We start from the raw sequence: 57,671 nt of genomic DNA on the forward strand, positions 1-57,671 counted from the left end.
ACGTGCTTTCTGCGCATAATATGTATACTTATTACGCGCCTGACTTTCTCCAGCAAATGCAGCCATTAAATTTTGTTCTGTCTTTGATCCTTTTAATTCCATTGTTTTGTCTCCTTCTGAACATCCTGTTCTTTTAAACAATGCGGGCAGACTCCCTCGACAACGATCGTATGAGAATATACGACGGCACCTGTTTGCTGTGCAATTGCTTCATTGAAACGAGCATCATAAGGCAATTGTATATCATAAAGCTTATGACATTTTACACAGTGCAGATGATGATGAGGAACGATCGTTTTATCATAACAGTATCCTTCTTGCGGATGGGCAATACGCCGAATCTGATGCAATTCCTCCAGTATTCCCAAATTGCGATAAATCGTTGCTAATGAAATCTGTTCACCTTGTTCATTCATATTCTTGTAGATTTCTTCAGCTGTCAAATGACCATCTACTGACATTAGATAATCAAGAATCATATCTCTTTGTTTTGATGCTTTTCTTCTCATAACAGCCTCCAATCTTAAGAACTATTCTTAGTTTAATTCTTATTTATGAATTTGTCAAGCATAAAACTGTATTTTAAAAAAATCGGCCATGCAGCCGATTATTTTTTTATTTTTGATTTGTAGAAGCTCCTATTCTCCAATGCAAAGATCCTAGGTGTAAACGCTCCTTCTTCTGTAGCTTTTATCGCTTTTTCCATCGTATTCATACGTGCATCCAGGTTATCGATCAAGCTGAGCACTTCTGCTTCCGGAATCATCGGAAGCACTGGAGAACCAAATTCATATGCCCCATGATGAGAAAGGATCATATGTCGCAATAAGGTCACTTCCTCGCTGTCTTCTAGATGCAGATCCGCTGCTATTTTAGCAACCTCAGCCTGAAACATGGAGATATGTCCTAACAATCGTCCCTGCGTCGTATAGCTAGGCACGATAGGACCGCTCAGTTCCTGCAGTTTGCCCAGATCATGCAGAAATACACCGCTAATTAAAAGATCCCGATTTAGTAAAGCGTATTGATCACAGATCTTTTCAGCTAATTGCATCATGCCTAATACATGGGTTGCTAATCCTCCCACAAAATCATGATGATTTTTTGTGGCTGCAGGATATTCATAAAATGCATTTTGATAACGCTCATAGATGGTCCAAATCAATGACTGCAATGTCGTATTAGTCATTTTCTGCAGTCGCTCTTCAATTTCTGTTCGTAGCTCTTGTACTGCTAATGGACCTTCCTGTGCAAAATCGCGGGCATCCACATTTTCATCAACAATTGTCAACTGTTTAATGCGAAACTGCAATTGATGATTATGACTCAACACATCTCCGCTTGCATCTACGATCATACCAGCCTGATAGAGGTCCAATGCATCTGCCGGCACATTCCAATATTTTGCATCCATCGTTCCGCTTTTGTCTTGCAGCACAAAAGAAAGATAGGGAGCACCTTTTGCCGTCACGCCGCGATTGCGGCTGCTTAATAGGACACGCAACGTTGCTCGATCTCCATCTACTAATTCACGTAACAATTTATTCATCGTCATTCCACTCCTGTTCTTGCAACTTCTTTCGGATAGCATCCAGACCAAATCCTTTACGTACACCATATTCCATGATTTTCTGTTGCAAACGGCCCCCGCTATATTTAGAAGCATATAATCGCATTGCTTTTGCAATCATTTTTTCTAAAGCGCCATTCTCTTCTTCTTCATCCAGATCAATCTGATCTACAGCCTTTCTTGCAATTTCACCACTGTAGCCTTGTGCAATCAGTTTTGATACGATCATTTGACGTTTCATCTTTCGCGAACGATCCTTGATCGTCAATTTAAGGCGCTGTGCCATAGCGACAGCTCGCTCTTCTTCTTGCTCGTCTTTAAAATCAGCAACTGCAGATAAGGCTGTTTCTCGATCGATTCCCTTTTTTTGAAGTGTTCGCAGAATTTTTTCACGCCCATATCCTAGAGACGCATAATACTGTGCTTTCTCTTCAGCATATCGTTCATCATTTAAAAACCCACGTTCTTTTAGATCTTCGATGATCGCATCCGCCGTTTGTGTATCCAGCTCTTTATTATGGACCAAATACTTGCGCATTTCCTGACAGGTATAATCTTTGCCCGCCACTTTTCGAATTGCGCTCCGTGTTGCCTTGATCTTCTTCTGCTGTTCCTGCAAAGAGAGGACATAACCTGCATCCAGATAACGATGCAAAGTGATCTGATAATTGAAATAGTCCTCCATCGTCATGTAAAGGCGCAGGGGTTCCCTTTGGGAATCATTTTCCAAAGTAACTTTTACGACATCGTCCAAGATACGGATCTTGGTCACTTCATAATCTTCTCGATATTCATCGATCACATTTTGGTAAACGACCTCTACATTATGGGCAAAAGCATGGATATCATACTGTTTGCTGCGGCGGATAGCTTCTTCCCTCATTGCTGTTTTCTGTGCTTCAGCAAGGGAAAAATAAAAATCTGCTTTCTTTGCAAATTCTTCTGGAGAAGTAAAGTAATAACCGGAAACCCCTTCTTCAATCAGTTTTTCCAAAACTTCATCCGGTCTGGCTAATAAAGGAAGACCGCTGGCTAATGCCTCGATAAACGTCATTCCCTGTGTTTCCGATGTAGATGCGCTGGCAAATAACTGACTGATCTGATAATAAGCAGGAACTTCGGTTGCTGCAACAGGGCCAGTAAATATGATGCGATCGGCTACTCCTTCCGCTTCTGCTTGTTTCTTCAGATCTTCTAATGAAGGGCCTCCACCGACAATCATGACCTTTGCATGCGGTGTTTGCAAATATTTTGCTCCGCTAATGATCAAATCAATACTTTTCTCTGCCGCAATGCGGCCCAAATAAATGATCAAAGGTGTTTGTGCATCGATGCCATAGCGCTTACGAATCTCTTCCCTTTTGCTTTCCTCCACATTCGCATAGTCAAAACTGTCCAGATCTAATCCGGTCGGAATGACGTAAATCGGCTTCTGCACGCCGTAAGTTAATAATTTTTCTTTTGTTTTCTCGCTGGGCGCGATGATTCCCGATACCGAATTACACAACATGCGTGATAAAGAATAGATAGCTTTCTTACTGATTTTTTCTACGCTGTTCAGATCGAACACATTCACATAATGAGTATAGTCTTCATACAATGTATGATAGGTATACACTACCGGGATATGCAGCGTATGTGCCAGGATCCTGCCAAAAATACCTACCGTAAATTCTTGCTGCACATGAATGACATCCAGGTGCAGGGCTTCTATCTCACGCTTTACTTCAAAATGATACGGCGTACTTAAAGTATATCCATATAATTTTTTCAGCTCCACACCCGGCAAGCGCAAAACATTCCCCTCCCAATGTGCATGTAGTGAGTTTTTCTGGCCTGTTATGATATATACTTCATGACCTGCTGCCTGCAAACCATGTTCTAAAGTCACGACTGAGGAAACGACGCCATTGATATCAGGTGTATATGTATCCGTAAAAATACCGATCCTCATAGGATATCCTCCTTTGGTAAAATATCTTCTTTTGCTTGTTTTTTATCATAATACCGTTTGCTGATAATGAATACAACAGCACCAAAAATCATGACCAGATGATAAGTAGAAAAGCGCCACAAGATCATGATGGCTCCGGTACTGGATGAAAACAGTGTCCCAAACAATAAAGCAAATACCATCTCTGTGCCGCCGCTGGCACCAGGAATGGGAATAAAACTATTTGCCATCATGACAAAGCTCGACAAAGCAATTACATCGATCAATTGTGCGATTTCCAAATGAATTCCCATCATCAATGCAATGAAAAATGGCAATGAGAACTGCAATGTCATTCGTATCACGTTGATTCCCGCTGTCTCCAGTATCAATTTTTTATCTTTAGTCAATTTTTTGATTTCGGTTGTAAAACTGGTTAACTGCAAGTTCCAGCTGGCCAATGTTTCCTTTCGGTTTTTTACGATATGCAGATGTGCCAGTAAATTTACGACAAAACCGCTTAACCGTACATATACTTTTGGAAACAATGCCATTGTATATAATGCACAGATAACGATCGCATTGATCAGATAACCTAATAAGATCAGATTAAACCATGCATTTTGCGCGCTATATTGCGTAAAACGTAACAAAAACAAAATGGTGACATAAATCATCATCGTCGTCTGGTAAACGATAAAATCAGCCCATAAGATCGATGCTCCGTCGCTTACCTTGATGCCCTGTTTTTTCATGATATATGCCTGTGCGAATTGTCCTCCGGTTGCACTGGGTGTGATACCCGAAAAAAATGTACCTACAAAAGCGACGACAGCACCATGGATAAAGCGATATCCTTTCCGATATCGTTTGCCAAATACTTGGTAGATCCAGCCAATTACCAGAGTATAGATGATGCCCCATACCATGATGATCAGCAAGTAATACCATTTGATATTTGCAATCAAATGCAAAACTTCCTCATAATTATCTTTTACGGCAAACCATACCGCACCGACGGTGATCACAAGGATCAAAAGCAAATTTAATGCATATTTTTTTCCTTGCTTCATAGCATCACCTGCTCCCTCTTTGTTTACTTTTTCTTTGGTTGATGTTCCTTATATACCTTTGTATAAAAATCCCGCCAAATTTGCAGTACATGTTCTTTACTATAAAACTGCGCAATTTTCTTTGACTCCTGCTGCCATTTTTTATACTCTTGCGGATCCGCTTTTAACGTTCGTAAAGCACGAACAAACTGGGCATTGTCTTTTCCTTTCACATAATGATGGAATAAGATGTCTTCATATAATTCTAAATCTCGCAAAACCAATGGCCGCCCTACATTGACTGCTTCTAGAATAGACATAGGAAACAGTTCATTGTAAGAAGGCATGAATAAAACATCCGCAATGTTAAAAATATCATTCATCTGTGAACGTGGAATGATATCCAAAAATTTTACATTTGCGGGTGGATTTTCCATGACTTGTGTTAATTCACGATATCCATCCGTAATAACTCCAAATGAAAAACCTCCAGCCCACAAAAACGTAATATCCGGCATTTGTTTTGCTACTTCAACAAAATCTAAAACACCTTTGCGTGTCTGCACCTGTCCCACTCCAAGTACGACAAAAGCATCTTCTGCAATTCCATACTGTCTTCGCAGAGCCGCCTGATCTTCCTTATTTTTTTCAAAAAACTGTTCATTGCTGACATAATTGGGAATGTACACCATCTTATTTTTATCAATATGGTAACGTTCCAATTCTTTCATAAAAATTGGATTTACAACGATCAAATAATCCGCGCTGCGGTAAAACGATGTTACATATTTCTTAAACACGCCAAAAAAAGCCTTTGGTATCTTGATGCTGCCATCTAAAGTATCCGGCAGAAAATGACAATATGCCACATTAGCTGCTTTCGATGTTTTCATTTTTACAAAAAAATTAGGATTGATCGTATGAAAATGATTGATATCGGCTTTACAGTGTGCATTGATACGCACATCAAATAAATCCGAAGCGCCTTCTTTCACTAACTGTACTTGTTCTTCATAAGCGCTACCAACACCTTGCCCGGCTACTTTATCAGCAGTGGACAACATATTGATGATAATTCGATTATCCAATTTAAATTCCTCCCTATGCTGATCCATACTAGATCGAACATCTTGACTCTTATTCATTATAACAATTCCTTTCTATTATAGCAATTCATCCCTATGAAATCACCCTTTGTGACAAAAAGGAAAGGATACATAAAAAAAACAGTGGTCTATGACTCACTGTTACGAAATGTAATTTCACCTGTTTCAGGATTCATGCTTTCTACGATAGCCAATGATTCCACTCGATAACCTTTTGAGCGTAAACGGTCGCCGCCTTCCTGAAATCCTTTTTCAACTGCAATTCCGATTCCTTCTACTGTTCCTTTTGCTTGATTTACTAAATCAATCAATCCTTCCAATGCACAACCATTTGCCAAAAAATCATCAATGATCATGACATGATCTTCTGCATTGAGATATTGTTTGGACACAACCACATTGTTATCACAATTATGTGTATAAGAATGAATGACTGTACTATATACATCATCTGAAATATTACTAGATTTCGATTTTTTTGCAAATACCACCGGTACATTTAAATGCAGTCCGGCAATGATTGCAATTCCGATACCGCTTGCTTCAATCGTCAAGATCTTATTGATCGGTGTTCCTTCATATAGACGCTTGAACTCTTTTCCCATTTCATAAAAGAACGGAACATCCATTTGATGATTCAAAAAACTGTCGACCTTTAAAACATTGCCTTCTTTTACTACACCATCCTTACGGATACGATCTTCCAATAACTTCATACACTCTTCTCCTTTATGTAACAGATATTATAGCAGATTAAAATATATTTTCTATCAAAAATTCAAACATTTTAATTTATTTCAGAATCAGTGAAAGATAGCATTCATCCAAATATCTGTATTACTTCTTATCATCTCATAACACAACCCCGCTTCTGTTCATTATCTCTCTTTATCAAGCACATTTAATAGCTGTCATCCAAAATTATCTTATACTATTGCAGGATATGAACAAAAAATATCTTCTAATGCAAAGAGTAAATAGTTTCTTCTTGCACAATTAATGTTTTTTATGTAGCTTTTCAAATTCCCCTTTTATACTAAGTATTTCTTTTTTATTAATAAGATAGTACCTTACAAACAGAAACGTACAGTAAGATAATAAGCAATCCATAAATTTAAGAATTTCTCTTTTAATAACACTTTCAAATTTATCAAAAAAAGATGTCTTTTTAATAACACAGAAAACATCTGTACATACATATCACGCGATAATATTAATTAACAAAGTATCTTAATTACAATGATGATATAATTATTTTTCTAAAAATGTCAGCAATGCTTGACATCCTTGCATGATCTGCTCATAAGTGATATCAAAATCTCCAGTATACCAAGGATCATCGATCTCTTTGGGGAACTCTGTAAAATCGAGTATACGACGTATCTTTTGTTTTGGATCCCCTCCAGCAATACGCAGCATATTGCGTATGTTGACACTTTCCATCCCAATCAACAAGTCATAGTTTTCATAATCTTGTTTTGTCATCTGTCTCGCACGATGATCATCAAACGGTATCCCCATCTCTCTTAGTTTTTTCTTTGTACCATAATGTATACTATTACCAATTTCTTCCCGGCTGGTTGCGGCAGAATCCACCGTTATTTTATCCGAAAGACCTGCTTCATTTATTAAATATTGCATCACATATTGAGCCATTGGGCTCCTGCAGATATTGCCGTGGCAAACGAAAAGTATCTTTATCATATCCAAAATCTCCTTTAAAAAACTCACTTTATTTAATGTAATCCATACTCTGGAATACCTCAATAGAGGTATTTATACTGATGATTCTATAACTATACATAACTCTGCTTATTTTATCAACCGTTTATGGCGCACCCGAAGGATTTATGATAGACAGTTTGAATGATACAACGTATTTTCTCGTATGGAACTCTAACAGGGTCTCTCTTTCATCCTCAAATAAAAATATGCCTCTCACTCAAAACATCCATGCTCATCATAAAACAAAAGGATTGCTTTATTTGTAATCCGTCTATTTTGCAGCGCATCTCCTGTATCTCTATTTATTCTTGCAAGATGTTTGGTCTGCACGTACCTGTATACGATCATTCGATAAAAATAGGATACTTTATCTGTCGTGTCAAAAGAGACAATTATGAAAATAAAAGGCTAAATGACATCTCATTCTGTACTGGCATATACTTCAAAAAATTTTTAAAATTACTTTAACAAAATCGCTCTTACGATCATCTTGATGATTGACACCTGAATGAACTGATATTTCTATCCTTCACGATAGGATTCAAGTTATATATACAAATCCTTCTTGCAAAATGCCGCTGTACCGATGGAATAAAATACAAAAGCAGCCATCAGTAAAAATATAATTTTCAACAAGACATTGCTTTCAAACGCAATCAGTTCATTTGGATCAAAAAGGGTAAAAATAGATAGATATTTCATATATCCTATACCGCTACCTGCACTTGCAAGCATTTGAAACACATACATGATGGTTGGTATGCCCGCACCAAACAGCACGCTAAATTTCGTTTCTGAAAAAATACAAGAAGCACCAAAGCAAATTCCTCCAATTGAGAAATGCAAAAAAAGCAGGCCCAAATTTAGGATCATCAATTCAGAAAATTGCAGCTGTCCTGGAAATAATATTTGTGCAACGACAATTTCCACTACTGTAGTGTAAGCAATTAAGATTATGATTCCGCTAACGAGAACCGACAATTGTGTCATTGCAATTGTACGCCGCTTGATCGGTGCACCAACCAAATATACCATCGAACCTGTATCGATATATTTTGCCACTAATCCATGTCCTCGCAAAATGCTGAATAACATAGGAAATATGAGCAAAATAAAACCATAGAGATAAGAAACCATAAATCCTAACAGATCTGCAGCTCCAGATGTCATCCCAACTGCTGCCATTATTTCCGGCATTGCTTCTATAAAGCTGTCTAGCATCTCCATTGTTGCAGGATTATAAAGACTTATGATGCAGGAGACATACATTGTTATGATTGCACCAAAAATAAGAAGAAGTTTGATGCTGACTTTCATTTCTCTTTTATATAATGCCCAATTAATCATCCTTATCCCCTCCATAGTAACTCATAAAGATGTCTTCTAAGTTCAGTTTAGCCGATACAGTAACACACAGGCCATCCTGAATACCATCAAAATCTTTTGCAAAATCTTTTGCTAACTGTTCTGTTTGGAGGTTCACGCTATAGGAACGAAGATGTTGTTTCCGCAATGATTCTACTGTGTCCACTGTGACCATCCGTCCATGGCGAATCATCCCTATCCGATCACAAGTGCGTTCTACTTCCTCAAAGATATGGCTGGATAAAATAATCGTTTTTCCGCGTTTCTTCTCTTCTTTTATGAGATCCACAAATTTATTTTGCATCAAAGGATCTAATCCGCTAGTAGGTTCATCAAGAATAAGAACTTGGGGATCATGCATAAATGCAGCAACGATTGCTAATTTTTGTTTTGTACCTTTGCTCATTTTCTTGATTTTCATATTCGGATTCAGTTCAAATCGTTTTAACAGCTCCTGCTGGCGGCTTTTCTTAGCAATGCTGCGATACTGCTCGATAAATCTCAAAAAGTCTGTCCCGCTCATATCTTCAAAAAATGATGTTTCCCCGGGGACATAGCCAATCTTTTTTTGTACTTGATCTCTTTTATCCCAACAATCCAGATTTTCAATTTCACACGCACCGGTTTGCGGTTTAAGAAATCCCATAAGATGACGAATAACAGTCGTTTTCCCAGCTCCATTAGGTCCAAGAAACCCAAATGCTTCTCCTTGTTCGATCGAAAAGGAAACATCAAAGACCCCCTTATCATTGCCATAATCTCGAGTCAATTTTTTAACCACAATCATGCTCATGCGTGATCCTCCTTTTATCATTCCTATCCAAAACAGCTCTTCTTCTCATATTCCCTATTGAAACGATCAGTATCCCAAATCTTCTTTCACTAATATGATTTCATATTCACCAGACATCGGTTTTTCCCATAACACTGCCAAACCTCTGCAGATACGCTGCGGACTTTTACAATCATAACAGCGGTCCGCCTTGATCGCACAAGGGGTATCCACGCCTAAACGTTTTGCATTTTTCGGAGCAGCAATATTTCTAGCACGATACAATGCATGTTCATAGTCTGCTTCGATCTTATTCATTCCAATGACCAGATACACTTTTTTGTGCCCATAAAATATAGATGCAACCCGATTGCAGGTTCCATCGATGTTTACAATTTCCCCGTTTTGTGAAACAGCATTGACAGAAGAAAGATAAATGTCAGCCGTAGAAGCTTTTTTTCTCAGTTCATCTATTGACATTCCTTTTCCTGCACGATGATGCCAATAGACTTTATTATGTTTGATCAAACGATCATAGATCCCTATTTGATCCAATGTCACAGAGCCAGCAAAGCCTACGCTTTGTTGATCGATCACAGAATCCAAATAATCTGCTGCCTCGCTCCCTGTATCAAAACAATGTACCTCATAACCTAATGCATGCAAGTTGTGTTCTAACCTTATCATGTCTATCATATACGAATTCCCGCCCTTTCTTCTTTTAGTATAACATGCATGATTAAAAAACCGCTGAATCTTTCAGCGGTCACATCTACTATTTGTCATGATCAATCTTCTTCTGGCAATATCAAACGGGAGATAGATAAGGCAATATCCATATATCCTTTTCTTTTTCCTTGAGGAATCTGGCGATACGCATCAATCAATTTTGATTCATCTTTATTCAGATAAATAGCAGCTTGATCTTCTTTTAAACAGAACACTTGATCTAAACTGATTTCTAAGATGACTGCCATCCGTGCCATCACATCATACGATGGTGCAATCTTGCCGCTTGCATAATCGGAAATTGTTCGCTGAGATACACCAATTGCACTTCCTAATTGTTCTTGTGTAATCCCTTTTCTGCGCATCTGTGTTGCTATTGCATTTGCTAAACGCTTGCCGTAATCTTTCTTATCCATAATACCTCTCATTTACGAGTATTATAAGACAGCTTTCCTCTAGAAATTATTTATTAGTGGTGCATCCACTAAATCAGTAAAATAGTGGTTATTCTGTCCTGTTATTTTTTTGATATATGCTATAATAGACAAAAATATAAAGGAGGCGACGAAATATGATCGATGGTCATGTTCATTTAGAAAATGGAGATCTCAGTGTAGAATATGCGATGCAGTTCGTACATGCAGCAGTGGAAAAAGGTATTGATACCCTGCAAATATTAGATCACACTCACCGTTTTATCGAATTTTCACCTATGTATGATGGAGTACGTCATAGTTCTGCTTTACAAGCAGAGTGGCTGATGAAAAAAATAAAAGATCCCATTTCAAAATATCATCAACTCATCGAAGAGATGAAACAAATGGATCTTCCGATTCAAGTGCGTTTTGGTTTAGAAGTATGCTATACACCTCAATCAGAAGATTTTTTAAGAGAAATCCTGTCCCAATATCCTTATGACTTTTTAGTCGGCAGTGTACACTCCATTGATGGAATTCTTTATGATATGCCTTTTTCAAAAGAATTGCTTTGGGACGTGCAAGATCCAGATCAAATTTACAAACGATATTACACGTTAGTGGAACAGGCTATGCAAAGTTCTCTCTTTACACAGATTGGTCATCCGGATACCATCAAGCTGTTCGATATCTATCCATCTTATGATCTCATGCCTACATATACACATTTAGCAAAACTCGCGGCACAAAAAGGGATCCAGATGGAAAATAATACCGGTTGTTATTATCGTTACCACACAAAAGATATAGGGTTAAGTGATGATTTCATACGGGCTTTGATCAAGGAAAAAGCAAACATCATTACCGCATCCGATGCGCATTATCCCGATCATGTTGGCAATTATATAAAAGAAGCTACTCAACATATACAGGAAATAAAAAATCAATATTCATTTATTTCATAATGCTGAAATTGCAGACGGCGCTCTACAGGAATTTTTCCTTGCAGATAAATGCCATCTGCTTTTTCTTTACGATCATAGACAGCAACATAATGATAAAAGGATGAAAGCAGCTGCTGTTGATCATATGGGAATTTCCATTGCAAAGATAAACTATCTTGCCACTGTTTTTGATCTAAAGCTTCTAATAACAATTCCATCCCTTCATTCTGTAATGCACTAAGAAATAACTTATCCTCTTTTTGTTCGATCACAAGATCCTTGCAGCGATCTATTTTATTATAAATTTCCAAAGAAGGAACATCTCCACAGTGAATACGGCGCAGCGTTTCGATCGTCACTTTTCTTTTTTCTGCAAACTGCGGATCACTGGCATCGATGACGTGCAACAGTAAATCTGCATCCATTGCTTCTTTTAAGGTCGCATCAAATGCATCTAATAAAGCATCCGGCATCTGTTCTAAAAAACCGACCGTATCGCTTAATAAAAAAGGAGTATGTCCTTTCACATGGATCAAACGCACATTCGTATCTAAAGTAGCGAACAGCATATCCTTTTCCAATACCTTTTTTTCTGTTTTTTGATTGCTCATTTCTAATAAACGATTGAGGATCGTAGATTTTCCCGCATTCGTATAGCCAATCAGAGCTATTTTTTTCAATATGCTTTGTTGTCGTGAGCGCCGCTGTGTTTGTTTTTTGGATTGGATCTGTTTCAATTCCTGACGCAAAGAGCGAATCTGTTTCTGCAACAGTCGTTTATCCAGCGCAAGTTGCTGTTCCCCTTTTCCTTTATTTCTGCCGCCTGCTTGCCGGCTCCAATGATCAGAGGAATGAATCAAACGTGGAAGTGCATATTGACATAGTGCCATCTGCACTTGAATCCTCGCTTCCTTCGTTCTTGCCCGGCGCTCAAATATCTGCAAGATCAGTTCGGTTCGGTCAATGACCGTGCAAGAAAGCGCCTTTTCTAAATGGTGCAATTGAGAGGGAGTGCATTCATGCAATAAAACAACTGCTTGTACATTCATCTCTTCTATTCGTTCTTTGATTTCCAGCAAACGTCCGCTTCCAAAATAAGTAGCAGGATGCCTTGTTGTCATTTTTTGCGATATCCGATCCACCACTTCCATATCACAAGCGTTTGACAACCCTTCTAATTCTTCCATCTGTCGTTGAAAATCCATATTATTCTGTTCCCAGACACCTGCAATCAATACACGTTGTTTCATTCCGCATACCTCTCATTTCTTATTTTATTATATCGAATCTGATGATAATGTCTATACACAACTATTTTTATACATAGAATGAAATGAGGTGAAACCCATGGCAATTAAAATATTTATAGACGCAGGCCATAATCCCGGATCGATCAATGCAGGTGCAGTTGTAAACGGCATTGAAGAACAATCCATTAATTATACAGTAACTGCAATGTTAGCAGAACTATTAGAAAGTGATTGTCGATTCGCTGTTCGTATATCCAGAATGTTTCCGCAACAAGTAATTGGAACTGATACAGCTTCTTCTCTTTCTCAACGAGTGGAAATGGCAAATGCATGGAAAGCAGACTACTTCTTTTCCATTCATTGCAACTACAATAATGATCCAAATATAAATGGCAGTGAAATTTACGTTTATGCACAAAATTCAATTGCGTGGCAAATGGCAAACACGATATTGCCCATCTTATGTTTGAATGCAGGTACCAAAGATCATCGCGTACGAACGAATCCTGCTCTTTATGTATTACGGAAGACCACAATGCCAGCTTTGTTGTTTGAACTTGGCTATATGACAAATACAGAGGATCTAGACAAATTAGTTTCTGATCCCTTTGCATTTGCTTATGGTATATATAATGGTCTCTTATATTATTTTTTACATGTCAATACGATCAATTACTCATGTTTTTGACCATGTAAAGAATTTCTCAAAATCTTCTCATAAAACAAAAAAAGCCTTTATCCAAGGCTTAATTTATTTATTGGTGACGCGTACGGGATTCGAACCCGTGAATGCATGCGTGAAAGGCATGTGAGTTAACCGTTTCTCCAACGCGCCGTGTATATTAAACTCGGTTACTTCCCGAGTGCTGTTATATATTAACATAAGCATATATCTTTGGCAAGCATTTTTTTAAACTTTTTTAATTTTTTTCACTTTTTTTAAGGCAGGCAGAAAATCAAAGGTTTTCTGCCTGTCTTATTGTTTAATAGCATAAGCGATCGCATACGCTCTTTCATGTGCAATCGATACTTCTATTCCCTGCAGAGAACATACGGGTGCTCCCTGGCTGTCTTGTAACACTTCTACATCTAATAAAGTAAGCTCTTTGACACCATGCATTGCTTTGATGATCGCTTCTTTTGCCGCAAAACGCCCAGCCAACCATTCGGCGCGGCGTTTTCCTTTCAGCTGCAAGAAGATTGCCTGTTCATTCTCAGTCAAAAAATTAGGAAAACCTTTTGACCTTTCTAACGCTCGCTGGACACGGGCAATCTCTACGATATCACATCCGATTTTCATGTGATCTCTCCTAGTCAGCCAGGTCAGCTGCACTTTCCAATGCCAGAAGAATCATCGCATCAAAAGACTGCTCTCTTTGTTTTGCAGTAGTTTCTTCTCCATTGACCAGGGAATCCGATATTGTCAGTATGCATGCTGCTTGTTTTCCTAATACTTTTGCATTATGGAACAATGCAAAGCTTTCCATCTCTACACATACACATCCATGCTCGCGATAAAAATCGGCATAGGTCGGCATGTTCGCTTCTGCATAAAAGATATCGCTGGAATGGATCCGTGCCAATCGTATTTCTTTATTTAATTTTTTTGCCGCTGTTTGAATCGTCTCATTCAATTCCTTGCTCGGCTCCATGATGTCCGTCTTGATCCCTGCCTGTGCCAATGGGAAAGTGGATTCGCTCCATGCACTGTCGGCCAATACCAAATCGAACAGATGCAGATCATCTACATAAGCTCCTGCGCTACCGATCCGTATGATCTTCTCTACATCATAAAATTTAAACAGCTCATAAGAATAGATACCGATGCTGGCCATTCCCATACCGCTGCCCATCACCGACACTCTCTTGCCTTTGTATGTGCCTGTATAACCAAACATGTTTCGTACACTGTTGAATTGTACTGGATTCTCCAAATATGTTTCTGCGATATGTTTGGCGCGCAATGGATCGCCCGGCATCAATACGATCTTTGCGATCTCTCCTTTTTCTGCTTGATTATGTGCTGTGCTCATAGCATTCATCCTTTCTATGCATAATCATATTCTTCGATATGATCAACAACTCCAAAATCATTAAATAAACTAACGATACGCTGACATTCCTTTTTATCTTTGGCCTTCTTCATCAAATACCAATGTCCATTTTCTTCTTCTATTTCTATATGAAGCACGATTTCTCCTTCGATCCACTTTACACGCAAAGATCGAACAGCACTGCATTTTCCTAATTGTGTCAACTTCATAAAGGAGAGCTGCTGGTTCCATACTTCATCCAAACAAGTCATCACTGTATTTTTTGAAGGATCCAGCCATTGATGATTGGCAGTGTTCAACTGCATCTTGGCATTTTTTACTTTCAGATCTTTTGTTTGGAATAAACCCATGATTCCTTTGCTCAATAAATTCATTTTAATCTCTCCTCCCTACAGAATCATTTTACCACATTCTTTCTTTCCTTTTTCTGTTTTTTGTACTTCTTAGGATACGTAAGTTTTCTTTGCTTTGTGCTATACTATAGCTTAGATGAAAGTGAGGGACATTTATGAATAGAAATGAAGCAGATAAAAAATATACTTGGGATCTTTCCAGTTTATTCAAAGACCAGTCCTCTTTTGATGCACAATTAGAAAGATCCAAACAGCAATTACAAGAACTTTGTCAAAGGAAAGGCCACATTGCCGACTCAGTTGATACTTATGCAGCTTTTTTAAATGACCAGGAAACATTTGAACGAGGTTTAGAAAACCTTTATGTATATGCAAAGATGTCCACAGATGTGGAACCAAAAGATATGCAGAACCAGCAAAATTTTGCGCAGGCAGCCAATTTACTGCAGCAGGCGCAGTTAGATCTGACCTTTGTCTCATTAGAACTGATCCATCATGAAAAAGAAATCAAAGAATATTTAAAAGAGGATTGCTGTAAAGATTTTCGCTATCCAATGGAAGAATTATTCCGCACGATCCCGCATCGATTGGATGACCAGATGGAAAGTTTTCTAAGCGAAGTAAATGAAATAGCTTCTATACCAAACGAGACATATCAAAGCATCCGCCTTACTTTTGATGATGTAGAAGTAAATGGAAAGAAAGAATTTCTAAACGGAGCTACGTATCATGATTTCTTGCGCAATCCCGATGTACAAGTACGCAAGCAGGCTTTTGAACATTATTTTAAAGAATATGGAAATTTAGAAAACGCCTTTGCTAATTTGTTGATCGGAAATGCAAAAGGGCAGGTCCTCAACGCAAAGACACGTCATTTTGACAGTGCCTTGCAGGCATCGCTGTTTCAAGACGGTGTAGATGAAACGCTGTATAATAAGATCTTAATGATGGCAAATGAAAAATATATTGATTACCTGCATGCTTTCTTTGCCATGAAAAAAAGAGTATTAGGCATAGAAGAATTCCACGAATATGATATTGCTTTAGATTTAGAACCTGCTTGTGATGTACATTATTCCATCGAAGAATGCCGTTCGATATTAAAACAGGCACTTTCTGTATTAGGAGATGATTATGTCAGTTTGCTCGATCAGGCATTTACACAACGCTGGATCGATTTCTATCCTTCAAAAGACAAACGAACAGGTGCATATTCATGGGGAACGTATGATTCCAATCCATATATCCTGACTAATTTTACTGGCAGTTATGATTCATTAAGCACGTTGGCACACGAATTGGGCCATTCAATGCATTCTTACTACTCCAACCACCATAACCGTCCGATGTTAGCCGGCTATCAGATATTTGTTGCCGAAGTGGCCTCTACGGTCAATGAGATCTTATTGAATACATATTTGTTAAAAACAAATAACGATCCTAGTTACCGTCGTTATATCCTGAGCAACCTGATGGAAGAATTCGTAGGTACCTGCTATCGTCAGCCGATGTTTGCTCAGTTTGAAAAAGATCTGCATGCCTGGATCGAGGAACGAAAACCAATTTCATCGAAAACGATCACAGATCGCTGTCTGGAGCTCAATAAAGCTTATTTTGGAGATGCCGTCATCGTAGATGATTTGCAGAAGTATGGATTCTATTATGTACCGCATTTTTACTACAACTTTTATGTATACAAATATACACTGGGCATGTCGGTTGCAATCTCTTTTGTAAAAGATATTTTAGATGGCCATCCGGAAGCATACCGGCAATTTTTAACCAAAGGAGGAAGCGAATCTCCTGTTGATGAATTAAAAAATGCTGGCATCGATCCATTAAAAGATGAAGTCTATGATAATGCCTTCACATTCTTTAAAGAAATCATGGATGAATTTGAGAGTTTAACAGAACAAAAACAGAAGCAGCAATAAAACTGCTTCTGTTTTTACTCTGGTCTTTTCTTGCCGCAATTGCTGCAGAAATTCCCTGTATTTTGGGTGCCGCAAGTACAGGTCCACGGACCATTTGGATTTGGTTTGCCGCAGTTGCTGCAAAAATTGCCTGTATTCTGCGTGCCGCAGCTGCATGTCCAGGCGGCATTTTTTGCAGGATGTCCTGGCACAGCTGCGTTTTGAAAGAGTGGATTGTTATCTTGCGGCGGAAGATGTTGAAACAATGCGGATGCATTCATGCCGCCCGCTTGCTGTGCAAATCCCATACCGATGAATCCATTCATTGCACCGGCTTCATTGCTCGCTGCATTTTCCATAGCTGTTGCTTGTGCATCTGCCAAACGGCCTGCAGCTACACGCTGATCGCCCATCATGATCGCATCATCGATCTTTTCAATACGTTTTCGGCTTTCATCATCTGGCGTCACTTTTTGAATAGCAACGACTTCAATGACCATACCACGTCTTTCGCTCCAGGATGCATCCAATGCATCATTCATGTAGGTTGCAATTTCTACTTGCTTTTTTGGCAAATCACTAAACTGATATCCTTCATCGCTGCATTTTGCAAGTGCCGTATCCAGAGCATTGACAAACTCTGCATCACATTGTTCCATCAGCTGCGTCTTCGTATAAGAATCTCGTACATTTCCGCTCAGATTGGAATAAAAACGAATCGGATCTTGAATGCGGAATGTATATTGCCCAAAATAGCGAATATAAATATTGCGGTATGTCGGATCATGATATGGCATCGGTGTAGCACTGCCAAATTTGTTATCAATGATCTCTTTCAGATTCACATAATAAACACGTTGATCTTTTCCCGGTGTACCACCCATTGTAAAACGTTTTCCAAAGATCTTAAAAGAGTCTTTCAAGCCCTGCCATCCATTATCAAACAAGCTCGGCTCGCTAGAAGAATCCCAGGTAAAACGGCCAGGTTCCGCTGAAAATTCTATGATCTTGCCATCTTCAACGATCAATAATGCCTGTCCTTCATTGACAGCAAAGCCGCTGCCGTTCGTAATGATATTTTCACTTGCTTTTGTATTGCTGCCGCTGGTGACAACCTTTGTTCCTTTTTGGATCAAAACATCATTGCTTAATGAATCACAATAATAATACTCTAACCATTGATCAGCTAGTGTTGTTCTGGCTGAATCAAATGCTGCACGAATCAAACCCATCAGATAACCTCCTTACCATGCCATATATTTATTTAAGACCCATCCATAATCACCATTGGTAATGATGGAGTGGCAGTATTCACATTCGCCGCTGCTCGTCACCTGCGTCGGAGCGCCGCAATTAGGACAGTTCGTCACATTCAATTGCGTATCAACAGCAGTCTGCACGCCTGCCCTGCGGATAAACTCTAAATAATAGAAACGATGCTGATACTGCGTCTTGCTTCCTTCCAGCACTTTTCCACTTTCATCATCTGTCACATAATCTAGCAAACTTGCTTCTAATTTTACGCTCAATACTTCTTGTGCCCCATCTACACGAAATTGTGCAAGCGTAATATTACGGACATTTTGCATATCCAAATGATTGGTTTTCCGCTGTTCGATGTATTCATTCAATTGACGATTATGGACATTGAACAGCGTATTGCTTTCAAACGGACGCACTTTTTTCCAATCACGGTCTTCCCACGCTTCTTGCAATGTCAAATATACTTCCGATGCAAATGTTTTAAAACTTTCTGCAGAGAAATTTGGATCCCTCGCTTGAATTTCTTCAATTGTCGTTTCCTCATTGCACACGCGATAAGTACCGCTGCTTTGGTATGGCATAGGACGTACATTTCCACCACTTCCCTGTCTGGAACGCATATAGGAGTATAGTGCAAGGACCGCCAAAGCAATGATAAGAGTCGATATACTGCCTCCGCCGCCCAGGAAAATGATACCGCCTAAACCTGAACCTCCGCCGCTGTAACTTGATCCTCCGCTGTATCCGCCCCCGGAAGAACCTCCGGAAAAGGAATTTCCCACATCTGCCTGTACAAGGATCGGTAAAAATAATATGATCGCAACTAGCGCGAAAATGAAAAGCAACTGCCTTTTTTTCATTGCGTTATCCTCCCTCTATATGGTTATTGTACGATGAAAGTAGCAAATAGAACAAGAATGTTTTAATTTTTCTTCAATTCGTAAAGTATGATCATGCTAATTTTCACAAAATAAAAAACTACTCAGACTTCATTTTAAGTAGTTTTCATCGTAATATGCTCTTTCTTATATTTGATGATCATATAGTGTACTATATTTTTCTTCTCCAAGAATGTCATGGATATTCACTTCGTCAATCACTTCAAAATAATCTCTCCTTATGCTATACGTATTGTGAAGTGAAAGTTTATCTTCACTTTCAATAGTGAGAAGTAGATTTTAGTCTTTCACTTTTCTTGTCTGATTGCTAGTAATTCCGACGGTTATCTCAATGCTGCTATCGCCATGATAATCGGCAAGAACAAATCTGCCATAAAAAAGGAAACAAGTTCACATATAAGTCAAACTGTCTCTTGACTGTTTTCGCTATATCTCTTAATGAATCAGTAAAACTATTTCTATCATGAAAAGCATCCTCTCTCTGAATAAAACAAAATTTTTGATATATGTAATTTCGTTATCTTTTAGCCGAAAAAGTATGCAAAAGCGGCATCAATTGCCGCCTTTAGAAAACATCTAACAGGATTCTATCCGCTTATTTCCTTTAGTCCTATGTGTGTTTTATATAACATTTAAAAATTAGAGTTATCTGTTGAATTTTTTTACTTCATGCTGTTACATGATCTGCATCTATTTCCAATCCATTATAAATTCTATATGCATTGACTGAATATCTATTAGTATATAACAACACTTTGATTTGCTCTTCTTTTTGCTTTATATAAACACTTTTATCAAATATACAATTACTGATTTTTATGTAATCATTAATCTAATATTTATGATTATCACCCAACAAAGAAGACCAACCATCAATAACCATAATATCCAAAATAAAGGTTTTGGAAGATATGTAGGATAAGCGTTGTTTTTTACTGTTTTATACGCAATATAAATAATGTAAAGAATCCAACAAAAATGTAATAGAATATTAAACCACATTTGCTTTTACCTCTTAAAAAGATCAGTTGCTTAAAGCTTCGTTTATTCTTTTCCTTAATCAAGTTCTATCTTCAAATTAATCATAATTTATTTTGTTAAAAATAACAATCAAAATCAGCAACTATTCCTGTAGTTAATTTTTACTTTTAGTTGTATATTCAGCATTCACATTAGATTTTTTTAAATTCTATAAATTTAGAATCTGTATGGAAAGGTTTTTATTTCTTTATATTTGGATTTGCATTAATTATATTTGATATATACAAATCATTTAAATCAAAAAAGTAATAACAAAGTCAAAAAAAAGCCGCTATATACTTAGCCCTTTTATTTGTGAAGAATTTATTTTATATACTTTACGAATTGCAGAATTTAAAAAAACAGAGATCCTTTTTATACAAAACGATCTCTGTTTTCATATGCATCAACGCAAGAAGCCATCTACGATAACTTGTTCTGCTTCTTCCTCGTTTAAGCCAAAAGTCTGTAACTTGATCAGCTGATCACTATTGATTTTCCCAATGGCCGCTTCATGAATGACTTGTGCATCCACATGGTTTGCTGCAATTTCCGGAATAGATGAAATCTTGGCATTGCCCATCAAGATCGAATCACATTGCACATGTGCACGACACTTCGTATTCCCTCTTGCGATTGGATGAAAAACTTGGATGGAATCATCTTTCCCTACAGAACGAGAAATGATCTGCAATACACTGTTTTCACCATTGAGATCTACTTCTACATCTGAATGTGCCACTTGCTTTCCATGTGTCATCAGTTTTTCATTGATGACTAATTTTGCATCTTTTCCCAAACGAGCATACGTTACACGTTTTGTAGAATCTACTCCTTTGATCTGACTCATATCCATTTGGGCAAAGCTTCCTTCTTCCATATAAATTTGAGTAGTTGGATTTAAGATTCGACCGCCTTCGCCGTTTCCTTCTCCATAATGTTTCTCCGTATAAGTGATAGATGCATGTTTGCCGATATGGAAAGTATGAATCCCATCATGCTGCGATGTATCACATCCATCATTATGGATGCCGCATCCGGCAATGATGTCGACCTGTGCCCCTTCTCCAATATAAAAATCATTATACACCAGATCCTGTACGCCGCTGTTGGTAATGATTACCGGAATATGGATCTGTTCTCCTATTGTATGCGGGGCAACGATGATATCGATTCCCGGCTTGTCTTGTTTGCTGCGAATCGTTACATTTGTTGTAGAATGCCGTTCTACTCCGCTTCCGTTTTCTCTTAAGTTAAAAGCAGACCCCGGTTGAAAACCAGTGATTCCTGCAATTTGCTGCAAGAGCGCTTTTTCTGTATTATTCAGCATGTTGTTCACCTGCTTTCCGATTGATTCCACATGGTTCAAATTCCATTAGCAAAGTAGGCAGGATCGCATCTTTGCTGCCGCGGGCAGCTACTTTTCCATTTTCGATGACGATCATCTCATCTGCTAGCTGCATGATGCGCTCTTGATGCGAAATCAGGATGATATCTTGTTTTTTACGGTTTTGCAGCTCACGAAATGTCTCTACTAATTTCGTAAAGCTCCATAAATCGATTCCTGCTTCTGGTTCATCAAAAATACTGAGTTTGAGATCTCTTGCCAATAAAGTTGCAATCTCGATGCGTTTGACTTCTCCGCCGGAGAGGGAATTATCCACATCACGATCCAAATAATCTTTCGAGCACAAACCTACATCACTTAAATAAGAAATACAATGTTCCTCTTCCAATTCTTTTCCATGGGCCAACTCTAATAAACGCCGAACACTCATTCCCTTGAAACGAGGAGGTTGCTGAAAGGCGTAGCCAATACCTCTTTTCGCACGCTCATCTATGGATAGAGACGTAATATCTTCTCCATCAAAGAAAATCTGTCCGCTTGTAGGCTGTTCGATCCCCATGATCAATTTTGCTAATGTCGATTTCCCGCCGCCGTTGGGGCCAGTAATCACCGTAAATGCATGTTTCGTAAATTGTAAAGAAAGATCGTCAATTATTTTTTTGCCATCTGCTTCAAAAGTTAGATTTTTTAACTCTAGCATGAACTCACATCCTTTTTAACTTAATTATTTTAGCATATACTGTTAAAAAATAAAGCAAGAAGCGTTCTTTTGCTGAAAAAAAGAAGGTTCTCTGCTCGAAACAGTTTCCCTTCTTCTCATCATTGATTAGTTTTTCAAGCTTTGCAATGGGGCTGGAATTCGTCCGCCACGCTGGATCATGACACTATTGTCGCTTGGATTCATATGCATCACCGGACCGGCTCCTAACAAACCGCCAAAATTCAGTTCTTCTCCCTCTTTATGACCAACCGCCGGAATGACACGAACAGCAGTTGTTTTAGAGTTCACCATGCCGATAGCAGCTTCATCCGCAATCATTCCTGAAATCAAAGAAGCACTCACATCGCCTGGTACGACCACCATATCCAATCCGACACTGCAAACAGCGGTCATCGCTTCTAGTTTTTCTAATGTCAATACGCCCGCTCTAGCAGCATGGATCATACCTGCATCTTCTGAAACGGGAATGAACGCTCCGCTCAATCCGCCGACAGATGAGCTTGCCATCACGCCACCTTTTTTCACTGCATCATTGAGCATGGCCAAACAAGCGGTCGTACCATATGCACCGCAGGTTTCTAACCCCATCTCTTCTAAGATATAGGCAACAGAATCGCCAATGGCAGGTGTTGGTGCTAAAGAAAGATCAACGATGCCAAACGGGACATGCAAACGTTCACTGGCAACACTTCCGACCAGCTGTCCCATTCGTGTAATTTTGAAAGCTGTTCGTTTGATCAAATCGGCAATTTCATTCATAGGCAGATCTTTAGGCGCCTTTTCCAAGACAGCACGAACTACGCCCGGCCCGCTAACGCCTACATTGATCACACAGTCTGCTTCTCCTACGCCGTGAAATGCCCCTGCCATAAACGGATTATCTTCTGGTGCATTACAGAAAACAACGATTTTTGCAGCTGCGATACAATCCCGATCAGCCGTGATTTCAGCAGCTTCTTTCACTACTTCTCCCATCATCTTCACAGCATCCATATTGATGCCGGCTTTGGTTGAGCCAACATTGACCGAAGCACATAGATGTTCTGTCTGAGCAAGTGCCTGCGGAATTGCTTGGATCAATTCACGATCGCCTGCAGAAAAACCTTTTTGCACCAATGCACTGAAACCGCCAATAAAATCAACTCCGGTTTCTAAAGCACAGCGTTCTAAAGTCAATGCATAGCGGATCGGATCTCCCCCGCTGACACCGACCAGCATAGCGATCGGCGTCACTGAAATTCGTTTATTGATAATCGGAATCCCATATTCCCGTCCGATATCATCTCCTACTTTGACCAGATCTTTTGCCAAGGTTGTGATCTTGCGATAAATCTTTTCACAAGATTTATCAATATCTGCATCTGCACAATCCAATAAGGAAATCCCCATCGTGATCGTACGCACATCTAAATATTCTTCATCGATCATCTTGATCGTTTCTAATATATCTTTGGAATTGATCATTGTCTCTTACCCCTGAATCTTATGCATAGAATTAAAGATATCTTCATGCATGACATGAATCACTAATCCCATTTCTTTTCCTACATTATCCATATGCTGGGCAAATTCGCTTAATTTCATTGAAATTTCATCAATATTGACCAGCATCGTCATTGCAAATGTATCCTGCAACAACGTCTGTGTTACTTCCACTACATTGATATTGGCATTTGCGCATTCTGTTGCCACACGCGCCAAGATTCCGACACGATCTTTTCCAATCACACTAACTACTGCATTCATCGCAATTTCCTCCGTTCTTTTCTATACAGTATAAAGCATGGACCATAAAATTACAACGATTGTCGATCCACCATTATTTTTCAAAGACTGCTTTTACTATGGCATATTGCTGCATCTCAAACGGTTCCAACGCACTCATCAGTCCTTGCATATTCACATCGTATTCGCCTTCGTGAAAAACAACCTCATTTTGTTTAGCTAATGCCGAGCGGATCTGATCAGAGTCTTCTTTTGACAGTGTTGCATTCCTTTTGAAACATACCATATTATTTTCGTCTAACAATACCAGCGTACATTGCAAACAATCTGTTCCCGACAGCAACGCCTCACGCCAATCATTTTCCTGCACATTGAAATAAAAATCGCTTGTATCAATGTCGCCTACGCTCAATAAGAAGACCGCCACATCATAACGGTAAACAAAATCAATTTCAAATGGTGTTGTCTTTGCCATCTGCAGTTCTACATCATTCCAAAACTGATCTTTGATGACAAAGATGAAACGATCTTCCACATAGTCCATCACTGTACCCAGCTCTTCAATTTCTGCTTCAAACTTCATTCCTGTCTCTATTTTCATCCTCATCTCTCCTTATGCTGTTTTTTGTATCGGTACCATAGAAAGCTGCACTTTTTGACGCTGTTCATCTACTTTATAGACCCATACTGTAACAATATCTCCCACAGATACTACATCACTTACACGATTGACCCGATACGAGCGCAGTTTTGAAATATGTACTAAACCATCTTCATGCAAGCCTATATCAACAAAGGCACCAAAGTCAACGACATTCCGTACCGTGCCCTGCAATTCATCTCCCACATGGAGATCGGAAAGTTCCAAGACATTGCTTTTTAACAATACCGGATCAAATTGGTCGCGATAATCCTGTAACGGTGTTTGAATACTTTGCAGGATATCACGAATCGTATATTGATCACTATGCAGCTGCTGACTCAAAACGGCCACATCTGCTTTTTCCACCGCCTGTTTTGCCTCTTCACTGCCCATCTGCTCTTTATCCAGTTGCAGATATTCCAATACTTGTTTGGCCAACGCATAACTTTCCGGATGAATTCCTGTTCGATCAAAATATTCTTTTCCATCAACAATCCGTAAAAAACCTGCTGCCTGTTCAAACGACTTTGCCCCGATCTTTGGTACTTCTTTCAGTTGTGAGCGCAGCATGATCGCCCCATGTTCTTCACGGTATTGAATGATATTTTGTGCAGTTGTTGCATTCAAGCCGGAAACATGTTTCAACAGTTCGATCGATGCGGTATTCACATTGACACCAATTCGGTTGACCGCCTTGCTGACAACAAAGTCCAATCGTTCTTTTAATCTTGCAGTTGGAAGATCATGCTGATACTGTCCAACGCCTAACGATTGAGGATCGATCTTGATCAATTCCGCAAGCGGATCAATGATTCGACGCGCAATGGAAATTGCCGAGCGTTGTTCCACCTGCAGATCTGGAAACTCTTTTCTAGCCAATTCACTTGCCGAATAAACGCTGGCTCCCGCTTCGCTTACCAAAGCAAAATGAACGGAAAGATGTTCTTCTTGGATCAAATGCGCGACAAATGCTTCACTCTCTCTTGATGCAGTTCCGTTTCCGATAGCGATGATCGAAACAGGATAAGCCTGCAGCAAACGCAACATTTCTTCCTTCGCCTCTTTCACCTTTGCTTTTGGCGGATGCGGGTAAATGACGCTGATTTCTTTCAATGTTCCCAATGGATCGATCACAGCGAGCTTGCAGCCGGTGCGAAATGCCGGATCAAACCCTAATACCCAGCGATCTTTGATCGGAGGCTGGGTCAATAATCTTTCCACATTCATCGAGAACACTTCTATACTGGCTTCCTGTGCCTTCTCACTTAACATAGAGCGCACTTCTCGTTCCACACTTGGGTAAGTCAAACGCTTCAAGCCATCTAAAATTGCTTCCTGCAAAATATCTTTTACGATCGTATTCCCATTTTTCAAATAATGGCGAAGCACCCATTGTTCCACATACTCTTCGTTAAAAGTAACGGATACCTGCAATACTTTTTCTTTTTCTCCGCGGTCGATTGCCATGATTCGATGCGGCTGGATAGTTCCTACTCGTTCACTATAGTCATAATACATTTGGTAAACACGCATCGTATCATCATGCTGCTTTTTCTCTTTGGTCACGATCCTTCCATATTTCAACATCGAAGTACGCAAGACATCGCGAACTTTTGCATCATCGCTGACCATCTCTGCTATGATATCTTTCGCTCCCGTGATTGCCTCTTGTACATTGGCAACCTGGTCATTTACATATTGCTGGGCTTCTTTCTCCACATCGCCATAAAAAGGCAATTTTAATATCCACAAAGCAAAGGGGCGCAGCCCTTTTGCTGCAGCCATGGTCGCCTTTGTTTTTCTTTTTTGTTGATAAGGCCGATAAAGATCCTCTACTTGCGATAACTTCTCACATGCAAGAATATCGTTCTTTAATTCCTCTGTCAGCATCCCTTGCTGATCGATCAAACGAAGGACATCTTCTTTTCGCTTTTCTAAATGCGTTTGATACGCATATGCTTCTTCAATTTGGCGAATCTGTTCTTCATCCAATCCTTTTGTTCTTTCTTTTCGATAACGAGCAATAAATGCAACTGTACAACCTTCTTGTAACAGTGTCATAACTGCTTCCACTTGGGAAGCAGCAATATGCATTGATCGAGCAATTGCTTCATACAACTGTTCCATACTTATGATCTCCTTTTCTGCGTACGTTCATTATACTATACTTCTTCTTTTCCACACAAACTCTTTCCTGCTCCTTTTCAAAATTCGTTCTGTGATTATAATAAAAGCAATAGGAGGCAAACGAAATGACCCAAAAAACGAAAAATATTCGCTCACTAAGATGTACATCAAATGAAGAAAAATCGCTGATTTCTGCGATGCAAGAAGACATCTATCAATATGACGCATATTTTCAAAATGAAGAGATCATTGCTCCGACTTATGACCACTACCATTTCAGCGGATGCCGTTTTCAAGACATCACTTGTTCAATTGATGATTTTTTCGAAAATGAATATCTAGATTGCATCTTTACCCATTGTGATTTGTCTGCTGCTGATCTGCAGCGCAGCCATTTTTATCGTTGTCATTTTGAAAATTGCCGTTTGACAGGTACTCGTTTTTATGATTGTGTCTGGAAAGATGTCACATGGAATAACTGCATGTGTCAATATGCTAATTTTGGCGGAAGTCATTTTGAACGCTGTGCGTTTACCCGCTGCACGATCAAAGAAGGCGGCTTCATTCAATGTCAACAAAAAAGCCTTGCATTTCAACAGTGTGATCTGCAAAGCTGTTCTTTTGTCAACACATCCTTAAAGGAAGTACATTTAGAAAATAATAAGATTGACGGTCTGCTTGTAAATGAAGATAGTTTAAAAGGGGTCTACGTTTCTCCACAGCAAGCCATCCTCTTAGCTTCTTTATTAGGCATTCATATCGTTGAGGAATAAAAAAGATCAATATGATCTTTTTTATTTATTTTTCATTTCTTCATTGACTTGTTTTGCCATTGTCAATACATTTGTGATAATTTCAACCATTTTGCTCATCGCTTGTACGGAAGCAAATTCATAACGCCCATGATGATTATAGCTGCCGGTGCCAAAGTTTGGACAAGGCAGACCCATATAGGTCAAAGCAGCCCCATCGGTCCCCCCGCGAACCGGTGTAGATACCGGTTCAAGACCTGCTGCAGAAATTGCACGATTAGCTAATTCGACAACACGCATATCCTTTTCAATCAAATTGCGCATATTTTGATATTGATCTTTGATCTCTAATTCAAATGTTCCTTCACCGTAACGTTTATTCAAGTAAGCACAAGCATCAATGAACATCCGCTTTTGCTTTGCGAATTTTTCGGCATCATGATTTCGAATCAAATACGTCATCGTTGCCAGCTCACATTCACCTTTGATATGCAATAAATGATTAAATCCCTCATATCCTTCCGTATAAGCCGGATTCATTTCTACCGGCAGCAAACTATGCAGCTGCATTGCCAATAAAGATGCATTGATCATTTTATTTTTAGCCGCTCCCGTGTGAATGCTTTTACCGTGGATCGTGATCAATGCCTGTGCAGCATTAAAGTTTTCATAATCAATTTCATTGATTTCGCCCCCATCTACCGTGTAGGCAAATTCTGCTTTAAATGTATTTAAATCAAAATGTTCTGTTCCTCTGCCGACTTCTTCATCCGGTGTGAAGGCAACATATACATCTCCATGCGGAATATTCTGCTGGATCAGTTGTTCGACTGCAGTCATGATGATAGCAATCCCTGCTTTATCATCACCGCCTAATAAAGTATTTCCATCCGTTACGATCAGATCTTCACCCACATGTTTTGCTAAGATTGGAAATTGTTTTGGATCCATCTGAATATTTTCATTCAGTTTAATGACACCGCCGTCATATGCAGGGATCATTCTAGGCTTTACATTTGCTCCTGTCAGGTCTGTAGCAGTATCCATATGAGCATTCAAACCAATTGCCGGATACCCTTGTGCATTTGCAGGCAATTTTGCATAAACAACACCAAATTCATCCACATGCGGATTTTCCAATCCCAACTCTTGCAGTTCTTCTGCTAGCATATTCGCCAATACCAACTGTTTTTCTGTACTAGGCGATGTAGCTGCGTATTCATCGGATTGTGTATCCACAACAACATATTTTAACAAACGTTCTTCTACGCGCATATTTTCCCCTCCTGTATCTTTCATGTCTTTTTATTATACATCACTCATCATAAAAAATACAGTCGTCATCATCCGCCAAAAAAGAGGCAGTCACCATTCTCAGACCACCTCCTATCCAATTTACTGTCTAGTATGCAACAATCCGTATTGATGAAAAGAATGATAGATGATCTGATAATCATCTCGCATATAGTACAGACTGCGCTGTACCATTGGCTCTAGAATATATTGTTTTTGTTCAAACTTATTCAGTGCCTGTAACGCATATTCCATATATTTGACACATTCCTTCGCCAGTTCCGCATCTTCCACCATCGGCAGTGTATGGATCATTTCCATAAATTCGCTGATTCCTTGAAAAAAACCGCCGTCCTCTGCAGGCTCTTCATCCATCATACGAACATGTTTTGATAATAATTCTTCATGTTTGCGAAGACGCTTCAAACAGTCATCGATCAATTGTTTTAATTTGGGATCGTTTACCTTATAACGCAGATCCTCAAATAAAGATGCACCCATATGCGTTCCTTTTAATAATTGATTCAGTTCCTGCACACATCTCTTTTCCATTTTTGATTCTGCTCCTTTCACTCATTCCTATCATGCTCACGCCTTCACAAATTATTCAAAAAATCATAAAAAAGGCAGGATACACAGATGTCCACGTTTATGTTATGATTATTTCGAGGTGAGTTTTCATGAAATTGTTATGGCTGAGTGTCAATGGGGAATACGCCTTCCAGCTGTCCCAAGATTTGATAAAAGAAGGATATTCGGCAACAGAAATCGCCAGTACCGGTGATTTTCTAAATTATGGAAGCACAATTATATTGTTATGTATCGAATCAGAAAAAGTACAAACGCTGATCTCTTTTATAAAAAACAAGATGAATGAATATCGAAATCTGACAAGCGAAGACATGCATGGTATGCATACGAGCGATTTTTCATTATTCAGCATCCCGCTTGCTGCTTATAAGAAAATCAAAGGGCAATCGAAATAAAACCAGTTGAATATAAACATTTTCCAGTTCCCGCACTGATTTTAATTTTTTTCATTTTTTTGTTGACAATTCTTCCGCTTACTGATATTATAAGTGAGCACTAAGCGATGGAGGTTTAGCTCAGTTGGGAGAGCGTCTGCCTTACAAGCAGAGGGTCGGGGGTTCGAGTCCCTCAACCTCCACCATTTTAAAAAATGCCGACTTAGCTCAATTGGTAGAGCAACTGACTTGTAATCAGTAGGTTGTGGGTTCAATTCCTATAGTCGGCACCATTTTTAAAACCCTTATAAATGGAGGAGTAGCGAAGTGGCTAAACGCGGCAGACTGTAAATCTGTTCCTTCGGGTTCGGCAGTTCGAATCTGTCCTCCTCCACCATTTTATTGGGGTATAGCCAAGCGGTAAGGCACAGGACTTTGACTCCTGCATTCCACTGGTTCGAATCCAGTTACCCCAGCCATTTTATTTATTCAACTGACCCGTTAGCTCAGTTGGTAGAGCATTTGACTTTTAATCAAAGGGTCTGGCGTTCGAATCGCCAACGGGTCACCATTCAATATTTGCGGGTGTAGTTCAATGGTAGAACTTCAGCCTTCCAAGCTGACTACGTGAGTTCGATTCTCATCACCCGCTCCATGAATGATTGAAAAGATGTCGAAAGACATCTTTTTTTATATTGAATAGAATCGTGTATTTTTAACCAATGCTCAGCTTTATTCTATTATTAAATCCATTACAAATGTAAATATTTTAATTTTTTGTTGACATTTACGCCACTTACTGATAATATAAATAAGCACTAAGCGATGGAGGTTTAGCTCAGTTGGGAGAGCGTCTGCCTTACAAGCAGAGGGTCGGGGGTTCGAGTCCCTCAACCTCCACCATTTTAAAAAATGCCGACTTAGCTCAATTGGTAGAGCAACTGACTTGTAATCAGTAGGTTGTGGGTTCAATTCCTATAGTCGGCACCATTCTTGACCCGTTAGCTCAGTTGGTAGAGCATTTGACTTTTAATCAAAGGGTCTGGCGTTCGAATCGCCAACGGGTCACCATCAAAACAATGAAGCGGATATCCGCTTTTTTTATGCTATATGGCCATTAAAAAAGAAGCATCAAAACAATGCTTCCCCTATTTAGATATGTTCAATGACTTCTACATCTACAGTATTCTCACTTGGGCTGTAATCAAATGTAATTTTAGCGAAATCATCCAAATTTGTCGTTAATAACTCTGTTACTTTATCAAATACTTTTTCTACTTCTTCTGTATCTTCACAGAAATATTCGATCTTTGTCGTCACATGTTTTTTCACTTTTGCAGTTTCGATCAAAGACGACACCATATCATTTTTCTTATTCATTCTTTCACTCCTCGAGTATATATCATATTGTATCACCTTTTCTTTGAATTGCAAAGCTTCCAGCAGGCTTTTCATTCAAATATAAAAATAAATTTTAATTTTGTATTTACAAATTCAAAATTTATGATACCTGACTTTAGAGGTTGAATAGTAAAAAATGGTGCAACACTCGATATTTGATTATCGAGTATGCATCATTTTTATTTGTTTATCTGTTAGATAATAATTTGTTATTGGTTGATTTAATTTTTTGGATAGATCTGTTACGAATTCTTTGCTGGTTAATAGATTTATGAATCTTGTTGAGTTGATTCTTACAACTCGAAATTTTCTCATGAAATCGTATATTGTACTTGCTGAGTATTTATTTTCCAGAATCTTGAATTGAAGGATTCGTGATAATAACACGGCTGTGTAACAGATGAAGAAATGACCTTTGATCCGATTTTCTTTTTGTAGATAGACCGGACGTGTATCAAGTTCGGACTTCATGATGCGGAAGGATTCTTCGATTTGCCAAAGCTGATGATAAGCATTGTATATGTCTTTTGATGACATATTGATTTCAGATGTTACGAGCATATTATATCCGGCTAGTTCTTTGTCTTTGTCTATAGCTTTTTGATTTAGCTGGGGTTTTATACTTTTCCCCTGATCATCTAGAAACTGCATATATTTTGATGATTCACCATATTCTTCTTTTTTGGCCTGGCATGCACGGTGTGCCTTGGCTTTTTCAATCATTCTATTGATTTCCATCAGTTTCTTCTTTGCGAGACTGAAGTTATAGGTAACTGTTCTTTTTTCTTTTATATTACGAGTTATTACATTCCCATATTCATCCTTGTATGAATAAGTAAACGTATCGATGCATTCCTTGATTTTATAAACGGGTTCTCCGTTCTGATCAAACACTGTTTCGAATCCGTCATCAAGAAGAACCCATTGTCTTTCTCTTTCAGGAAGGGTTTTTACAGATTTCGAAAACAGATAGCCATCTCCATTATCAATAGCTTCAATAATATTTTTAGCACAGTTAAGGCCTTTATCAGCTATTTGGATGGTACGGCCCTTGATATTGTTTCTTGATTTCAAATCGTGGATTAGATCACGCATGACCGGCTTTTCAGATTCATTGCCTGGGAATATCTTCATGCCGATTGGTAACATCTGTGCGTCTAAAAGAAGGCCCATTCCCACAATAGGGTCTCTTCGATTTTCTTTGGAAGGCCCTCTTTTTTGAAGAGTAGATTCCTTATCGATTTCAAAATAATAGTTTGTACAATCAAAATAAGAACGGCTGGAATCCAGAATAAAATTGTCATCAGTCGCAACGGTCAGTATTTCAACCAGTTTCTCATATTCTTCGCCCATGAATTCCAAGCCCTCTAGGAGTTGATCATAACTGAAATTTTTTTGAACATATAGCTTTGGAAAAATATCATGAAAAGTCTGATGTTTAGATAAAGGCGCAACAACACGAGCATATACAAGAGCGGAAAAGACATCATATACATCGAACTCGAATTTCCTTGAAGAACTTAAATACCCAAAATGTTCTTTTACATCCAGCATGTTCAAGATTTTCGCAATTGGCACATAACCCAGACACAGTTCTGGTGAAATGTCGGAAATCTGTTGAAAGTTGATGCGACACTTTTCTGTCTCCCGTTTAGAATTCAGTTCATTGACTTCTTTCTGAAAATGAGAAATTGGATCATCTATACCCTGTTCGATAAGAGCATCAACGAAACCGATTTTACGAAAACTTTTATGTCGAGTGTTTTTAGTTTCTGGAGAATAAAAACTCTCATAGATGGAAAGATAAAGTCTGTCATTTCGTTTTGTTTTTTTAAGAAAATAGGCCATAGAAAGTGTCCTCCAAGCATTACACATTTACACCATAATTATATTAAATAAATAAAAAAAATAAAATAAATTTAAAGTACAAAAAACAACGATAAATACTGGATAATCTCGACTTTTTCTCAGAATAGCCTCTAAACATTCATGGTGCAAACCTCTAAAGACGGGGCTTTTCATTCAAATATAAAAATAAATTTTAATTTTGTATTTACAAATTCAAAATTTATGATAGAATAATTAATGCACATGCGGGTGTAGTTCAATGGTAGAACTTCAGCCTTCCAAGCTGACTACGTGAGTTCGATTCTCATCACCCGCTCCATTTATTTTTAGGGGTATAGTACAATGGTAGTATAACGGTCTCCAAAACCGCTGATGGGAGTTCGATCCTCTCTACCCCTGCCAGTTAAATTGTTTGATCAGCATCTGTCGATGCTTTTTTTATCCATATATAAAAACAGGGAGAGCTTCATGCTCTCCCTTTCCTATTACTGTTGAGATAATGTTTGATCAATATCTGCTACTTCTGCTTCCAGCTTTTCGATGAATTCTTCTTTTTCTTCGATACGATCCTGCATATCATCAATAGCTCTTTGCCCTAATAATCCGACGATGTCCTCTTTCATACGCTGAATCTGACGTTTTTGATTTTGAATCAATTCTAACTTGCGTGCACGGGCATCCTGCATCCGTTGACGCCATTGCAGATGTCTTTGTTCATTCCATTGTTTCAAGCCGTCAAAATATGTATCCATAACTGAACGGAATTCTTTCCAAATTTGATCTTCATGTTCTTTTCCACAAGAACCGATCTGCTTCCATTCAGCACCAAGATCTTTCATTGCTTGTGTATTTTCTCTTGTATAAGATTGACTGCTTTCTATTTCTTTTGCCTTTTCTACCAGCTTTTTCTTTTGTTCGTAACGTTCTCCCTGTACAGCATGTAATTCATCATAATGTGCATTGCGCTGTTCATAGAACTTTTGACGGCTTGCATTGAATTTTTCCCACAAAGCATCTTCATGCTCACGTCCGGCACTGCCAACAGCTTTCCATTCATCCATCAGCTGACGGAATTTTTCACTTGTTTTCTGCCATTCCTGTGAATCTGCCAAAGCAGCTGCTTGCGCGATCAAGTTTTCTTTCACTTGACGTGCATTTTCAAATTTGCCCTGCAATTCTTCCCAGTGTGCATGTTTCCGATCAAAGAACTGTTGTCTGGCTTCATTGAACTGTTCCCAAAGCGCATCATCTTTTTCTTTACCGGCACTTCCGCTTGCTTTCCACTGTTGCATCAGTGCATTCATTTCTTCTGTTGCTTGATTCCATTCCTCAGACAAAGCCGTTTTCTTCGCTTGTGCAATCAGATCTTCTTTTAGCTTCTGGGCACTTTGATAAATCTCATTACGTTTTGCATAGAAAGCATCAATATACTGATCAAATTCTTCTGCTAATTTTTCTTCGTATGCAGAGTCCCAATAGTGAATTCGACGCCAGCGTCTACGAAGATCATTGATCTGGTGCATGACCTCATTCCAATCAGCAGAGGCCGGAATGCTTTTCGCCTCTTCGATCAATGCTTCACGGCGATGAATATCTTCATCAAAATCACTTACTTCTAACATATCATCATTTTCCTGATACATACGACGTTCCTCCATTCAAAATGATTCTCCATTTTTCTACAAATGTCTTGCCAATATAAATTGTATCTCATATCAGCAAAAATAGCATTCAAAAAATGCATTTTTTAATAAACAAACAGCTGTTTCCATTCCTAATCAGTCAAAAAGCCTCACTTTTCATGCCCTGCTTCATGGATCGTCAGCTATTTTGTCCTTTATTTAGAATCCTCCTTTATTAACCATTATAGCATATTCTTGTTTATTTTTTCACAAGAAGTGCAAAGGAAAGCTATTACATTTTTTTAGAAAAGATAGGCGCAGGCTCCATAATTCGTTATAATAGAAAATGAATATAAAAAAGCAGAAAAGGAGCAAGACATGATCAAAAATATTATTTTTGATATTGGAAATGTATTAGTGTCTTTTCAACCACAAATATACTTTCAATCTTTACTACAAGAAAAATGTGAAGAGATCTGCCACATTGTTTTTTACTCAAAATGGTGGAAACAATATGACAACGGATGGATCTCCCTCAAAGAAGTTCAGCAAGCCTTATTGCAGGAATATCCAAACTATAAGAATGAGATCTTATCCGTAAGCGATCATTGGTTCACCTTGATGCAGCCTATTGATGAAATGCTGCAGTTTCTAGATGAATGTAAACAAAACGGATATCATATCTATATGATTTCAAACTTAAGTGAAGACAGTTATGATTACTTACAGGAACAATATCATCTTTTTGATCAAGCGGACGGAATGGTCCTGTCTTTTCAAGAGAAATTTGGAAAACCGGATTCACGGATGTATCAATTTTTATGCGAACGGTATGCTCTTGCGCCTTCCACCTGTTTATTTTTGGATGATCGAAAAGAAAATATCGATGCGGCAGTTCAATGCGGCATACGATCAATTGAAGTAAAAGACATCAAAACGGCAATAAAGGAGGCAAAAAAACAATTATGCTAAAACTGCAGCAAATTGTACATGGTACAATACAAAAACTGGATGAAAACGGAAACGGGATCCTGTTCTGTCGGAAAAACAAAGTATTGGTACGTCATGCCTTGCTTCATGAAGAATTAGATGCCCGCATAATAAAAGAAAGCAAACAAGGCTATATAGCGGAAATCGTGCATATACAGCAGCCAAGCCATCTGCGCGTAAAGCCTCCATGTCCTCATGCGGCTATATGCGGAGGATGTCAACTGCAGCACATGGCCTACCCTGCCCAGTTGGAATGGAAAAAGCAGCAGATCATCCATGCATTAAAAAAAGAGCGTCTTTCTCTCCACATCCATGATGTGATGCCTAGTGATAGAGAGGGATATCGCAACAAGATGATCATCGGTTTTTCAAAAGATAGCAAAGGCAAGATCATTGCCGGTCTTTATGAAGAATATTCACATCGCATCGTTCCCTATCAGAATTGTTTATTACATCCAAAAGAATGTGATGAAATCATTCCCAGTATTGTCTCATTGATCCAGCGTTTGCGCATAGAACCCTTTGACCGAAAAAAAAGAAGGGGAATCCTTCGTCATGTTCAGATTCGCTATGGGAAAGAGACGAAACAGATCCTGCTTACTTTTGTTGTATCGCAAAAACAATTTCCGGGACAAAAACAGCTTGTTCAACAGATAGCAAGACTGCATCCCGATATTCGCAGCATCGTATTTAACGTCAATACAAGGGATACCAGCGTCGTGTTAGGAAAAGAAGAATGGACTGCTTATGGAAAAGGATGGATCGAAGATCGGCTGTTAGGAAAGACATTTCGGATTTCTTCCACTTCCTTTTATCAGATCAACCATGATCAATGTGAACGATTATATCAAAAAGCCTATGAATTACTGCAGCCTAGACCTTCTGATCGCATCTTAGATGCATATTGTGGAATCGGTACGATCGGGCTATGCATTGCCTCAAAAGTAAAACAAGTGATCGGTGTGGAAGTGAACCAGCAGGCGGTCATGGATGCCGGTATCAACGCAAAAAACAATCAGATCCATAATGCCAGATTCATTGCACAGGATGCCAGCCGTTTTATGTTGCAAGAAGCCAAACACAAACAGCACTATGACGCGATCATCTTGGATCCTCCTAGAGAAGGAAGCACACCTGTTTTTCTGGATGCCTGTGTTCAGTTAAAAACAAAAAAGATCGTATATATCTCTTGCAATCCTTTTACCCAATTACGCGATATCGCTTACTTGGCAAAAAAAGGATACGCTTGTAAAGAAATGTTTTTATATGATATGTTCCCAATGAGTGCACATGTAGAAAGTGTTGTTTTATTAGAAAGAATGTAACCGCATTGCAAATAGAAAAAAACAATCCCAACGGATTGTTTTAATTTGCATGAAATCTGCGCAGACGTAGTGCATTGGTTACGACACAGACACTTGAGAAAGCCATGGCTGCACCGGCAAATACCGGTGATAAGAGCGGTCCGCCAAAGGCATATAACAAACCGGCAGCTACCGGGATACCAACCGTATTATAGAAGAAGGCCCAGAATAAATTTTGGTGAATATTGCGAATTACTGCTTTTGATAATTGAATGGCAGTTACGACATCTTGAATACTGTCTTTCATCAAGATGACATCTGCACTTTCGACAGCAACATCGCTTCCACTTCCAATAGCGATTCCTACTTCCGCCTGTGTCAAAGCAACTGCATCATTGATGCCATCCCCTACCATTGCCACACGATGATCCTTCTGATAACGTTTGACCACTTCACCTTTTTCTTGCGGTAGCACATTTGCGATCACTTCATCGATCCCTGCTTGATGCGCAATCGCATGCGCGCTCAACGGATGATCGCCAGTGACCATTACCGGAGTAATTCCTAATTGTTTTAATTCTGTGATCGCTGTTTTCGTATCTGGTTTCAGCTGGTCAGCAATGACGAAGAATGCAATAAATTGTTGATCCATTCCTAATGCAATGACACTGTATCCCAGTTTGGCCTGCTGTTCCATTTCAGATAGATGATGATCATCGATCTTGCAGCCGCTTTGTTCCATCAATTTTTGATTTCCCAAAACGATCGTGTGTTCCTGTAATTGTGCACGCAGTCCAAGACCGCTTAATGTTTCGATATGAGCAAGTGAATCAAACGCGATTCCCTCTTCTTTGCATTTTTCTAATATGGCATGTGCTAAAGGATGTTTGCTGCCTTGTTCCAACATTCCGGCAAGACGCAATGCCTCCTTTTTATCGTCACTGACAATCTGGATAACCTGTGGTTTTCCAACCGTCAATGTGCCTGTCTTGTCCAACAAGATCGTATCGATCTCTCCAGCATTTTCCAATGCCTCGCCGCTTTTCAAGAAAATGCCCAGCTGCGCAGCTTTTCCACTGCCTACCATGATCGCTGTTGGTGTAGCCAAACCGAGAGCACATGGACATGCGATGACCAAGACACTGACGAAAATTTGAATGGATAATCCAATATCTCCCCGTAAGAAATACCATACAAGTCCAGCAACGACCGCTATCGTCATGACTGTTGGTACAAATACGAGCGAAATACGGTCAGCTATCCGCGCAATAGGTGCTTTTTTTCCTTGAGCATCTTCTACTAACTGAATGATATGCGACAAGGTCGTATCCGCCATTTCTTTCGTACAGCGAACAAGCAATCGGCCATCCAGATCGATCGTTCCACCAATGATTTCTTCTCCAGTATGCTTTTTTACCGGCATACTTTCTCCGCTCAGCATGCTTTCATCAATATTTGCATTTCCTTCGGCAATGATCCCATCAATAGGGACATGATCCCCTGGACGCACCAATAACAAATCCCCTACGCTTACTTCCTCAACCTGAATTTCTATTTCTTTTCCATCTTTATATAAAATTGCCGTATCCGGACGCAGCTGCAAGAGCGCCGAGATAGCACCCATGGATTTTTTCTTCGATATCGCTTCCAGATGCTTGCCAAAACGGACCAAGGCCACGACCACACCGGCACCTTCAAAATACAGGGCATGCACCGCATGAATGTTCCCGGAAGCAATCTGAATCAGAGAAAAAACAGAATATGCATACGCACTCAATGTACCGACAGATACTAAAGTATCCATGTTAGGAACACCATGCAGCAATGCCGGTATACCGCGTATATAGAAATCTCTACCTAATAACAAGATGATGGTTGTTAGGACCCATTGAATCAAAGCAAAATTTAACGGATGTGTATTATAATGAATGATATCCGGCAACGGCAATGGAATCGGCAACATGTGCGACATGCCAATATACAATAACAATGCCGCTAAAACCAGCATCGTGATCAACCAAATATTGCTTTCTTTTTTTTCCTCTGCCTGGTTTTGTTTCTGAAGGATTTCTCCATGATATCCGCCTTTTTCAATTGCCGCAAACATCTCGCTTTGTTTTACTTTATGCGGATCGTAGACGACATGCGCCTGCTCATTTACCAAATTGACATTCGCTTCTTTTACGCCATCTAATTTTGACAACATTCTTTCACAAGCAGATGAGCAGCTGGCACAATGCATGCCGTCAATATGAAAGGTCGTTTCTTTCCACTGCGGCACTTGTCTCTCTTTCAAGTGAAATCCGCCTTTTTCAACTGCTTTTTCCCATTCGGAGAAATTCCGGGATCCCAAATAGCGTATGACGACTTGTTCACTCACTAAATTTACTTGTGCATCAACTACACCCTCCTGTTTTTTCAAGATCCGTTCGACGGCTGCACTGCAGGCTGCACAATGCATTCCTTCTACCATAAAAGTTTCCTCTTGCGGATCCTGGATACGTTCAATTGCAAAACCCGCCTTTTCCAAGGCTTTCTTTGCCGGATCCAAAGTCAGGTATCTGGAAGAGGTGATCATAACCTGTTCATTAACCAAATTGACCTGTGCATCCTCCACATCATCTTGTTTTTTTAAGATATTTTCTACTGCACTTGCACATGCGGCACAGTGCATCCCTTTCACACGAAATGTCTCAACCATAGAATACCTCCTATCGTACCAATTTATGGATCAATTGCTCAATTTCCTCCAGTTTTTTATCGTAATCGCTATGATTTTCAATGCTCTCTTTTACACAAGTTTCTAAATGATTCGTCAACACTTGCGCATTTGCTTTTCGCAACAATGCTTCAGTTGCTAAAATCTGATTTGATATATCAATGCAATAACGTCCTTCTTCCATCATCTTGATGATTCCGTCCACTTGTCCTCTTGCTGTTTTTAATAACCGCAATGTATTTTTTCTATTCACATCATTCATGATTGCCTCCTACCCATCCCCCTAGTGGGGTATTAACATATAATAGTATATGTACTTTTTGTTCTTTTGTCAAAGCTTTCGCATCAAAAAACTCGAAGTCAACTGACTTCGAGCATTCGTGATCTCTATTGTTCTGTTCTTTCGTTCTTCACCATTTCCATCTTCATCCGTTTATAATATTTTTTTAAAGCAATGCGTTCATAACATAGAGTAACCAAATTGCTGATTCCATCAAAACATAATAATAATGACAACAAGATACGCTGCATACCATAATCTAATGTAGCCAGCAATAAAATAGCTGATATCAAAATTGCAAACAAAGCACTGGCAAAGATCCAGATCCACCCTGTATCCTTGATGCGAAACAAATTCATGGAATACTGCAAACGAATTGAACTGTCGATGGCAACACATCCTGCGAACACCATTGGATAATTCGATACGATCAATTCCGGTTTTAACCAGACGATCAACCCTGCCATGATGTACAGAGAACCAAAAGCAACCTGCAAATTATGCTTTTCCAAATAATCTTTTCGCAAGAAATAGATAAAAATTGAGAATGCGCCGATCAAGACAATGATCATTCCTAAAATATTGAAAAAAGTCAAAAATTCTTCTCTGGCGACCAGACCGGAAATGATTCCAAACACAATGTAAAATACGGATAAAACAATCAGCTGCCACTTTTCAATACGCATCTTTTTCATAAGCATCCTCCTCTCATTTATTACATCGTATCATAAAAAAGACAGTTCTGCCAATTTTCGATATTATTTCTATGTTTTTTGTGCAGCACGACGATTCATTAGGATCAAAAAAGTAACAGCTCCTAAAATCAAGATACTGCCGAGAACTTTAATGAGCGTCAGTTCTTCATGTAAAAACAAAATACCGCTCACAAAAGATGTCAGTGGCTCAAACATGCATAAGATTGCAGCATCCCCTGCTCCCAGACTGCGAATGCCAATCTGCAACAATCCCATTGCCGTAACCGAAGTAAACAATGCAAACAATGCCATTTTTAAATAGGGCAGCATCTCTGATGGCAACGTAAATTGATTGGTCCCCCAATTATACAGCAAAAGAGACAGTGATACGACAATGGAAAAGTAGAAAGTGATCACAAATGGATGCAATTGATTCAGTCCCGATTTTTCAACCGCCACCATATAGTAAGCAAAGGTAAATCCTGAAGAAAGTGCCAAACTGAAACCAATCATATTGTCTCCGCTTCCGCCTTCCACAAAGCAAGCCACACCGCAGGTAGCACTAATCAAAGCAATTAATTTAATCATCGTCAGATGATCATGAAAAAAGATCACACAGATCAAAGTGATGAAGATCGGATAGAAAAAATGCAAAGTAGTCGCCGTCGCAATCGGAATATAATTGTAGCTTGTATATAACATGACTGCCGTAATGCTTTGTCCTATGATACCTGCTAGTATTAAATGAATCCCTTGACGCAGTGTAATTCGAAATCGGCAGTGCTGTACACGGCATAAGAAAAACAGCGGTATGATTGCAAATAGATTGCGAAAAAAGACCAATGTCGATGAATTGATTCCATCTGCATAAATCAGTTTTGCAAAAGCCGGTGTCACGCCGAATAAAACTGCAGATACGATCGTAAAAAAAGCCCCTTTTGCCCGCATGTATGTCATCCCCTTATATTTTTATTTTAACAGTTTCTTCTTAGATTCTCCAGTTTTGTCTATATTTATAGAACTACTTTATTCTTATTCTGCCAAATTTTGCTATAATATAACCTGAAATGAGGTAAAAGTGTGAATAAAACTGTAAAAAAAAAGCCGACTTAAAAATAAGTAGTAAAAATATCGAAAAAATTTATAAGTTGATTTGAATAGAAGATATATCAATGCCGGATTGTTTCAAAAAGTTTAATGCTTCTTCAACTGTTAGTGATTGTTTGGTATCGGATCGTGGATTCATGAAGGATTCATAATCCGTTGGTTGAAATACTTCGCCTGTTAGGATCATGTGATAGATACTGACCAACATCATGCGTGCGATCGCAATGATGGCTTTCTTGTGACCACGTCGTTTCTTGATATTGGAATACTTTCTTCCAAAATAAGATGTCTTATCTTTGATGGTCGATAAAGCACATTGGACAAGCAGTGGTTTGAGATATTGTCCAGCTTTGGAGATACGAACTGACTTTTTCTTGCCGGCACTTTCGTTGTTGGCAGGAGAAAGTCCAGCCCAACTGACAAGTTGTTTGTCGGATTCAAACTGAGACATATCGATTCCTATTTCAGAGATGATCAGAATGGCCGATAAGGAACTAATTCCTTTTATTTGTGTGATATGCTGGAAAGATTCGCGTAAAGGATAAGCCCGCTTGACCAATTCTGCTTCACATGAATTGATGAGTTGATCCAAGTACTCCATATGATTCAATGATTTTTCCATCTTGAATCGTTGATCCGCTTCGATGTGATAGCCGTGAAGGGAGTCTAGTATCTTATCTTTGTTCTTACAATTTTTGTGAATGAGTTTTAAGATCTTGTCATCATCAATCACGTTTGGCTTCATGACTTCTTTCATGATATTGGAAGCTGTCTTGCCAAAAGGATCGGAGACAACAGAAGCTAATCCGATATTGGAAACGGTCATACAGTTCTGATAACGATTCCGTTCTGAAGAACGCATGCAGACCAGCTTGTATCGGTAACGGGCGATCTCACGCAGTTCTCGGATTTCTTTTGGAGGGATAAACGAGAATTTGATCAGATCATGTTTGAAGAGATCACAGATCCATTTGGAATCTTTCTTATCAGTTTTTTTGCCTTTGATGGCTTTGACATACTTGGGATGAGTTAAATGGACATTGATCTCACCTTCAAGAATGTTGAAGATAGGGATCCAGTATTTACCGGTAGATTCCATGCAGACATCACAACAGTGATAAGAATTCAGCCAATCCTTTAAACGATATAGGTCCGAGTTTAAAGTGGAAAAAGATTGTTGGAAATATTCTGTGATGTTCGACTGTCTATCGGTGATACCAATAGTAGCGACGACCAGATCTTTGTGAACATCCATGCCACAGCAGTTGAAACGAACGATTTTCATTGCCATATAAAAAAGCTCCTTTCATACAAAAGGAGAGGTGGCATTGACTGTCATCAAAGCGAATCGACAACAGTTGATTGAACAATCATAAGTGTCCAGGCTCAAAGTCCTACTTATTTGTGCTTGATATGATGACGGCAACTTATAAAAATACAGGATATTCAATTGAGTAGAATTCCTACTCACCTCCACGTGCTCTGTAGTATACCACCTCTCTTATAGGGTAACACGAAAATAAAGCATGTGGGATTTATTGATGAAATATTTGTGTCCGCGCGACTTTAGGCGCGGGGAAATGGAGGAAAAAATGGAAAAAGAAACAATGGAACAATTACGTGACCGCTTGAACAGCTCTTCTCAATTTCTGCAAAGCAACGATATGCGGGTAATCGAAGTAAGAGAAGGACATGCAAAAGTGGAAATGATCATTGATGAACAGATATTGAATGTGCATGGTTTTGTGCATGGCGGAGCTTTATTTTCGTTAGCGGATACTGCCGCAGGTGCTGCCAGTTTTGCGACCGGAAGAGACAGCGTCACTTTGTCTGCTTCTATCAACTATATCAAGCCCGGTACCGGAGGCAAATTAATCGGTATTGCCCAAGAAATATCGCGCGGCAGAACAACCGGTGTATATGAAGTTTTTATTTTTAATGATCATGAAACATTGCTCTCACGTGCTACCTTTACCATGTTTTTCTTAGATGGCGAACGTCATAAAAAATAATGGTATTATTTTGCTTTGATCATAAAAAACAGCGCAATTATTATATGCGCTGTTTTTTCAATTAAGATTTGAAGGCCCGCTTAAAACGGTCAAAAGGAGATTCATATCCTTTCTTGCTGCGGATGCGTTCATACAATTCTTTTTCTTCATGTGAAAGTTTTGTTGGTATTTCAACACGTACTTCTACATATTCATCACCCTGTGTACCGCGAGGGGACTTGACACCTTTTCCTTTCAAACGGAATTTTGTGCCATGCTGTGTACCAGCCGGGATCGTTAAAGAAACATCTCCATAAACTGTCGGCACATCTACTTTGCAGCCTAGCGTTGCATCAATGGCGCTTACAGGAACACTGATAGAAATATCATAGCCTTCACGCTGGAATACTTTATGCGGAGTGACTAAAATTTCAATATACAGATCACCATTCGGTCCTCCATTGATACCGCGTTCTCCTTTACCGGCTACACGTACCTGCTGTCCGCTTTGAATACCTGCCGGAATCTTGATATCTAGTTTCACACGCTTATGTTCGTAACCTTTTCCATTGCATTTTGTACATTTTCTTGTAATCTTTTTACCTGTACCATGACACTCTGGACAAACGCTTTGCTGTTGTACCACACCAAACATCGTTCTGGATTGTGTCGTTACATAGCCGCTTCCGTTGCAGCGTGAACAAGTATGGATATCGCTTGAGCTGTAAGCTCCCGTTCCATTACATTCTTTGCACTGCTCATCAACTTCGATATTGATCGTCTCTGTCTTGCCAAAGATTGCGTCCATGAAATCAATACGCATCTGCATGAAGCGATCGTTTCCTTTACGCGGTCCGTTGTTGGCCCGGCGATTGCTTTGACCAAATCCGCCGCCAAAGAAAGATCCAAAAATATCTTCAAAGCCGCCAAAGCCAGAGAAGTCTGCACCACCCTGATTGAATCCGCCAAAGCCGGCACCGTCCATACCTGCATGGCCAAATTGATCGTAAGTAGCTCTCTTCTGCGGATCGCTAAGTACTTCATATGCCTCATTGATCTCTTTAAATTTCTCTTCCGCACCCGGTTCCTTATTAATGTCCGGGTGATATTTTTTCGCCATTTTGCGGTATGCTTTTTTGATTTCCTCTTCACTGGCACCTTTGCTTAGACCAAGGACCTCATAATAATCTCTTTTTTCGCTCATCATGGCTCACCTCTCTTACTGTCGATCACAAACCATGTGATCCTTTGCGTTCCTAAGGATACCAGTTCACAGACTATTTTGCAAGCTCTTTTGAACCTTTCTCCTCTTTGTTCTCCATATTACAAAACCTAGCGCAAGCACTAGGATCTGTAATTTCATTGATTTTTATTTCTTTTCTTCGAATTCAGCATCTACATAGTCATCTTTACCGCCGTTGTTATTTGCATCATTGGCTGTATTCTGACCGCCTGCCTGCTGATACATCTGCTGACTTGCTGCCTGCATAGCCTGCTCCAATACTTGCAGCTTGCTTTTGACTTCATCCATGTTATTTTCATCCAAAGCCTTCTGCAGTTCATCGCGCAGTTTCTGTACTTCTTCTTTTTGTTTTGCATCGATCTTATCGCCATTATCAGCTAATGTTGAATCAATCTGTGCAATGAAGCTTTCTGCACGGTTACGTGTTTCGATATCCTCTTTACGTTTCTCGTCTTCAGCTTTATGTTCTTCAGCCTCACGAACCATACGGTCGATCTCTTCATCACTCAATCCGCTTGAATTTTGAATGGTAATGGACTGCTCTTTACCTGTGCCTTTGTCTTTTGCACTAACATGGACGATGCCGTTGACATCGATATCAAATGTTACCTCGATTTGCGGAACACCACGACGTGCTGGCGCAATTCCATCCAATTTGAACATACCCAATTCTTTGTTATCGGCAGCCATTGGACGTTCACCTTGCAATACACGGATATCAACAGCCGGCTGATTATCTGCAGCAGTAGAGAAAATCTGTGATTTGCTTGTTGGAATAGTAGTGTTACGCGGAATCAAGACAGTCATGACACCGCCCATTGTCTCAATACCTAAGCTCAATGGTGTAACATCCAGCAACAATACATCTTTGACATCACCAGAGATAACACCGCCCTGGATCGCAGCACCCATCGCAACAACTTCATCAGGGTTTACAGAATGGTTAGGCTCTTTGCCTAATGCATTCTTTACAGCTTCCTGTACAGCTGGAATACGAGTAGATCCACCTACCAACAATACTTGGTGAATATCATTCTTTGTCAAGCCGGCATCACGCAAAGCGTTGCGAACTGGTTCCATCGTACGATCTACTAGATGTTTTGTCATTTCATCAAATTTTGCACGCGTCAAGCTTGCTTCAAAATGCAATGGTCCGCTTGGTCCAGCAGAGATGAATGGCAGGGAAATCTGTGTCTGCATCATAGATGACAGATCTTTCTTTGCTTTTTCGCCAGCTTCTTTTAAACGCTGCATAGCCATCTTATCACTACGTAAATCAATACCGTTTTCTTTCTTGAATGTATCTACCATCCAGTCAACCAAGACGTTATCAAAATCGTCTCCGCCTAAATGTGTATCACCGTTTGTTGACAATACTTCAAATGTACCGTCTGCCAATTCCAAGATAGAGACATCGAATGTACCTCCACCTAAGTCATAAACCAATACTTTTTGTTCAGCTTCTGTTTTATCGATACCATATGCCAACGCAGCCGCAGTTGGTTCGTTGATGATACGTTCTACTTCCAAACCAGCAATCTTACCTGCATCTTTTGTTGCTTGACGCTGTGCATCATTGAAGTAAGCTGGTACAGTGATGACTGCTTTATCTACTTTTTCTCCCAGATAATCTTCTGCATATGCTTTCAGATACTGCAGGATCATCGCACTGATTTCCTGCGGTGTATACTGCTTTCCTTCCATTTCAACTTTTTCATTTGTACCCATCAAACGTTTGATGGAAGAAATGGTATTCTTATTTGTCACTGCCTGACGTTTTGCGGCATCACCGACAATACGTTCTCCATTTTTATATGCTACAACAGATGGTGTTGTCCGGTTTCCTTCCGGATTTGTGATTACCTTGCACTCTTTACCTTCCATGACTGCTACACAAGAGTTTGTTGTACCTAAGTCAATACCAATAATCTTACTCATAATGATTCCTCCTTGCTTATTCGCTCACTTTGACCAATGCAGCTCTTAATACACGGTCTTTCAACATATATCCCTTTTGAAGCACCTCTACGACCATGCCGCTTTCCACACCTTCTACAGGTTCCTGCATCAATGCTTGATGCACATTGTGATCAAACGGCTTGTTGAGAGCTTCAATTTCCTTCACGCCTTCTTTTTCCAAAACATTGACCAGCTGATCATGGATCATCTGGAAACCTTTTACATAATTTTGAATATTTTCATCATCGCTTTGCACAGCCAATGCACGTTCCATCGAATCCAAGATCGGCAGCAGTTCCAAAGCTATGCTTTGAATTCGATATTTACGTGTCGTCTCTGCTTCGCTCTGCAGACGTTTACGCAGATTTTCTGTATCTGCATATGCTTTGTAATATGCATTTTTTTGTTTGGCAACCTCTTCTTCCAATTCGCTGATCTTCTTTTCTAATTCAGCAACCTTGTCTTTCTTGAAGAGTTTCTTTTCTTTCTTGTTATCTTTTGCGGATGTTTCTGACGTCTCTTTTGTTTCTGCTGTTTCTGTATTCTCTTCCACGTTCACATCTTCTGTCGATGTTTCCGTTTCCTTATTCATTTCTTTTTCTTCCTGCACGCGAATCCCTCCTATTCTTCTTTTTTGTAAAGATCCTCGATCACTTTGCTCATATATTCCATCAAAGCAACGACTCGATTGTACTGCATGCGCGTTGGTCCAATGATCATCAGCTGTCCCTCTTCATCTTTTGACAAGTGGAACTTGCTGGAGACAACTGCCATATCATCTACCTGAATCAGCTCATTATCACCGCCGATTTCAATGGCCACATTTCCTTCATGATTGGCCAGCTGGCGAAACAGCGAACTGTCTTCCAAGACCTTCATCACTTCCCGCAGTTTATTGATATCTGCAAATTCCGGCTGATAAAGCATATTGCTTTGTCCGCTGCAATACACCTTGTCACTGGCAAACTTCATAAAGGCTGATACAAAAGCTTCAAACAATACTTCATGACGTGTAACCTGAGCCGCCAGCAGCGGTTCAAGCTCTTTCATCTTTTCAACGACATCTTTGATCGGCGTACCGCTCAATTTATCATTGAGCAGATCCGTACAGGTCTTCAGATCTTTCAAGCTTACATCTGTTTCAAAATGGAACGTCTTGTTCTCAGTGTGCCCATGATCGGTAATAAAGATGGCAACTGCACTTCGACTGGAAATAGGAACCAGTTGAATGTGCTGCAATGTTTGATACTTGCTTTCCGGACCCAAGACGACTGATGTCAGATGGGTCATCTGCGACAGAATATCACAGCTTTTCTTGACAATCTCGTCCATGGAATAATGGCGTTCGCTGAACACCTGCTGTAAAGAATATTTGACATTGCTGTCCAACTCTTTTTCCATCAAATGTTCAACATAGAACCGATACCCTTTTCTGCTAGGGATACGTCCACTGGAGGTATGTGTCTTTTCCAGCAGACCGACGTCTTCCAGGACTGCCATTTCATTACGAATGGTTGCACTGGAACATTGAAAGTCCAGAAGGTTCATCAACGTCTTTGAGCCGACCGGCTCTGCCGTTCTTGTAAACTCATCAACGATTGCTTTAAAGATGGCAATCTGCCGTTGTGTCAGCATCACGCTCACTCCCTTCTCTAGCACTCATCCCTTACGTCTGCTAACAGTATATTCCTAATTTTTAGCACTGTCAACACTTTAGTGCTAAAAATTGAAATTTTCTCCTTTTTTTTAAAATTCATGCAAGAAAATCCCCTCTTATTTTGTATATAAGATGAAGGAGGATAAAGTTATGAAAAAGCAAATGATTCTTTGGTTATGTGCCTGCGTTCTCATCCTATTTGGTTGTCAGGCAGACGACTCGACAACCATCTCTTTAAAAAGTGCCGTTCTATCTTGTGACCAGGAAGAAATCACGACGACAGAATCAGCAGAAATCACTTATAAAATCGATCCGGAAAGTGTACGATTAGATGAAGACTGTTTTTATGCAAATGGCGGAGAAATTACATTACAAGACAACTCCATTCTTTTTCAAAGCAAAGAACCTGGAACTTATGAAATCTTTTTGAGCAAAGACGATATCAAAAGCAATACCATCACTATTCAAGTAATAGAAAAAGACTCTGCAGCTGATTTGACAAAGCCGTCAATAAGCGATGAGGCAAAAGATGTGGAAGCGCAAGAAGTTGTGCCCCAAAATGCACCAAGCAACCTTGATTATTTTTTCGAAAATGCACAAGCTTATCTAGATACTTCTGTCCCGGTATGGGTACAGGGCGATTTGCCGCAAGCACAAATAGCAGATGAGGATGGAACGATGCAAACGATTTTGTACAATGATGATCATACTCGTTATGTCATTTTAAAAGGGGAAGTCGACATTGGCAGCTGCAGAGCAGCAGTAAGCGGTTTATTAAGCAAAGATGCGAACGGCCATTACGTGATCGATGTTGACACCATCCAGCAAATCAAATAAAGTAAGCCTTGAAAGAAGGGGAGATTTGTGATTCCACAACAGGAAATAGAAAGAGTCGTAAAACAATACAGCGACTCTTTGCTGCGTTTAGCACTCCATCATGTTCATGAAACGGCACAGGCGCAGGATATCGTACAAGATGTATTTCTTCAATATATCAAGCATAATGAATCTTTCGCCAATATGCAGCATGAAAAAGCTTGGCTGTTTCGTGTAACGATCAATCAATGCAAGAAATACCATCTCCATTGGTGGCAGAAAAAAAGAAGTGAATTTCCCATATCTGCGGCGATAGATAAAAAAGAAATTGAGTACAGCTTGTTAGCGGAGATACGCAAACTGCCTGGCAAGCAAAGCAATGCAATCTATTTCTATTATTATGAAGAAATGAGCATTAAAGAAATCGCCGGTATGCTTCATACAAAAGAAGGCACGGTTGCTTCTTGGTTATCGCGCGGCAGAAAAAATTTAAAACAGCGTTTGGAGAAAGGAGGAAAGCTTGAATGATCGAACAATATAAAAAAGAGGTATCTCAAATTGTTGCCAGTGAAACATTTCAACAGCAGCTGATCCATGCAATGGCAGAAAAGCAGCAAACAAAGCATGATGTAAATTGGAGACCGGTCATTATTTATCTATGCATTTTCTTCTTATGTCTTTCATCCATCTTTCTATATCAATTTATTTATCCACATCCGGCACAGCTGCAAGTGCTCGATCTTAGCCCTCCGACAAATGACACACCTGCTTTCTCCTATCCGCTCGGAGGATTTGGCACCATCGGTACATTAGGCAATGATCCAAATCTATTTCATCATAATCATCCATACCCAATCAAAGAAAATGAGACATTGCCTGTCTATGCAAACCTTTATGCAAACGATGACCCTTACCTTAGCAACTATCCAGATGATGAAATGCTTCCTGTCTTAGAAGAGATGGCAAAACGTCTGCATATCCAGAATTACACGATTCAACACTTTGATGATCCAAATGTCAATCGTTTTTTAATAAATTCAAATGTATATCTGCAATGTGATCAAGGAAAACTGATCTTATTCACCAAAAATACTGCCTACTTCATGATTGATGAAGATATCAGTATCGATCTTGGAGGAGATACACAAGAAGAAGTTCTTGCAAAGGTCCAATCATTTTTGAAACAACAAGCTTTTATTCAGATTGAGGATCCATGGATCGACGTCACTTTATTGAATCAACTTGGAGAGGATAAACAATGGAATATCTATGTCAGTGAAAAGAAAAAGCAGGCAAAGGATACTTTTATTGAACAGCAGTTTCACAGCTTTGTTCTTACAACCGATCATCAAGGCCGTTTGCAACATATCGCTTGTTATGATATTGATACATCTTCCCCTATCGGCTCATATCCAGTCAAAACAGAACAAGAAGCTATCAATGATCTAAAGGCGGGGATGTACTACCCTTCTTATCAGCCTGAAGTAGAACAAAACGCAGCTATAGCCTATAGCGAGATCGTCTATGATACCATTGCCGGCAATGCCTATTATCTGCCCTATTACAAGTTTTATGTATTGCAGAACGCCGGTGATGAACAATATTATTCTGCCTACTATGTAATCGCCATTCAAAACAAATATATCCAAACTACAAAAGCTGAAGGATGACCTCCAGCTTTTTTAATGTTTTTGAAAAGTTGCATGTGCAATCAATCGATACAATACAACACTGATCAATAATGCAAAAAGGAATGCCGACGGGAACTGGGAAGGTACCTGCGCCAATTGCGTAAGATGCAGCAAAGACGGGAACACGATGACGGCAAAGAAGAAGCCGGCAGCCATGCAGATACAGACAAAGATACGTAATGGATTCATCGGGATCAGCGAACGGATGACCGCAAGCATCGATAAGACAGCCACCACAAAATAAAGTGTATTCTGCCAGTTATCTGCTCTATTTTGCACCATCAGCAGGAACAATGTACATACGACAGCAGCAGCAAACGGGAATGCACGTCGCATCACTGTTGACAAGAAGCGTCCATGTACTTTGTTTGGATCAGGTTCCAGCATCGTTAAGAAAGATGGAACTGCCTCAATCATCAAATCGATCAATGTAACCTGGATCGGAATGAATGGAAACGGCATATTCATCAAGACACAAATGATCGATACTGCAATGGAATACAATGTCTTGATGAAGAAGATGCCGGCAACACGCGTTACATTATTAACCACGCGTCTGCCCTCCAGCAATACAGAAGGCAGTTCGCCAAAATCAGATTCCAGCAAAACGACCTGCGACATCTGTTTGACGGCGTCGCTTCCTGCTGCAACCGCAATGGAACAATCTGCCTGCTGCAAAGCTAACATGTCATTGACACCGTCGCCGGTCATGGCAACCGTATGACCGCCTTTTTGCAACATGCTTACGATCTGTTTTTTCTGTTTTGGCGTCACTCTGCCGAATACAGAATGCCGGTTTACAAAGTCCTCGTTCAATTCTTCCTCTGTGACATTGCTCATATCTACACAGCGTTGATAATCGACAAAGCCTGCTTTTCTGGCAATAGCAGACACCGCTTTGACATGGTCACCGGAGATGATCTTGATGTCTACTCCTTCTTTGCGGAAATAATCCAAAGTCTTATTGACATCTTTACGCAGAACATCGCTTAAAACGAAAGCCATTAAAGGTGTTGCATGAACTTCCTGCTCTTTTGACGGCTTTTGATCACTCTTGGCCAAGATCAAGATACGGCTACCGGTTTCCATTTCTTGCTCTAATTCGGATGGCAACTCTTTCATCAGACGATCCGGCGCTCCTAAAAATAAAGTCCCATAGCCTTCAAAGTGCATCGCTCCCCACTTGCGAACCGAAGAAAAAGCAATTTTCTGCTGCGGACGATATGCAGCAGATGGAACAAACGCCCTGCACAGCGCCTGATAAGTTTCATTGTTATCATCACTATAATGCAAATAAGATGCAAAATAAGCTTGATCCTGCTCGGTAATTTCCCCTAAATCAAGGATCCGCTCCACTTTCATCTTACCGGTCGTGATCGTACCGGTCTTATCCAAACAAAGGGTATCCACATAAGCAAGAGATTCCAAAGAGTACAGGTTTTGGATCAGTACTTTTCGTTTTGCTAATTTTGTTGTTCCGGCAGCTAAACTGACGCTGATCAGCAATACCAATCCTTTGGGCAGCATACCTAATAACCCGGCTGCACTTCCCACGATCGCATTGTATAAATCATTATGGCGCAGCAGCAAAGCTTCAACAAATAACAAGATTCCTAACGGAATGATCATCAAAGTCGTCACTCTGGTAACTTTGCGCATCGCATCCAGCAATTGAGAATGCAATCCCTTTCCAGAGCGGATTTCCGCCGTGACCTTCGACACATAATTTTGAGCACCGACATGCTCTACACAAGCCAGACATTTTCCGCTGATGATGCTGCTGCCGGATAAAAGATGATCACCTGTCTGCTTATTAATCGGATCAGACTCTCCAGTTAACAAAGATTCATTTACTTCACTTTCACCTTCAACGATAAGCGCATCACAGCAAATCTGCTGTCCGCTTTCCAACACCATCACATCATCCTGCACGACCTGTTCAATTGGTATCTGTATTTCTTTTCCATCACGAATAACCGTTGCTTTGGGCACGATCAACAACGAGAGCTCATCCACCATCTTTTTCGCACGCAGCTCTTGTACGATACCGATGATCAGATTTAACAAAATGATTGCTATAAAAACCATATTGGACCAAGCTCCAACAAAAGCCAAGGCAATTGCAATCAGAAAATTCAACAAATTGAACAATGTACAAATATTTTCTCTGAATATCTGTGACGTTGTTTTCGAGGCAGAAGGCGGCAATGTATTTTGTTGTCCTTTGGCGATGCGCTCCTCTACTTGTTGTTTCGTCAACCCATATTGGCTCATGGTTTCCGCTCCTTTCACAATCATTCTATCTATAACTTCCACACCTTATCATATCCGCTTTTAACAGTCAACAAACATCCCGTGAATTTATTTGATTTTCCTTCTTTTTCCCTTCTTTTTCCCGCAGCAGGCAATTTACGATATAATAAGAGAAACGAGGTGAAACAATGAAACAAGTGATTTTTCAGGAAAGCCATACATTTTGTACTGGCTGTACATTACGAGATCCTTCTTTACCGCTTGAGGGGTCGATGGCACTTCATACAACTACCCAAACAGAGATGATCTTGCAAAACAGAGCAGCATGCAGCAAAGCTCTTCATATACCAATGGAACATTGGTGCTTAGCACAACAGACACACAGTGCACATGCGCAAGAAGTTTTTGAAACAGATAAAGGAAAAGGGGCATATTCGATGCAGGATGCTTTCCCTTGCTGCGATGCCCTTTATACAAAAGAAAAGCAGATCCTTATTGGCGTATTTACTGCAGATTGTGTTCCCATCATCCTCTATGATCCATCCTCTCATTATATTGCAGCGATCCATAGCGGCTGGCCTGGCACTGTAAAACAAATCACTGCCCATACGCTGAAGCAATTAATAAAAAAAGGACTGGACCCTAAAACTACCCGTGTCTGGATCGGACCTTGCATCCATCAGTCCTCTTTTCAAATACGGCAGGATGTTATCGAGCAAATACGATCGCTCCCTTTTGATACGACTCCCTATCTGCAATTCCAAGCGGATGGAAGCGCCTTGTGTGACAATGTCGGACTGAATATCCATATGCTAAAATCCTTTCAAATCCCGCAAGAAAATATCTGGGTTTCTCCAACAGATACTTTTATCGAAAAAAACGATTGCTTTTCATATCGAAGAGATCATACGACCTGCCGCCATTTTTCTTATATTTATTTCAAATAATAAAGTGAGCCGGATCTTTATGATAGATTGCCTTTTGCTGTTGTTCAGCCATAACGGCATCTATCCGATCCTGCTCACTTTTTATATATTTTTTACAAACAAGGCACGAATCGCATTCAATACGGCCAGGATCATGACCCCGACATCGGCAAAGATGGCCAGCCACATATTAGCGATGCCGACTGCTCCCAGCAGCAAACAGATAACTTTGACACCGATGGCAAATATGATATTTTGATAAACGATTCGTAAACATTTACGCGATATTTTAATTGCTTTGACGATCTTTAACGGATCATCATCCATCAATACGACATCTGCTGCTTCAATAGCAGCATCAGAACCCATGGCTCCCATGGCAATGCCTATATCCGCACGTCCTAAGACAGGCGCGTCGTTGATTCCATCCCCTACAAAGGCTAGCTTCTCTTTTTCTGCCTTATTCTTTAATAACTGTTCCACCTTTTGTACTTTATCACCAGGCAAGAGCTCGCTGTATACTTCATCGATTCCCAATTGTTTTCCTACCTGCTGTGCAACTTTGCCAGCATCGCCGGTCAGCATGACACTTTTTTTGATTCCACAGGCACGCAATCCTTGTATAGCTTTCTTAGCATTTGCCTTGATAACATCAGAAATGACAATATGTCCTGCATATTCACCGTTGACTGCCATATGAATGATCGTACCGACATGATGACAAGGAATTGCTTTGATTCCTAAACGGGTCATCAATTTTTCATTGCCCGCAGCTACTTGTATTCCATCTACTTTTGCAATTACTCCATTGCCGCTGATTTCCTGTACATCGCTGACACGTGTACGGTCAACTGTCTTTCCATAAGCTTTCTGCAAACTTTTGGAAATTGGATGTGAAGACGAACTTTCTGCATAAGCCGCATACTCGATCAACTGTTCATCAGAAATCGTACCATGATGCACTCCAATGACCTCAAAGACGCCTTGCGTCAATGTTCCTGTCTTATCAAAAACAACGATCTTAGTTTTTGATAAGGTTTCCAGATAGTTGCTGCCTTTGACAAGGACACCTGCATTGCTTGCACCGCCGATGCCTGCAAAAAAGGTAAGCGGGATACTGATGACCAATGCGCATGGACAGCTGATGACCAGAAATGTTAAAGCACGATAGACCCAAACTTCCCATTGAGGTGCCATTTGCAAAAGCAAAGAGAACAGCGGCGGTAAAAATGCCAGCAGGATTGCAGCTATACAAACAACCGGTGTATAGATCCGCGCAAATTTAGATATGAAGTTTTCTGAATGTGATTTACGGGAACTTGCATTTTCCACCAGATCCAAAATTTTAGATACTGTAGATTCTCCAAATTCTTTTGTCGTTTGAATTTTCAATACTCCGCTCAAATTGATGCAGCCACTGATGATCTCATCATTCACTTGAACATCACGCGGCAGGCTCTCTCCGGTCAAAGCACTTGTATTCAGACTGCTGTTTCCTTCTATAACAATTCCATCAATCGCCACTTTTTCACCAGGAAGGACCGTGATGATCGAACCGATTGCCACTTCATCCGGATCCACTTTTTCCAATTTACCGCCTTTTTCCACGTTCGCATAATCCGGGCGGATATCCATCAATTCACTAATATTGCGGCGGCTTTTTCCTACTGCATAACTTTGGAACCACTCCCCGATCTGATAGAACAACATAACCGCAATGGCCTCGGTATAATCACCACTTTGTTCATAAATGGCTAAAGCAAATGCCCCAACCGTAGCTATCGCCATCAAAAAGCTTTCATCAAAGACCTGATGATTGCGGATTCCCTTCCATGCTTTGATCAAGATGTCGGATCCAATGACTAGATAATCAATCAGATAATAAAGAAAAAGCCCAACAGAACCGATATACTGTTCCATTTTCTCTCCCAACAGCTGACCGATAAGCAACAAGATCGATGCAGCCCAGATGCGAACCAGCATTTTTCTTTGTTTTTTTGTCAAAGAACGTTTATTTGTCACACCTTTGCCCAAAAAATATGTTGCTAATAAAATGACAAGGATCAATAAACCATCCACGATCCATTCTTGCATAGAATTGCCCCCTTTTTATTTTATAGATAGATCTCGCATTCATCTTCTACTTTTTTACAATTTTTTAGAACTTCTTTCATGACATCTTTTGCATTGACACCTTCTTCAAATTCCACATTCATCTTTAATGTCATGAAATTGACCACGGCATCTTTGACTCCGGCAGTATTCTTTGCTGCCTGCTCCATCTTGTTTGCACAATTTGCACAATCCACTTCGATCTGATAACTTTTTTTCATAAATTCTCCTCCTATAACGATTTAACGATTACTTAATTGTTTACTTGTAGTATAATGGGAGAGTAGAAAACGGTCAACTATTTTACTACCGTTTTTTCTAATTGGGACAAAACAATTTCCAAATGGACAAAAAGGAGGTATTTTTTATGTTACATGCCCTTCCGCATGACCATGGACAATCCATAGAGCAGAATCTCGAACAAATGCCAAGCAGCGCAGATTTTGAAGTTGCTGCCGATATCTTCAAACAACTTTGCGACCCTAACCGCATCCGCATATTTTGGTTATTATGTCATTGTGAAGAATGCGTCATCAATATTGCGGCATTGGTCAATATGAGCTCTCCTGCAGTTTCCCATCATTTACGACAATTAAAAGCAAGCAATTTAATTGTCAGCCGCAGAGAAGGAAAAGAAGTGTATTATCGCTGTGCTGACAACAAGACTGCGCAAATGCTGCATCCGATCATTGAAAAAATTGTAGAAATCAATTGCCCTAATGAAGCGATCCGAGGTTGATATGATGAAGAACAATGCGTATTCAAAAATAAAGGATGCATTGCAAAATGTAGCGGAAAATCAATTTTTCATACACGAATATGGAAAGGAACACGCCTCTTCTTTACATCCGCAACACGTTTCTGTTCCGATTTGCGGAAAAGGCAGCATTACGATCTATCCAATATTTCCAGGGATCGAGTTATCATTTCACCGTTACTTGACGCAACAAGCAAATTTTCACCACTCTCCAAACGATCATATTTTAGAGATCAATTACTGCCATCAAGGGCGTATCGGCTGGGATATGAAAAACAATGCCAGCGTGTATTTAGGTGAAGGCGATGTCTGCTTACACACTTTATCTAGTTGTGCAGATTCAACGATCAGCCTTCCATTAG

General features: G+C 39.7%; 55 protein-coding genes and 12 tRNA genes (2 of these 67 only partly in view). 25 read left to right on the forward strand and 42 right to left on the reverse strand.

The window, feature by feature from the left end:
- The 12 genes from rbr to BQ9859_RS09410 form a co-directional block, all read right to left on the reverse strand.
- Positions 1–102: the 5' portion of a rubrerythrin gene (rbr, locus tag BQ9859_RS09355; RefSeq protein WP_075877909.1), read on the reverse strand. Its footprint begins 438 nt before the window's first position; only the first 102 of its 540 coding nucleotides appear in the window; its start codon is at positions 100–102; its stop codon lies off the left edge, out of view.
- A complete protein-coding gene (locus BQ9859_RS09360; protein WP_075877910.1) occupies positions 93–509 on the reverse strand; it encodes a Fur family transcriptional regulator in 417 nt (138 codons plus the stop codon). Before BQ9859_RS09360 ends, rbr begins: the two co-directional genes overlap by 10 nt.
- A 98-nt stretch (positions 510–607) precedes the next feature.
- Entirely contained in the window at positions 608–1,549 is a 942-nt protein-coding gene (locus BQ9859_RS09365; protein WP_075877911.1) for a 3'-5' exoribonuclease YhaM family protein, read from the reverse strand.
- The gene (locus BQ9859_RS09370) at positions 1,542–3,524 is read right to left on the reverse strand and encodes a RecX family transcriptional regulator (RefSeq protein ID WP_075877912.1); all 1,983 of its coding nucleotides are present in this window, start codon (positions 3,522–3,524) and stop codon (positions 1,542–1,544) included. The genes BQ9859_RS09365 and BQ9859_RS09370 overlap by 8 nt, the downstream gene beginning before the upstream one ends.
- Positions 3,521–4,576: a lysylphosphatidylglycerol synthase transmembrane domain-containing protein gene (locus tag BQ9859_RS09375; protein ID WP_075877913.1), complete on the reverse strand. Its 1,056-nt coding sequence runs from the start codon at positions 4,574–4,576 to the stop codon at positions 3,521–3,523. Before BQ9859_RS09375 ends, BQ9859_RS09370 begins: the two co-directional genes overlap by 4 nt.
- Before the next feature lie 23 nt (positions 4,577–4,599).
- Complete coding sequence (locus tag BQ9859_RS09380) at positions 4,600–5,700, reverse strand: glycosyltransferase family 4 protein (protein ID WP_235846424.1); 1,101 nt, start codon at positions 5,698–5,700, stop codon at positions 4,600–4,602.
- A gap of 89 nt (positions 5,701–5,789) precedes the next feature.
- Positions 5,790–6,377, reverse strand: a complete 588-nt coding sequence (locus BQ9859_RS09385; protein WP_075877914.1) for a xanthine phosphoribosyltransferase — start codon at positions 6,375–6,377, stop codon at positions 5,790–5,792.
- Positions 6,378–6,912: 535 nt separating this feature from the next.
- Positions 6,913–7,365, reverse strand: a complete 453-nt coding sequence (locus tag BQ9859_RS09390) for a low molecular weight protein-tyrosine-phosphatase (protein ID WP_202613478.1) — start codon at positions 7,363–7,365, stop codon at positions 6,913–6,915.
- Positions 7,366–7,932: 567 nt separating this feature from the next.
- The gene (locus tag BQ9859_RS09395) at positions 7,933–8,733 is read right to left on the reverse strand and encodes a hypothetical protein (RefSeq protein ID WP_075877916.1); all 801 of its coding nucleotides are present in this window, start codon (positions 8,731–8,733) and stop codon (positions 7,933–7,935) included.
- The gene (locus BQ9859_RS09400) at positions 8,726–9,544 is read right to left on the reverse strand and encodes an ABC transporter ATP-binding protein (protein WP_075877917.1); all 819 of its coding nucleotides are present in this window, start codon (positions 9,542–9,544) and stop codon (positions 8,726–8,728) included. The genes BQ9859_RS09395 and BQ9859_RS09400 overlap by 8 nt, the downstream gene beginning before the upstream one ends.
- Before the next feature lie 66 nt (positions 9,545–9,610).
- Positions 9,611–10,219, reverse strand: coding sequence for a lactate utilization protein (locus BQ9859_RS09405; RefSeq protein ID WP_075877918.1), 609 nt, complete (start codon positions 10,217–10,219; stop codon positions 9,611–9,613).
- Positions 10,220–10,311: 92 nt separating this feature from the next.
- Complete coding sequence (locus tag BQ9859_RS09410) at positions 10,312–10,668, reverse strand: helix-turn-helix domain-containing protein (protein WP_075877919.1); 357 nt, start codon at positions 10,666–10,668, stop codon at positions 10,312–10,314.
- Between the two features lie 155 nt (positions 10,669–10,823).
- Between BQ9859_RS09410 and BQ9859_RS09415 the strand changes: the two genes are divergently transcribed.
- Entirely contained in the window at positions 10,824–11,633 is an 810-nt protein-coding gene (locus BQ9859_RS09415; RefSeq protein ID WP_075877920.1) for a histidinol-phosphatase HisJ family protein, read from the forward strand.
- Here BQ9859_RS09415 and hflX read toward each other — a convergent pair.
- On the reverse strand, positions 11,612–12,862 hold the full coding sequence (gene hflX / locus BQ9859_RS09420) for a GTPase HflX (RefSeq protein ID WP_075877921.1): 1,251 nt from the start codon (positions 12,860–12,862) through the stop codon (positions 11,612–11,614). The two genes, BQ9859_RS09415 and hflX, sit on opposite strands and share 22 nt — an antisense overlap.
- Before the next feature lie 97 nt (positions 12,863–12,959).
- On the opposite strand from hflX, the gene BQ9859_RS09425 reads away from it, so the two are divergent.
- Entirely contained in the window at positions 12,960–13,550 is a 591-nt protein-coding gene (locus BQ9859_RS09425; protein WP_075877922.1) for an N-acetylmuramoyl-L-alanine amidase family protein, read from the forward strand.
- Between the two features lie 71 nt (positions 13,551–13,621).
- Here BQ9859_RS09425 and BQ9859_RS09430 read toward each other — a convergent pair.
- From BQ9859_RS09430 to BQ9859_RS09445, 4 genes are all read right to left on the reverse strand, one after another.
- A tRNA-Glu gene (locus tag BQ9859_RS09430) sits at positions 13,622–13,697 on the reverse strand.
- 141 nt (positions 13,698–13,838) lie between these two features.
- Complete coding sequence (acpS, locus tag BQ9859_RS09435) at positions 13,839–14,162, reverse strand: holo-ACP synthase (protein WP_075877923.1); 324 nt, start codon at positions 14,160–14,162, stop codon at positions 13,839–13,841.
- 10 nt (positions 14,163–14,172) lie between these two features.
- A complete protein-coding gene (gene deoD / locus BQ9859_RS09440) occupies positions 14,173–14,895 on the reverse strand; it encodes a purine-nucleoside phosphorylase (protein WP_075877924.1) in 723 nt (240 codons plus the stop codon).
- A gap of 14 nt (positions 14,896–14,909) precedes the next feature.
- Complete coding sequence (locus BQ9859_RS09445; RefSeq protein ID WP_075877925.1) at positions 14,910–15,290, reverse strand: hypothetical protein; 381 nt, start codon at positions 15,288–15,290, stop codon at positions 14,910–14,912.
- A gap of 134 nt (positions 15,291–15,424) precedes the next feature.
- Between BQ9859_RS09445 and pepF the strand changes: the two genes are divergently transcribed.
- The gene (pepF, locus tag BQ9859_RS09450) at positions 15,425–17,203 is read left to right on the forward strand and encodes an oligoendopeptidase F (protein WP_075877926.1); all 1,779 of its coding nucleotides are present in this window, start codon (positions 15,425–15,427) and stop codon (positions 17,201–17,203) included.
- Between the two features lie 14 nt (positions 17,204–17,217).
- Here pepF and BQ9859_RS09455 read toward each other — a convergent pair whose 3' ends face one another.
- From BQ9859_RS09455 to BQ9859_RS09495, 8 genes are all read right to left on the reverse strand, one after another.
- Positions 17,218–18,414, reverse strand: coding sequence for an SPFH domain-containing protein (locus tag BQ9859_RS09455; RefSeq protein ID WP_083662827.1), 1,197 nt, complete (start codon positions 18,412–18,414; stop codon positions 17,218–17,220).
- Positions 18,415–18,426: 12 nt separating this feature from the next.
- A complete protein-coding gene (locus BQ9859_RS09460; RefSeq protein WP_075877927.1) occupies positions 18,427–19,305 on the reverse strand; it encodes a TIM44-like domain-containing protein in 879 nt (292 codons plus the stop codon).
- 1,465 nt (positions 19,306–20,770) lie between these two features.
- Positions 20,771–21,694 carry a SufB/SufD family protein gene (locus tag BQ9859_RS09470; RefSeq protein ID WP_075877929.1) on the reverse strand — a complete coding sequence of 308 codons (924 nt, stop codon included), beginning with the start codon at positions 21,692–21,694 and terminating at the stop codon, positions 20,771–20,773.
- Positions 21,684–22,412 carry an ABC transporter ATP-binding protein gene (locus tag BQ9859_RS09475; protein WP_075877930.1) on the reverse strand — a complete coding sequence of 243 codons (729 nt, stop codon included), beginning with the start codon at positions 22,410–22,412 and terminating at the stop codon, positions 21,684–21,686. The genes BQ9859_RS09470 and BQ9859_RS09475 overlap by 11 nt, the downstream gene beginning before the upstream one ends.
- Before the next feature lie 126 nt (positions 22,413–22,538).
- Positions 22,539–23,897 carry a PFL family protein gene (locus tag BQ9859_RS09480; RefSeq protein ID WP_075877931.1) on the reverse strand — a complete coding sequence of 453 codons (1,359 nt, stop codon included), beginning with the start codon at positions 23,895–23,897 and terminating at the stop codon, positions 22,539–22,541.
- 6 nt (positions 23,898–23,903) lie between these two features.
- Positions 23,904–24,179, reverse strand: a complete 276-nt coding sequence (locus tag BQ9859_RS09485; RefSeq protein WP_075877932.1) for an ACT domain-containing protein — start codon at positions 24,177–24,179, stop codon at positions 23,904–23,906.
- A gap of 73 nt (positions 24,180–24,252) precedes the next feature.
- Entirely contained in the window at positions 24,253–24,759 is a 507-nt protein-coding gene (locus tag BQ9859_RS09490; RefSeq protein WP_075877933.1) for a hypothetical protein, read from the reverse strand.
- 12 nt (positions 24,760–24,771) lie between these two features.
- Positions 24,772–26,928 carry a Tex family protein gene (locus BQ9859_RS09495; protein WP_075877934.1) on the reverse strand — a complete coding sequence of 719 codons (2,157 nt, stop codon included), beginning with the start codon at positions 26,926–26,928 and terminating at the stop codon, positions 24,772–24,774.
- A 125-nt stretch (positions 26,929–27,053) separates the two neighbouring features.
- On the opposite strand from BQ9859_RS09495, the gene BQ9859_RS09500 reads away from it, so the two are divergent.
- Positions 27,054–27,701: a pentapeptide repeat-containing protein gene (locus BQ9859_RS09500; RefSeq protein WP_075877935.1), complete on the forward strand. Its 648-nt coding sequence runs from the start codon at positions 27,054–27,056 to the stop codon at positions 27,699–27,701.
- Between the two features lie 21 nt (positions 27,702–27,722).
- Here the strand turns inward: BQ9859_RS09500 and pepT are convergent, their stop codons facing one another.
- Together pepT and BQ9859_RS09510 are read right to left on the reverse strand one after the other, a co-directional pair.
- Positions 27,723–28,955: a peptidase T gene (gene pepT, locus BQ9859_RS09505; protein WP_075877936.1), complete on the reverse strand. Its 1,233-nt coding sequence runs from the start codon at positions 28,953–28,955 to the stop codon at positions 27,723–27,725.
- A 120-nt stretch (positions 28,956–29,075) separates the two neighbouring features.
- A complete protein-coding gene (locus BQ9859_RS09510) occupies positions 29,076–29,525 on the reverse strand; it encodes a DUF2383 domain-containing protein (protein WP_075877937.1) in 450 nt (149 codons plus the stop codon).
- Between the two features lie 128 nt (positions 29,526–29,653).
- Here BQ9859_RS09510 and BQ9859_RS09515 point away from each other — a divergent pair, with 128 nt between their 5' ends.
- From BQ9859_RS09515 to BQ9859_RS09560, 10 genes are all read left to right on the forward strand, one after another.
- A complete protein-coding gene (locus BQ9859_RS09515) occupies positions 29,654–29,959 on the forward strand; it encodes a cyclic-di-AMP receptor (RefSeq protein ID WP_075877938.1) in 306 nt (101 codons plus the stop codon).
- Between the two features lie 109 nt (positions 29,960–30,068).
- Positions 30,069–30,144, forward strand: a tRNA-Val gene (locus BQ9859_RS09520).
- A gap of 11 nt (positions 30,145–30,155) precedes the next feature.
- Positions 30,156–30,231 (forward strand) — tRNA-Thr (locus tag BQ9859_RS09525).
- Positions 30,232–30,251: 20 nt separating this feature from the next.
- Positions 30,252–30,335 (forward strand) — tRNA-Tyr (locus BQ9859_RS09530).
- A gap of 6 nt (positions 30,336–30,341) precedes the next feature.
- Positions 30,342–30,417: transfer RNA gene (locus BQ9859_RS09535), tRNA-Gln, on the forward strand.
- A 16-nt stretch (positions 30,418–30,433) separates the two neighbouring features.
- Positions 30,434–30,509, forward strand: a tRNA-Lys gene (locus tag BQ9859_RS09540).
- 10 nt (positions 30,510–30,519) lie between these two features.
- A tRNA-Gly gene (locus BQ9859_RS09545) sits at positions 30,520–30,593 on the forward strand.
- A 172-nt stretch (positions 30,594–30,765) separates the two neighbouring features.
- Positions 30,766–30,841: transfer RNA gene (locus tag BQ9859_RS09550), tRNA-Val, on the forward strand.
- An 11-nt stretch (positions 30,842–30,852) separates the two neighbouring features.
- Positions 30,853–30,928 (forward strand) — tRNA-Thr (locus tag BQ9859_RS09555).
- A gap of 5 nt (positions 30,929–30,933) precedes the next feature.
- A tRNA-Lys gene (locus BQ9859_RS09560) sits at positions 30,934–31,009 on the forward strand.
- Positions 31,010–31,090: 81 nt separating this feature from the next.
- Here BQ9859_RS09560 and BQ9859_RS09565 read toward each other — a convergent pair.
- A complete protein-coding gene (locus tag BQ9859_RS09565) occupies positions 31,091–31,318 on the reverse strand; it encodes a hypothetical protein (RefSeq protein ID WP_075877939.1) in 228 nt (75 codons plus the stop codon).
- A 180-nt stretch (positions 31,319–31,498) separates the two neighbouring features.
- Entirely contained in the window at positions 31,499–33,187 is a 1,689-nt protein-coding gene (locus tag BQ9859_RS09570) for an IS1634 family transposase (protein WP_075877940.1), read from the reverse strand.
- A 245-nt stretch (positions 33,188–33,432) separates the two neighbouring features.
- Here BQ9859_RS09570 and BQ9859_RS09575 point away from each other — a divergent pair.
- Positions 33,433–33,506 (forward strand) — tRNA-Gly (locus BQ9859_RS09575).
- Positions 33,507–33,515: 9 nt separating this feature from the next.
- Positions 33,516–33,589, forward strand: a tRNA-Trp gene (locus tag BQ9859_RS09580).
- An 83-nt stretch (positions 33,590–33,672) separates the two neighbouring features.
- Here BQ9859_RS09580 and BQ9859_RS09585 read toward each other — a convergent pair.
- Entirely contained in the window at positions 33,673–34,830 is a 1,158-nt protein-coding gene (locus BQ9859_RS09585; RefSeq protein ID WP_075877941.1) for a DUF349 domain-containing protein, read from the reverse strand.
- 357 nt (positions 34,831–35,187) lie between these two features.
- Here BQ9859_RS09585 and BQ9859_RS09590 point away from each other — a divergent pair, with 357 nt between their 5' ends.
- Positions 35,188–35,781, forward strand: coding sequence for an HAD family hydrolase (locus tag BQ9859_RS09590; protein WP_075877942.1), 594 nt, complete (start codon positions 35,188–35,190; stop codon positions 35,779–35,781).
- On the forward strand, positions 35,775–37,124 hold the full coding sequence (gene rlmD / locus BQ9859_RS09595; protein ID WP_075877943.1) for a 23S rRNA (uracil(1939)-C(5))-methyltransferase RlmD: 1,350 nt from the start codon (positions 35,775–35,777) through the stop codon (positions 37,122–37,124). Before BQ9859_RS09590 ends, rlmD begins: the two co-directional genes overlap by 7 nt.
- A gap of 40 nt (positions 37,125–37,164) precedes the next feature.
- Here the strand turns inward: rlmD and BQ9859_RS09600 are convergent, their stop codons facing one another.
- The 5 genes from BQ9859_RS09600 to BQ9859_RS09620 form a co-directional block, all read right to left on the reverse strand.
- Entirely contained in the window at positions 37,165–39,804 is a 2,640-nt protein-coding gene (locus BQ9859_RS09600) for a heavy metal translocating P-type ATPase (RefSeq protein WP_075877944.1), read from the reverse strand.
- A 10-nt stretch (positions 39,805–39,814) separates the two neighbouring features.
- The gene (locus BQ9859_RS09605) at positions 39,815–40,084 is read right to left on the reverse strand and encodes a metal-sensing transcriptional repressor (RefSeq protein WP_075877945.1); all 270 of its coding nucleotides are present in this window, start codon (positions 40,082–40,084) and stop codon (positions 39,815–39,817) included.
- Between the two features lie 125 nt (positions 40,085–40,209).
- Positions 40,210–40,797, reverse strand: coding sequence for a DUF308 domain-containing protein (locus BQ9859_RS09610; protein ID WP_083662829.1), 588 nt, complete (start codon positions 40,795–40,797; stop codon positions 40,210–40,212).
- A 69-nt stretch (positions 40,798–40,866) separates the two neighbouring features.
- Positions 40,867–41,745, reverse strand: coding sequence for a DMT family transporter (locus BQ9859_RS09615; RefSeq protein ID WP_075877946.1), 879 nt, complete (start codon positions 41,743–41,745; stop codon positions 40,867–40,869).
- A 193-nt stretch (positions 41,746–41,938) separates the two neighbouring features.
- Entirely contained in the window at positions 41,939–43,195 is a 1,257-nt protein-coding gene (locus tag BQ9859_RS09620; protein ID WP_075876486.1) for an IS110 family RNA-guided transposase, read from the reverse strand.
- 316 nt (positions 43,196–43,511) lie between these two features.
- On the opposite strand from BQ9859_RS09620, the gene BQ9859_RS09625 reads away from it, so the two are divergent.
- On the forward strand, positions 43,512–43,916 hold the full coding sequence (locus tag BQ9859_RS09625; RefSeq protein ID WP_202613487.1) for a PaaI family thioesterase: 405 nt from the start codon (positions 43,512–43,514) through the stop codon (positions 43,914–43,916).
- A gap of 61 nt (positions 43,917–43,977) precedes the next feature.
- Here BQ9859_RS09625 and dnaJ read toward each other — a convergent pair whose 3' ends face one another.
- From dnaJ to hrcA, 4 genes are all read right to left on the reverse strand, one after another.
- Complete coding sequence (dnaJ, locus tag BQ9859_RS09630; RefSeq protein ID WP_075877948.1) at positions 43,978–45,099, reverse strand: molecular chaperone DnaJ; 1,122 nt, start codon at positions 45,097–45,099, stop codon at positions 43,978–43,980.
- Between the two features lie 165 nt (positions 45,100–45,264).
- Entirely contained in the window at positions 45,265–47,076 is a 1,812-nt protein-coding gene (gene dnaK / locus BQ9859_RS09635; protein WP_075877949.1) for a molecular chaperone DnaK, read from the reverse strand.
- Between the two features lie 16 nt (positions 47,077–47,092).
- The gene (gene grpE, locus BQ9859_RS09640; protein WP_075877950.1) at positions 47,093–47,707 is read right to left on the reverse strand and encodes a nucleotide exchange factor GrpE; all 615 of its coding nucleotides are present in this window, start codon (positions 47,705–47,707) and stop codon (positions 47,093–47,095) included.
- An 11-nt stretch (positions 47,708–47,718) separates the two neighbouring features.
- A complete protein-coding gene (gene hrcA / locus BQ9859_RS09645; protein WP_075877951.1) occupies positions 47,719–48,732 on the reverse strand; it encodes a heat-inducible transcriptional repressor HrcA in 1,014 nt (337 codons plus the stop codon).
- A 172-nt stretch (positions 48,733–48,904) separates the two neighbouring features.
- Between hrcA and BQ9859_RS09650 the strand changes: the two genes are divergently transcribed.
- From BQ9859_RS09650 to BQ9859_RS09660, 3 genes are read left to right on the forward strand one after another with little or no spacing between them, the layout of a single operon-like run.
- Complete coding sequence (locus tag BQ9859_RS09650; protein ID WP_075877952.1) at positions 48,905–49,591, forward strand: hypothetical protein; 687 nt, start codon at positions 48,905–48,907, stop codon at positions 49,589–49,591.
- 27 nt (positions 49,592–49,618) lie between these two features.
- Positions 49,619–50,098: an RNA polymerase sigma factor gene (locus BQ9859_RS09655; RefSeq protein WP_083662833.1), complete on the forward strand. Its 480-nt coding sequence runs from the start codon at positions 49,619–49,621 to the stop codon at positions 50,096–50,098.
- Positions 50,095–51,240: a hypothetical protein gene (locus tag BQ9859_RS09660; protein WP_075877953.1), complete on the forward strand. Its 1,146-nt coding sequence runs from the start codon at positions 50,095–50,097 to the stop codon at positions 51,238–51,240. Before BQ9859_RS09655 ends, BQ9859_RS09660 begins: the two co-directional genes overlap by 4 nt.
- 12 nt (positions 51,241–51,252) lie before the next feature.
- Here the strand turns inward: BQ9859_RS09660 and BQ9859_RS09665 are convergent, their stop codons facing one another.
- Positions 51,253–53,535, reverse strand: a complete 2,283-nt coding sequence (locus BQ9859_RS09665; RefSeq protein WP_075877954.1) for an HAD-IC family P-type ATPase — start codon at positions 53,533–53,535, stop codon at positions 51,253–51,255.
- A 167-nt stretch (positions 53,536–53,702) separates the two neighbouring features.
- Here BQ9859_RS09665 and pgeF point away from each other — a divergent pair, with 167 nt between their 5' ends.
- Positions 53,703–54,461, forward strand: coding sequence for a peptidoglycan editing factor PgeF (pgeF, locus tag BQ9859_RS09670; protein WP_075877955.1), 759 nt, complete (start codon positions 53,703–53,705; stop codon positions 54,459–54,461).
- Between the two features lie 81 nt (positions 54,462–54,542).
- Here pgeF and BQ9859_RS09675 read toward each other — a convergent pair whose 3' ends face one another.
- Positions 54,543–56,534, reverse strand: a complete 1,992-nt coding sequence (locus BQ9859_RS09675) for a heavy metal translocating P-type ATPase (RefSeq protein WP_456237780.1) — start codon at positions 56,532–56,534, stop codon at positions 54,543–54,545.
- Between the two features lie 20 nt (positions 56,535–56,554).
- Positions 56,555–56,773 carry a cation transporter gene (locus tag BQ9859_RS09680; protein WP_075877956.1) on the reverse strand — a complete coding sequence of 73 codons (219 nt, stop codon included), beginning with the start codon at positions 56,771–56,773 and terminating at the stop codon, positions 56,555–56,557.
- 146 nt (positions 56,774–56,919) lie between these two features.
- Here BQ9859_RS09680 and BQ9859_RS09685 point away from each other — a divergent pair, with 146 nt between their 5' ends.
- Together BQ9859_RS09685 and BQ9859_RS09690 are read left to right on the forward strand one after the other, a co-directional pair.
- On the forward strand, positions 56,920–57,291 hold the full coding sequence (locus BQ9859_RS09685; RefSeq protein ID WP_075877957.1) for an ArsR/SmtB family transcription factor: 372 nt from the start codon (positions 56,920–56,922) through the stop codon (positions 57,289–57,291).
- Between the two features lies 1 nt (position 57,292).
- Positions 57,293–57,671, forward strand: partial view of a helix-turn-helix domain-containing protein gene (locus BQ9859_RS09690; protein ID WP_235846425.1) — the beginning only. 617 nt of this gene lie beyond the right edge of the window; the window shows 379 of its 996 coding nt (coding positions 1–379); its start codon is at positions 57,293–57,295; the stop codon falls past the right edge of the window.

Source organism: Merdibacter massiliensis, assembly GCF_900155395.1.
GTDB classification, from domain to species: domain Bacteria; phylum Bacillota_I; class Bacilli_A; order Erysipelotrichales; family Erysipelotrichaceae; genus Merdibacter; species Merdibacter massiliensis.

Bases quoted from the DNA above. Each gene is read 5' to 3' on its own strand.
- BQ9859_RS09360 (WP_075877910.1), bottom strand. From the start codon at position 509: ATGAGAAGAAAAGCATCAAAACAAAGAGATATGATTCTTGATTATCTA.
- BQ9859_RS09365 (WP_075877911.1), bottom strand. From the start codon at position 1,549: ATGAATAAATTGTTACGTGAATTAGTAGATGGAGATCGAGCAACGTTG.
- BQ9859_RS09370 (WP_075877912.1), bottom strand. From the start codon at position 3,524: ATGAGGATCGGTATTTTTACGGATACATATACACCTGATATCAATGGC.
- BQ9859_RS09375 (WP_075877913.1), bottom strand. From the start codon at position 4,576: ATGAAGCAAGGAAAAAAATATGCATTAAATTTGCTTTTGATCCTTGTG.
- BQ9859_RS09380 (WP_235846424.1), bottom strand. From the start codon at position 5,700: ATGAATAAGAGTCAAGATGTTCGATCTAGTATGGATCAGCATAGGGAG.
- BQ9859_RS09385 (WP_075877914.1), bottom strand. From the start codon at position 6,377: ATGAAGTTATTGGAAGATCGTATCCGTAAGGATGGTGTAGTAAAAGAA.
- BQ9859_RS09390 (WP_202613478.1), bottom strand. From the start codon at position 7,365: ATGATAAAGATACTTTTCGTTTGCCACGGCAATATCTGCAGGAGCCCA.
- BQ9859_RS09395 (WP_075877916.1), bottom strand. From the start codon at position 8,733: ATGATTAATTGGGCATTATATAAAAGAGAAATGAAAGTCAGCATCAAA.
- BQ9859_RS09400 (WP_075877917.1), bottom strand. From the start codon at position 9,544: ATGAGCATGATTGTGGTTAAAAAATTGACTCGAGATTATGGCAATGAT.
- BQ9859_RS09405 (WP_075877918.1), bottom strand. From the start codon at position 10,219: ATGATAGACATGATAAGGTTAGAACACAACTTGCATGCATTAGGTTAT.
- BQ9859_RS09410 (WP_075877919.1), bottom strand. From the start codon at position 10,668: ATGGATAAGAAAGATTACGGCAAGCGTTTAGCAAATGCAATAGCAACA.
- BQ9859_RS09415 (WP_075877920.1), top strand. From the start codon at position 10,824: ATGATCGATGGTCATGTTCATTTAGAAAATGGAGATCTCAGTGTAGAA.
- hflX (WP_075877921.1), bottom strand. From the start codon at position 12,862: ATGAAACAACGTGTATTGATTGCAGGTGTCTGGGAACAGAATAATATG.
- BQ9859_RS09425 (WP_075877922.1), top strand. From the start codon at position 12,960: ATGGCAATTAAAATATTTATAGACGCAGGCCATAATCCCGGATCGATC.
- acpS (WP_075877923.1), bottom strand. From the start codon at position 14,162: ATGAAAATCGGATGTGATATCGTAGAGATTGCCCGTGTCCAGCGAGCG.
- deoD (WP_075877924.1), bottom strand. From the start codon at position 14,895: ATGAGCACAGCACATAATCAAGCAGAAAAAGGAGAGATCGCAAAGATC.
- BQ9859_RS09445 (WP_075877925.1), bottom strand. From the start codon at position 15,290: ATGAATTTATTGAGCAAAGGAATCATGGGTTTATTCCAAACAAAAGAT.
- pepF (WP_075877926.1), top strand. From the start codon at position 15,425: ATGAATAGAAATGAAGCAGATAAAAAATATACTTGGGATCTTTCCAGT.
- BQ9859_RS09455 (WP_083662827.1), bottom strand. From the start codon at position 18,414: ATGGGTTTGATTCGTGCAGCATTTGATTCAGCCAGAACAACACTAGCT.
- BQ9859_RS09460 (WP_075877927.1), bottom strand. From the start codon at position 19,305: ATGAAAAAAAGGCAGTTGCTTTTCATTTTCGCGCTAGTTGCGATCATA.
- BQ9859_RS09470 (WP_075877929.1), bottom strand. From the start codon at position 21,694: ATGCTGAATAATACAGAAAAAGCGCTCTTGCAGCAAATTGCAGGAATC.
- BQ9859_RS09475 (WP_075877930.1), bottom strand. From the start codon at position 22,412: ATGCTAGAGTTAAAAAATCTAACTTTTGAAGCAGATGGCAAAAAAATA.
- BQ9859_RS09480 (WP_075877931.1), bottom strand. From the start codon at position 23,897: ATGATCAATTCCAAAGATATATTAGAAACGATCAAGATGATCGATGAA.
- BQ9859_RS09485 (WP_075877932.1), bottom strand. From the start codon at position 24,179: ATGAATGCAGTAGTTAGTGTGATTGGAAAAGATCGTGTCGGAATCTTG.
- BQ9859_RS09490 (WP_075877933.1), bottom strand. From the start codon at position 24,759: ATGAAAATAGAGACAGGAATGAAGTTTGAAGCAGAAATTGAAGAGCTG.
- BQ9859_RS09495 (WP_075877934.1), bottom strand. From the start codon at position 26,928: ATGGAACAGTTGTATGAAGCAATTGCTCGATCAATGCATATTGCTGCT.
- BQ9859_RS09500 (WP_075877935.1), top strand. From the start codon at position 27,054: ATGACCCAAAAAACGAAAAATATTCGCTCACTAAGATGTACATCAAAT.
- pepT (WP_075877936.1), bottom strand. From the start codon at position 28,955: ATGCGCGTAGAAGAACGTTTGTTAAAATATGTTGTTGTGGATACACAA.
- BQ9859_RS09510 (WP_075877937.1), bottom strand. From the start codon at position 29,525: ATGGAAAAGAGATGTGTGCAGGAACTGAATCAATTATTAAAAGGAACG.
- BQ9859_RS09515 (WP_075877938.1), top strand. From the start codon at position 29,654: ATGAAATTGTTATGGCTGAGTGTCAATGGGGAATACGCCTTCCAGCTG.
- BQ9859_RS09565 (WP_075877939.1), bottom strand. From the start codon at position 31,318: ATGAATAAGAAAAATGATATGGTGTCGTCTTTGATCGAAACTGCAAAA.
- BQ9859_RS09570 (WP_075877940.1), bottom strand. From the start codon at position 33,187: ATGGCCTATTTTCTTAAAAAAACAAAACGAAATGACAGACTTTATCTT.
- BQ9859_RS09585 (WP_075877941.1), bottom strand. From the start codon at position 34,830: ATGTATCAGGAAAATGATGATATGTTAGAAGTAAGTGATTTTGATGAA.
- BQ9859_RS09590 (WP_075877942.1), top strand. From the start codon at position 35,188: ATGATCAAAAATATTATTTTTGATATTGGAAATGTATTAGTGTCTTTT.
- rlmD (WP_075877943.1), top strand. From the start codon at position 35,775: ATGCTAAAACTGCAGCAAATTGTACATGGTACAATACAAAAACTGGAT.
- BQ9859_RS09600 (WP_075877944.1), bottom strand. From the start codon at position 39,804: ATGGTTGAGACATTTCGTGTGAAAGGGATGCACTGTGCCGCATGTGCA.
- BQ9859_RS09605 (WP_075877945.1), bottom strand. From the start codon at position 40,084: ATGAATGATGTGAATAGAAAAAATACATTGCGGTTATTAAAAACAGCA.
- BQ9859_RS09610 (WP_083662829.1), bottom strand. From the start codon at position 40,797: ATGAAAAAGATGCGTATTGAAAAGTGGCAGCTGATTGTTTTATCCGTA.
- BQ9859_RS09615 (WP_075877946.1), bottom strand. From the start codon at position 41,745: ATGCGGGCAAAAGGGGCTTTTTTTACGATCGTATCTGCAGTTTTATTC.
- BQ9859_RS09620 (WP_075876486.1), bottom strand. From the start codon at position 43,195: ATGGCAATGAAAATCGTTCGTTTCAACTGCTGTGGCATGGATGTTCAC.
- BQ9859_RS09625 (WP_202613487.1), top strand. From the start codon at position 43,512: ATGGAACAATTACGTGACCGCTTGAACAGCTCTTCTCAATTTCTGCAA.
- dnaJ (WP_075877948.1), bottom strand. From the start codon at position 45,099: ATGAGCGAAAAAAGAGATTATTATGAGGTCCTTGGTCTAAGCAAAGGT.
- dnaK (WP_075877949.1), bottom strand. From the start codon at position 47,076: ATGAGTAAGATTATTGGTATTGACTTAGGTACAACAAACTCTTGTGTA.
- hrcA (WP_075877951.1), bottom strand. From the start codon at position 48,732: ATGCTGACACAACGGCAGATTGCCATCTTTAAAGCAATCGTTGATGAG.
- BQ9859_RS09650 (WP_075877952.1), top strand. From the start codon at position 48,905: ATGAAAAAGCAAATGATTCTTTGGTTATGTGCCTGCGTTCTCATCCTA.
- BQ9859_RS09660 (WP_075877953.1), top strand. From the start codon at position 50,095: ATGATCGAACAATATAAAAAAGAGGTATCTCAAATTGTTGCCAGTGAA.
- BQ9859_RS09665 (WP_075877954.1), bottom strand. From the start codon at position 53,535: ATGAGCCAATATGGGTTGACGAAACAACAAGTAGAGGAGCGCATCGCC.
- pgeF (WP_075877955.1), top strand. From the start codon at position 53,703: ATGAAACAAGTGATTTTTCAGGAAAGCCATACATTTTGTACTGGCTGT.
- BQ9859_RS09675 (WP_456237780.1), bottom strand. From the start codon at position 56,534: ATGCAAGAATGGATCGTGGATGGTTTATTGATCCTTGTCATTTTATTA.
- BQ9859_RS09680 (WP_075877956.1), bottom strand. From the start codon at position 56,773: ATGAAAAAAAGTTATCAGATCGAAGTGGATTGTGCAAATTGTGCAAAC.
- BQ9859_RS09685 (WP_075877957.1), top strand. From the start codon at position 56,920: ATGTTACATGCCCTTCCGCATGACCATGGACAATCCATAGAGCAGAAT.